The following is a 56,310-nucleotide window of genomic DNA, read 5'->3' as shown; positions in this document are numbered from 1 at the left end:
CAAAACGGCGTACGTAGCGGAAAGCAATTCGGTTGGTGGACATCTCGGTACCTCGACTGACCTGGACAAAAACGCGATGCGCAGCGCATCGCCCGACGCTCAAAGGCCGGGTAGTAGTCGTAGGTTCAGGCTGAGGTAGCAAAATGTCGTGTTCATGCCCTCTAGAAAATCAGCCTGCGTGATGCTTGTCAAGGGTCGCCCTCGTTTTTGGCTTCGTCATCGGCCCGCCGCCACCACTCGATCAAAGCCGGCGGTACCGTCTCCTCGGCCACGGTGAGCCCCCAAAGAGTGGTACCGCTGGCATCCTCCACGCTCAGGCAGAAGCGGCGCCGGTCGGCGCCTTCCACCTCTTCACGACCCGCTGCCCGCCCTGCTTCCGCGCTCGACAGCAGGCGCCAGAGCTCGTCGCGCTGAGCTTCGCTGACGCGGGCACAGCGGATGCAGCGTGGGCGCGCCAGGCCGGGGAAATGCGCCACGCCCCCCTCGCGACGCAGCCGAACCACACTGGCCGGCGTCAGGGGCGGCGGCTGGCTCACGGCGACACCCCCACGCGCCGCCAGCCTTCGCGCACCGCTGTCGCTTCCCGGCTTGCGGCGCCATAGCGACGCTCGGCGTTGTCATGGGTCAGCGCGGCGAAGGTGACGAAGTCGCTGTCCTGATTCAGGCGGCGATCGACGAGGGTGTCGTACCAGATCCGCCCGGCCCGCTCCCAGGCGTGCCCGCCCAGTGCCATGGCCACCAGATGAAAGGCGTGATTGGGAATGCCCGAGTTGATGTGCACCCCGCCATGATCCGCTTCGGTGACCACGAAAGCCTCCATGTGATCGGGCTGCGGATCGCGTCCCAGCAGCGGGTCGTCGTAGGCAGTGCCTGGCCTGGCCATGGAGCGCAGGGCGCGGCCGGCGACCCGCTCGGTGAACAGCCCCTTGCCGATCAGCCAGTCCGCCTGGTCGACGCTCTGCCCCAATTCACGCTGCCTGACCAGGCTGCCGAACACGTCGCACAGCGACTCGTTGAGCGCCCCGGACTGCCCCGCATAGGCCAGTGCGGCTTCGTGCTGGATGACGCCATGGGTCAGCTCGTGGGCAATGATGTCCGGGGCGATGGTGAAGCGGTTGAACAGTTCGCCATCACCGTCGCCGAACACCATCTGACGGCCGTCCCAGAAGGCGTTCTCGTAGTCACGACCGTAGTGAACCGTGGCCAGCAGCGCCATGCCGTCATCGTCGATGGAGTGCCGTTCGTAGACTTCCCAGAACAGCCGGTAGGTCGCTCCCAGCCCCTGATACGCCTCGTCGACGGCGGGGTCGCCGCTCTCTCCCTGACCTTCGCGCCTCACCAGCCGGCCGGGCAGCACCTGACGCTGCTCGGCGGAGTGTACGAAGCGAGCCGGCTCGCCGCGCCGGGCGCTGCCCTGCGGCAGGGCAAGGCTGCCCGCCCGGGCACGAAAGCGGCCGTCGGCCAGCAGGGTCTGGCGGGCGCACTCCCGCTGGTGTGCCGAGCCGCTGCTGGCGACTCGCTCGAGCAGATAAGGCGGCAGAAAGGTGCGCGCCCCTGAGGCTGAATGGTCGGTCATCCCTTACTCTCCTTCTGCCAGACGCTCTGCCACTTGGCTCGGCCATCGAGCCCGCTCATCTGAGCATAGCGGAAGCGCTATTTTTCGCGCCGCTCGAGCATCGCCTCCATGCGTGAAAGCTGATCGCGCAGCTGGCGCACGTCGTCGCGCAGGCCGTGCAGCTCCGCCGCCTCGCCCTCGCCGCTCTCCAGCTCGATCTGGATGCTCTCCTTCTGCATCACGTCGAGTACGATGCCGATCATCATGTTGAGGAAGATGAAGGCGTTGAGAAAGATGAAGGTGAGGAAGAAGATCCAGGCGTAGGGGTAATGCTCCATGGTGGGATAGAGTACTGCCGTGGCCCAACTCTCGAAGGTGGCGACCTGGAACAGCGTCAGCATGGCCAGCGAGATGTTGCCCCACAGCCGCTCGTCGACGTCATGGAACAGGAAGCTGCCGATGGCCGCGTAGATGTAGAAGATGATGAACATCAGCAGCGCCACGTAGCCCATGCGCGGAATCGACTTGAACAGCGCCGCCATCAACATGCGCAGCTCGGGGATCATCGACACCAGGCGCAGCACGCGGAAGATACGCAGCAGCCGCGCCAGCAGCACCATCTCGGAGTCGTCCATGGGGATCAGGCTGGCGGTGACGATGAGGAAGTCGAAGACGTTCCAACCCTTCTTGAAGAAATCGAGCAGGCGTCGCTCAGCCGCCATGCGGATCAGTATCTCCATCAGGAAAAATACCGTCACCGCCACGTCCAGCACCCGCAGCCACTGCTGGAAGCGAGTGATCTCCTCATAGGTTCTCGCCCCGATCAGCAGGGCCGAGAGCACGATGATCGCAATCACCGTGAGTTCGAAGATCTTGTTGGCACGCAGCCGCTCGAAGCGCACGCGCCAGGTTTCGAAGGAAGCGCTCATGGACATTCTCGGAAACACGCTCTGTGAAACTCCAATTCGTTGCCTCTTGCCGGATGGCCAGCCGGGCGCAGCGATGGTATCACGAGCACGAAGCGCGCAACGCCCCATCACGGCGAATGGCAACACCGGACGTTACGACAACGAAACCTTTATTCACGCTCCCCGCCTTGTCCTGCTTACACCCTCCCACCTACTTTCTAGTCATCACGTGCTAGGGAAGCACTGATAAATCGGCGAGCGGGATGAAGCACAAGGCGCCCGGAGCGCAGTACCGAGCGAAGCGACAAACAGCCGTAGGCTGGCCCCGAAGGGGCGAGAAGCCGAAGGCTGCGAGTCAACCGGAGCCTATGGGGTATAGGTGAGGCTTTCGAGCACCGCGCAACGCAGTGATTCGCACGCGCAGACATTTATGCAGTGTTTCCCAAGGAAAAGGAGTTCAGTACATGAGCGAAGAGAAGCAACCCCCACAGGAGCAGTCCCACCAGCCCGGCGCCGAGTACAAGATGGACCCTCAGCCGGAGTACATTCGCCAGAGCTACCGCGGCGCCGACAAGCTCAAGGACAAGGTGGCGATCATCACCGGCGGCGACAGCGGCATCGGTCGTGCCGTGGCGGTGCACTACGCCCGCGAGGGCGCCGATTGCGTCATCGTGCATCTGGAAGAGGACACCGACGCCCGCGACACCCAGCAACTCGTCGAGGCCGAGGGGCGCCGCTGCCTGGTGCTCAAGGGCGACGTGGGCGAGCCATCGTTCTGCGACGAGATCGTCGACAGGACCCTGGCGGAATTCAGCAAGCTCAACATCGTGGTACACAACGCCGCCGAGCAGTACGACTGGGACGACATCACCGAGATTCCCCCGGACCAGCTGCAGCGCACCTTCCAGACCAACGTGTTCAGCCACTTCTACCTGACCAAGGCGGCCCTGCCCCACATGGGCGAGGGGGACAGCATCATCTGCACCTCTTCAATCAACGCCTTCAAGGGCAACCCGACGCTGATCGACTACACCGCCACCAAGGGCGCGATCCAGGGCCTGGTGCGCTCGCTGGCGGTGCCGCTGGCCGAGAAAGGGATTCGCGTCAATTCGGTGGCGCCGGGGCCGGTGTGGACGCCGCTGATCCCGGCCAGCTTCGATGCCGAGAAGGTCGCCGCCTTCGGCGGCCAGGTGCCGATGAACCGTGCCGGCCAGCCCTCCGAGATGGGACCAGCGTACGTCTACCTAGCCTGCGAGGAGTCCTCCTACATGAGCGGCCAGACGCTGCACCTCAACGGCGGCGTAGTGTTGAACACTTGATACCCGAGCGCCTGGCGCGCGACGGCCGCCTAAAAGGCGGCCGTCGTCGTTTCGGGCCAGGTCGGATGAGCAGCCCGAGTGCTTCGATCAGGTGGTCAGCTCGGCAGGATCCAGCAGTCCGGTGAGTTCCTGGGCGTGGTGGGCGGCCTCGCGCCCGCGCGGGGTCAGGTAGCCACCGTCGGCCTGGGTCACCAAGCCCTTCTCATACAGCCGCTCGGCGGCGGCCACAGCACCGGGAGATGCGCTACCGGCATGCACCTTGAGGCCAGCCTGGGTGGTATCGAGGTTGTACAGGCAGAGCAGGTTCAGCTCGTCCAGCAGCTCGGCGGAGAAATGCGCTTGGGCCATGGCGACCTCCGATTCAATGGGGTTCTTCGAAGGTACGCCAGTTCCCCCCGCAGCACCAGTGATGCCGATCAACCCGCGCGGCTGTCGTCCTCCAGGTCCCCTTCGCGATAGCCCATCAGGTAGAGCACGGCGTCGATGCCCAGCGTCGAGATCGACTGCCGCGCCTGGCTGCGCACCAGGGGCTTGGCGCGGAAAGCGATGCCGAGGCCGGCGGCCGCCAGCATCTTGAGATCGTTGGCGCCATCGCCCACGGCGATGGTCTGCTCCATGGCGAGCCCCTCGCGGGCGGCGATCTCGCGCAGCAGCTCGGCCTTGCGGCTGGCATCCAGGATCGGCTCGCGCACCTCGCCGGTGACCTTGCCGTTCTCGATCACCAGCTCGTTGGCGTGGATCTCGTCGAAGCCGAGCGTCTCCTGCAGGTGGCGGGCGAAGTAGGTGAAGCCGCCGGAGAGAATCGCGGTGCGGTAGCCCAGGCGCTTGAGGTGCTTCATCAACCGCTCGACACCATCCATCAGCGGCAGCTCCTCGGCAATCTCGACCAGTACCGCTTCATCGAGGCCCTTGAGCTTGGCCATGCGCTCACGGAAGCTCTGTTGGAAATCGAGTTCGCCGCGCATGGCGCGCTCGGTCACCGCCGCCACTTCTTCGTAGACGCCATGACGACGAGCCAGCTCGTCGATCACTTCTGCCTGGATCAGGGTCGAGTCCATGTCGAAGCAGACCAGGCGACGATGGCGACGCCAGATGGAATCTTCCTGCAGGGCGATGTCGACGCCGTGCATGGCGCCCAGTGCCAGCGCCTTCTCGCGCAGGCTGTCGAGATCGACCTCGTCGCCGCGCAGCCAGCACTCGACACAGGAACCGAAGCGCGGTACACCGCCATCCAGAGGTTCACGCCCGGAGAGACGATGAATCAGCTCAACGGTGAGGCCATGCTCGGCGGTGAGCGCCCCCACTTCGGCCAGGATGCCGGCGGGGAGGTGCGGTGCCAGCAGGGTCAGGATCAGCCGCGGCTCGCTGGCATGCACGCTCCAGCGCTGGTAGTCATCGGCACTGACCTGAATGGCCTGAACGTCGAGTCCCAGCGTGGCGCCTGCCTCGTTGAGCGCCCCTTCCAGGTCGCTGTCATGCTCGAGGCCGACCAGCGCCTCCAGCGAGACCATGCCGAAGGTCACGCTCTGGTTGATGTCGAGCAGCCGTGCGCCGCTGCGCGCCAGGGCCTGGCCTAGGCCGGCCAACTGGCCGGGTCGTGCCGCGCCGGTGGCGCGTATCAGCAGTCGTCGTGTCATTCACCACACTCCAGGCGGTCGACTTTCTGCAGGCCGCGGGGCAGCTTGCTGCCGCGTCGACCGCGTTCGCCGCGATAATAATCCAGTTCGGCGTCCTTGAGCGTCAGATGCCGCTTACCGGCATGGATGACCAGTGACGCCCCTGCGGGCAGCAGCGCGATGTCACGCACCAGTTCCTCACGCCGCGCGGCGCGGGCGCCGGGAATGTCGATCATCTTGTTGCCCTTGCCCTTGGCCAGCTCGGGCAGCTGCTCCAGCGGGAACAGCAGCAGGCGCCCTTCGTTGGAGACCGCCGCCACCCAGATGTCCTCGCCCTCGGGCACGCGCACCGGTGCCATCACACGGCAGCCCTTGGGCACCGATAGCACCGCCTTGCCCGACTTGTTCTTGCCGATCAGCTCCTCGAGCTTGGCCACGAAGCCGTAGCCACCGTCGCTGGCCAGCAGGTAGCGGTTCTCTGGCGGGGCCAGCATCAGCCCGGCCATGTGCGCACCGGCCACCACGTTGACCCACTTGGTGACCGGCTCGCCCTGGCTGCGGGCGCTGGGCAGGTTGTGGGCGGCCAGGGTGTAGGCACGGCCGGTGTCGTCGAGCAGCACCAGCGGCTGGTTGGTCTTGCCGCGGCCGGCCAGAGCGAAGCGGTCGCCGGACTTGTAGGAGAGACCTTCCGGATCGATTTCGTGGCCCTTGGCGGCACGAATCCAGCCCTTCTCGGAGAGCACCACGGTGATGGGGTCGGCGCCCATCAGCTCGACCTCGGAGAGCGCCTTGGCCTCCTCGCGCTCGACGATGGGCGAACGGCGCTCATCGCCGTGCTCACGGGCCGCCTCGCGCAGCTCCTCCTCGATCAGGTCGGTGAGCTTGGCTTCGCTGCCGAGCAGCGCCTTCAAGCGCTTGCGTTCGGCTTCGAGAGCGTCCTGCTCGCCGCGGATCTTCATCTCCTCGAGCTTGGCCAGGTGGCGCAGGCGCAGCTCGAGGATCGCTTCGGCCTGGCGGTCGGAGAGACCGAAGGCGGCCATCAGCGCGCTCTTGGGCTCGTCCTCCTCGCGGATGATGCGGATCACCTCATCGATGTTGAGGTAGGCGGCTAGCAGGCCTTCGAGGATGTGCAGGCGATCCTCGACCTTGCCCAGGCGATGCTCCAGGCGCCGGCGCACGGTCTTGCGGCGGAAGGTGAGCCATTCGCCAAGCATGTCCGGCAGCGGCATCACCCGCGGCCGGCCGTCGAGACCGATCACGTTGAGGTTGACGCGGATGTTCTTCTCGAGGTCGGTGGTGGCGAACAGGTGCGCCATCATCGCCTCGATGTCGACCCGATTGGAGCGCGGCTCGATCACCAGCCGGGTCGGTTCCTCGTGGGTCGACTCGTCACGCAGGTCAGCCACCATGGGCAGCTTCTTGGCCTGCATCTGGGCGGCGATCTGTTCGAGCACCTTGGCCCCGCTGACCTGGTAGGGCACGGCGGTGACCACCACCTTGCCCTCTTCCAGGATATAGCGAGCGCGCAGCTTCACCGAGCCGCGACCGCTCTCGTAGAGCTTACGCAAGTCGTCGCGGGAGGTGATGATCTCCGCCGCGGTGGGGAAGTCGGGCGCCGGCAGGTAATGCATCAGGTCGGCGGTGGTGGCCTCGGGGTGGCGCAGCAGATGGCAGGTCGCCTCGACCACTTCGTGCACGTTGTGCGGCGGGATGTCGGTGGCCATGCCCACGGCGATGCCGGTGCCGCCGTTGAGCAGCACGTGGGGTAGGCGCGCCGGCAGCACCACCGGCTCGTTCATGGTGCCGTCGAAGTTGGGGGTCCAGTCGACGGTGCCCTGGCCCAGCTCGGCGAGCAGCACTTCGGCGAACCTGGAGAGCCGCGATTCGGTGTAGCGCATCGCCGCGAACGACTTGGGATCGTCGGGGCTGCCCCAGTTGCCCTGGCCGTCCACCAGCGGGTAGCGATAGCTGAACGGCTGCGCCATCAGCACCATCGCCTCGTAGCAGGCACTGTCGCCGTGGGGGTGGAACTTGCCCAGTACGTCGCCGACGGTACGCGCCGATTTCTTGTACTTGGCGCTGGCGTTCAGCGCTAGCTCGCGCATGGCGTAGACGATGCGCCGCTGCACCGGCTTCATGCCGTCGCCGATGTGGGGCAGCGCCCGGTCGAGGATGACGTACATCGAGTAGTCGAGGTACGCCTTCTCGGTGTATTCGCGCAGCGAGAGGCGCTCGACGTCGCCCTCCGCCACCTGGATATCCATGGTCATACGATATGCCCTTGGTCAGGGTTCAATGTCTCTCGTTCCCGCCGCGGCTATCCCGGCGACAGGCCTTCGCGGAGGCGCTGTAAACCCATCCCTGGGCGCTACATTTGCCATCCATGGCAAATGACCTCCGCTACGGCCTGCCCCCGGCGCCGCTCGTGCTGGCGCTATACTTCGATATCCGCCAGGTTGCCATAGTCTTCGAGCCAGCTTTTGCGGTCGGCGGCGCGCTTCTTGGCCAGCAGCATGTCCATCATCTCCATGGTGCCGTCGCCGACCTCGCGGGTGAGCTGTACCAGACGCCGGGTCTCCACCGCCATGGTGGTCTCGCGCAGCTGCAGCGGGCTCATCTCGCCCAGGCCCTTGAAGCGCTGCACGTTGGGTGTGCCGCGTTTGCCCTCGAGCTTGCGCAGGATCGCCGCCTTCTCGCTCTCGTCGAGGGCGTAGTGCACCTCCTTGCCGAGGTCGATGCGGTAGAGCGGCGGCATGGCGACGTAGACGTGGCCGGCATCCACCAGCGCCGGGAAGTGGCGCACGAACAGCGCGCACAGCAGCGTGGCAATGTGCAGGCCGTCAGAGTCGGCGTCGGCGAGAATGCAGATCTTGTGGTAGCGCAGCTGGCTGAGGTCGTCGCTACCCGGGTCCATGCCCACCGCCACGGCGATGTCGTGGACCTCCTGGGAGCCATAGATGTCGTGGCTGTCGACCTCCCAGGTATTGAGGATCTTGCCGCGCAGCGGCAGGATCGCCTGGGTCTCGCGGTTGCGCGCCTGCTTGGCGCTGCCGCCGGCCGAGTCGCCCTCGACCAGGAACAGCTCGCTCTGGGCCGGGTCCTGGCCGGAGCAGTCGGCCAGCTTGCCCGGCAGCGCAGGGCCGGCGGTGACCTTCTTGCGCGCCACCTTCTTGGCGCTCTTCTGGCGCCGCTGGGCGGCACTGATGACCAGCTCGGCCAGCGCTTCGGCCTGATCGACGTGGTGGTTGAGCCACAGCGAGAAGGCGTCCTTCACCACGTTGGAGACGAAGGCAGCCACGGTGCGCGAGGAGAGGCGCTCCTTGGTCTGGCCGGCGAACTGCGGGTCGAGCATCTTCACCGAGAGCACGTAGGCGACGCGCTCCCACAGGTCCTCGGGGGTGAGCTTGACCCCCCGCGGCAGCAGGTTGCGGTATTCGCAGAACTCGCGCAGCGCCTCGAGCAGGCCCGAGCGCAGCCCGTTGACGTGGGTGCCGCCCTGGGGCGTAGGGATCAGGTTGACGTAGCTCTCCATCAGCGTCTCGCCGCCTTCGGGCAGCCACTGCACTGCCCAATCCACCGCCTGCTCGTCGTCGGCGAAATGACCGATCAGCGGCGAGGCAGGCAGCACTTCGAAGCCGTCAGTGGCCTGAGCCAGGTAATCGCGCAGGCCATCCTCGTACTGCCATACGCTCTCGGCACCGTCGGTTTCCACCAGGGTGACCTTGAGGCCCGGACACAGCACCGCTTTGGCCCGCAGCACATGCTTGAGACGGCCCATGGCCAGCTTCGGGCTGTCGAAGTAGGACTCGTCGGGCCAGAAGCGCACCAGGGTACCGGTGGTGCGCTTGGCCACGCTGCCGATCTCGGCCAGCTCCGAGACCTTGTCGCCGTGCTCGAAGGCCATGGCGTGGCGGGCACCGTCGCGCATCACCTCGACCTCCAGGCGTCGCGACAGGGCGTTCACCACTGACACCCCGACGCCGTGCAGACCGCCGGAGAAGCGATAGCTGGACTGGGAGAACTTGCCGCCGGCATGCAGCCGGGTGAGGATCAGCTCGATCCCGGAGACGCCGTGTTCGGGGTGGATGTCGATCGGCATGCCGCGGCCGTCGTCGGCCACTTCGATACCGCCATCCTCCAGCAGACGCACGCTGACTTCCCGGGCATGGCCGGCCAGTGCCTCGTCGACGCTGTTGTCGATGACTTCCTGAGCCAGGTGGTTGGGGCGGGTGGTGTCGGTGTACATGCCGGGGCGCTTGCGCACCGGATCGAGACCGGAGAGTACTTCGATTGAGCTGGCACTGTACTGTGTCATGCGTGTCCCAAAGCCATTACGAATTCAATTGCGCTCCCAGCGTGATCTCTGCGCATCCCTGTCGCCCGCCCTGCTGGCACGCGGTTCACCCCTGCCGGCATGATACCCGTTCCGGCGGCAGGCCGTGTCCACCATGGGCCAGGATGGCCGGCAGATACGCTTCCAGGGCGCTGAACACATGATCGCCGCCCGGGTGCAGAACGGTCCTGGCGCCCCGATAGAGCGCAAAAGCGTGCGCCGGGTCCAGCGTCTCGTCGGCACTGCCCAGCAGCAGTAGGTAGCGTTCGGGCGTCACCCGCTGCGGCGTCAGGGCATCGAGCTCCTGGCGGTGAGCCGTCTCGATGGTGAAGCGCTCGCCGGTATGCTCGTTGACGAAGGCCTCGCCGAGCCACTCCGACACCAGTTGCGCCGGCCGTACTGCCGGATTGATCAGCACGGCCGGAAGTTCGTGACGCTCGGCCAGGCAACTGGCCAGAAATCCGCCCATGGAGCTGCCCACCACCAGCGGCCTCTCCCCCAGCCCCTGCAGCAGCTCCTCGGCCAGCTGCAGTGCCGCCAAGGGCCGATGCGGCAGCTGCGGCGTTTCGCAGGGTAGCGCCAGCGCGGCACAGGCGGCGCGGATCAGCACCGCCTTGGGCGAGCCGTAGCCGCTGTTGAAGCCATGCAGATAGAGCACGCCGCTGGCCGGTGGCGCTGCCAGCGACGTGCTCAGCATACCCAAGCCACTGTATACATTACCAGCCCCGAGAATGCCTGATACGGACATCGCTTCAACGCTCGCCCTCCTGCTCGGCGCGCCACACCGCTTCGATCAGCGCCCGGCTGGAGGCGTCCATCCTGTCGAGGCCGTCGCGCTCGGCCAGAATCCGCTCGGTCTCGCCGGCGATCTGCTTGCCCAGCTCCACGCCCCACTGGTCGAACGGGTTGATACCCCAGATGGTGGCCTGGACGAACACCTTGTGCTCGTAGAGGGCGATCAGCGCCCCCAGCGTGGCGGGCGTGAGGCGGTCGAGCAGCAGTGTGGTGGAGGGCTGGTTGCCTCGGTAGCGCTTGTGCCCCGGCCGTTCGCCTGGCTCGTCGATGGCATCGTCGCCGAGCATCAGCAGGCGCGACTGGGCGAAACAGTTGGCCAGCGTCAGGCGATGCTGGGCCATCAGGTGATCGCGGGTCGCCGCGTCCTCGACGTCGTCGTAGCGCGTGAGCGGCGCGATGAAGTCGCACACCACGGGCTGGGTGCCCTGGTGCAGCAGCTGGTAGAAGGCGTGCTGCGCATTGGGACCGAGCTGGCCCCACAGCACCGGACAGGTGGAGTAGCCGACCTGACGGCCGTCATGGGTGGCCGACTTGCCGTTGGACTCCATCTCCAGCTGCTCGAGATAGGCGGCGAAGTGCTCCAGGCGGCCGTCATAGGGCAGAATCGAGTGGGCGCGGATATCGAGGAAATTGACGTTCCAGATCCCCGCCAGGGCCAGCAGCACCGGCAGGTTGTCGGCAAGCGGCGCCTGGGCGAAGTGCTCATCCATGGCATGGGCGCCGGCCAGCAGCTCGCGGAAGTTGGCCATGCCGATCACCAAGGCGATGGGCAGCCCGATGGCGCCCCACAGCGAGTAGCGGCCGCCGACCCACTCCCAAAACAGCAGCTGGTTGACCTCGGCGATGCCCCACTCGCTCATCTTCTCGGGTTTGGCCGAGACGCCGACGAAGTGCTGGCGCATCACCATGGCCTCGTCCACGTCCTTGCCATCCTCTACCAGCCGCGCCATCAGCCAGTCGCGGGCGGTACGCGCGTTGGACAGCGTATCGATGGTGGTGAAGGACTTCGACGAGATCACGAACAGCGTGGTCTCGGGGTTGAAGCGGGTGAGATAGTCGGCAAGCTGCGAGCCGTCCATGGTCGAGGCGAAGTGCACCGCGACGTGATGGGCATCGGCGGGGCGATAGTCGGCCAGGGCGTGGGTCACCATCAGCGGGCCCAGGTCGGAGCCGCCGACACCGAGATTGACCACGTCGTGAATCGGCCGGCCGGTGGCGCCACGCCACTGGCGGGCATGCAACCGCTCGACCATGGTCGCCATGCGATCGAGGGTGGCGTGTACGCCGGGCACCACGTCCTCGCCCTCGACGAGAAGCGAGGCCTCGGGGGGCAGGCGCAGCGCCGTGTGGAGCGCCGGACGATCCTCGCTGACGTTGACGTGCGCACCGCTCAAAAGTGCCTGAATGCCTTCCGGCACCCCGGCCTCTCGTGCCAGGTCCAGCAGCAGCGAAAGCGTGGCATCGCTCCAGCGCTGCTTCGACAGATCGAGAGTCAGCCCCGCTGCCCGTCGCGTGAAAGCGCTACCTCGTGCCTGATCGACGAACAGCTGGCTCAGGTGAGCACCGCGCATCTCCTCGGCATGTTCCATCAGCCGCTGCCAGGCACCGGTTCGATCGATGGGTGCTTGGTTCATGTCAATCCTCCTTGACGTCTTGCGGGAGCCATCGCACCTGGAAGGCTCCCGTCGAAACCGGACAAAGTTTCACCGCTCTCAGGCTAGCCTTGTATCCGCCTGTAAATCCACCGCTCCGTCGCCGTGGCGCTATCCGTGCAGCCGGCCGGCAGCAAGCGTAGAATGTCCGCCTGTTCCACGCTACCGGCCTGACCTGCTCATGAGTGACGCATCTTATCGTGACGCGATCTTTTCGACACCCCTGGACCGGGTGGCGCGCTTCTCCTTCGACGAGCAGGTGGTGGCCTGTTTCCCCGACATGATCCGTCGCTCGGTGCCCGGCTACGGCCAGATTCTGGGCATGCTGGGGCTGATCGCGGGCCGCCACCTGCGCCACGGCGCTCACGTCTACGACCTGGGCTGCTCGCTGGGCGCCGCCAGTCTGGCCCTGGCCGGCCAGCTGCCGCCGGACGCCTTCCGGCTGACCGCGGTGGACCTCTCCCCGGCCATGGTGGAGCGTGCCCGCGAGACCCTCGCCGCGGAGTGTCCCGAACACGCCATCGAGGTGATCGAGGGCGATATCCGTGCCCTCGACTATCGCCCCTCGGGTCTGGTGATCCTCAACTTCACCTTGCAGTTTCTGCCCCCCGAGGATCGTGAAGCCCTGCTCGCTCGACTCTATGCCGCGCTGGAACCGGGCGGAGTGCTGGTACTCTCGGAAAAGGTGGTCGACCCCGACGAGCGCGACAACGCCTGGCGGGTGGAGCGCTATCACGACTTCAAGCGCGCCAACGGCTACAGCGAGCTTGAAATCAGCCAGAAGCGTACGGCGCTGGAAAACGTGCTGGTGCCGGACACCCTGGAAGCCCACCATGCACGCCTGGCGCGGGCCGGCTTCCCACGCTCGCTGACCTGGTTCCAGTACCTCAACTTCGCCTCGCTGATCGCGTTCAAGGAGGCCTGAGGTGGCGATCCCTGCCGAACACCGCCCGCTCTATCGCGCCTTCATCGATCAGGGGCTGGACTCCTGGCTCGCCCGCCTGCCGGAACAGCTGGCCCGCGGCCTCGACCGCAAGCGCTACGGCGATCTGCCGGCCTGGGAGAAGGCGGTGGCCAAGCTGCCCGACCTGCCCGAAGCTCGCGACGTCCGGTTGGACGTCGATACCGTGACGGTGGATTGCGCCCTCGACGACAGCCGGCGGCGCCAGTGCGAGAACCTGCTGCGCAAGCTCGCGCCGTGGCGCAAGGGGCCCTACCGGCTCGCCGATATTCCTATCGACACCGAATGGCGCTCCGACTGGAAGTGGCAGCGGGTTACCCCCCACCTGGCCCCGCTGAGCGGCAGGCGGGTGCTCGATGTGGGCGGCGGCAGCGGCTACCACGCCTGGCGCATGGCCGGCGCCGGTGCCGCCTTCGTGCTGGTGATCGACCCCTCGCCGCGCTTCTATTACCAGTTCCAGGCGCTGCGTCACTTCGTCGGCGATGCCGACGGCGGGCGCACCCACTTCCTGCCGGTGGGCATCGAGGACGTGCCCGAGCGGCTTGAGTTCTTCGACACGGTGTTCTCCATGGGCGTGCTCTACCACCGCCCTTCCCCGCTGGAGCATCTGCTGCAGCTGAAGGACGCCTTGCGCCCCGGCGGAGAGCTGGTGCTGGAGACACTGGTGGTGGAAGGCGACGCCACCACGGTGCTGCTGCCCGGCGAGCGCTACGCCGCCATGCCCAACGTCTACTTCCTGCCGTCGTCCCTGGCGCTGTGCCAGTGGCTCGAGCGCTGCGGCTTCGTCAATGTGCGGGTGGTGGACGAAGCATTCACCTCCCTGGAGGAGCAGCGCTCTACCGAGTGGATGACCTTCCAGTCGCTGGCCGACTTCCTCGATGCGACCGACCCCAAGCGCACCCGCGAGGGCTACCCGGCGCCGCGGCGGGCGGTGGTCATCGCCAACAAGCCCGCTTAGACGCCGAAGGGATAGGTATCCGGCACCTCCTCCGCTCGCCACAGCTCGCCCCAGTCGAACGGCTCCAAGGCGCGGGTCTCGTCGAGGTGGAACACGGCGTCGAACTGCTCGGCCACGCCAGCCTTGAAGTAGTGGCTGGTGCGCTCCGACTCGGGACGGTAAATCACGCCGCACCACCTCCATGAAGGCAGAGACTGTCTCAGAACTTTAGAAACCGCTCCCGCTTACGCTCAAGCCAGAGATTGTCTTTCGCTCGCATACATAGGGCTGTGCTTCCTCAGGCTGGTCTAAAGCATTCGAATATTTTGTGCGCTTCCTTGTCTTGACCTTCCCACGATGGGAAGGCCTAGGGTCACATAGCCCACTGACGAAAGGAGCAAAAAAATGTCAACTTCACTTCAATTACAGCTGACCGGGATGAGTTGCGCATCCTGTGTCGCCCGTATCGAAAAGGCCATCAGCAACGTGCCAGGCGTCACCAACGCCAAGGTGAATTTCGCCACCGAACGGGCGGAAGTGGTATTCAAGGACACAGCAGATCCCAACAGCTTGGTCCAAGCCATTGAGAACTCAGGATATGGAGCCGCAACTGAATCCGTCGAGCTGGCCCTCGAAGGAATGAGCTGTGCGTCTTGCGTCGGTCGCATCGAGAACGCCTTGAAGGCGACGACTGGAGTTATCGAAGCCAGCGTCAATCTCGCCAGCGAAAAGGCATACGTGCGCTTCCTTGCCGATAGCGTATCCGCTGAGGAGCTAGTCTCCGCCGTGGAGAAGGCAGGGTATCGCGCCACCTATCTTGGCTTGAGCGGTAACGCCGAACCTCACGACGCCCAGGCCAGGCGAGATGCGGAAACACGCCAGCTCGGTCGGCTGGCACTGCTCGCCTCAGTGATGACGCTCCCAGTCTTCGTGCTCGAAATGGGTTCACATGTCATCCCCGGCTTCCACCATTGGGTAGGTAACACCCTGGGGCACCAGACGTCCGCTTACATCCAGATGGTCTTGACGACCCTTGTGCTGTTCGGCCCCGGACTGCGTTTCTTCCGCATCGGATTTCCGGCATTGCTGCATGGCAGGCCGGACATGAACTCCCTGGTCGCCCTTGGCACGAGCGCCGCCTGGAGCTATTCACTGGTGGCGATGTTTGCTCCGGGCCTCCTTCCTGCCGGAACGGCCAATCTCTATTTTGAAGCCGCTGCCGTCATTGCCTCGCTGATTCTGCTTGGCCGCTATCTCGAAGCCCGCAGCAAAGGGCGTACCAGCGAGGCCATCAAGCGCTTGATGGGGCTGCAAGCCAAGACGGCGCGGGTCTTGCGCGACGGCGAAGTCGTCGAGATTCCGCTGGATCAGGTACAGCAGAACGATATCGTACAAGTTCGACCCGGCGAGAAGATTGCCGTGGATGGGGAAGTGGTCGAAGGAGCCTCCTATGTGGATGAATCCATGATCACCGGTGAGCCCGTGCCTGTCGAAAAGACACCGGGAGCCCAGGTGGTGGGCGGCACGATCAACAAGACCGGCGCTTTCTCCTTCAGGGCAACCAATGTGGGAGCCGATACGGTACTGGCTCAAATCATTCGCATGGTCGAGTCCGCTCAAGGTGCCAAACTACCGATCCAGGCCTTGGTCGACAAGGTCACCGCCTGGTTCGTCCCCATCGTCATTGCCATTGCACTCTTGACGTGTATCGCCTGGCTCACCTTGGGCCCGGGTCCTGCCATCAGCTTTGCCCTCGTCAATGCCGTGGCAGTTCTGATCATCGCATGCCCGTGCGCCATGGGCCTGGCAACCCCTACCTCGATCATGGTCGGTACCGGCCGGGCTGCGGAAATTGGCGTGCTGTTTCGCAAGGGCGAAGCGCTACAGACGCTGCGGCATGCCAAAGTCGTCGCTCTGGACAAGACAGGCACCTTGACCAAGGGACGCCCGGAACTGACCGACCTGATGGTGACGGATGGCTTCGAGCACGATGTCGTGCTGCAGTTGGTTGCCTCGGTCGAAAGCCGATCCGAACACCCCATCGCCGAAGCCATCATCGAAGGCGCCAAGGCGCGTGGACTCGCCCTCCAAAGCATCGATAGCTTCGATGCCGTACCCGGCTTTGGCATCAAGGCCAGTGTGGCCGGTCATGAGGTTTGGGTGGGTGCCGACCGCTTGATGACGAGCAACGGCATTGATGTTCACCGCTTCGAGGACGAGGCCACCCAGCTCGCGGACGAAGGCAAGTCACCTCTCTATGCCGCCATCGATGGTCGCCTGGCCGCCATCCTGGCAGTCTCCGATCCGATCAAGGAAAGCACACCTCAAGCCTTGAAGGCGCTGCATGAATTGGGGATGAAAGTGGCCATGATCACCGGCGACAACCGCCGCACCGCCCAGGCAATAGCGCGCCAGCTCGGCATCGACGAGGTAATCGCAGAGGTGCTGCCAGATGGCAAGGTGGAGGCCGTCAAGGCACTACGCCAGGGTGGACGGCAGGTAGCCTTCGTTGGCGATGGTATCAACGACGCACCGGCGCTCGCCGAAGCTGACGTGGGCATCGCCATTGGCACCGGTACGGATGTGGCCATCGAAAGCGCTGATGTGGTGCTCATGTCAGGCGACCTGACAGGCGTACCTAACGCGATCGCGTTGTCGCGGGCTACACTGCGAAACATCAAGCAGAATCTGTTCTGGGCTTTTGCGTACAACACGGCGCTGATTCCAGTCGCTACCGGAGCCTTCTTCCCACTGTTCGGCATTCTGTTGTCGCCGGTATTTGCCGCCACGGCGATGGCGCTCTCCAGCATCTTCGTGCTGGGCAATGCCCTGCGACTCAAGACGTTTCGTCCACTGCTGGCCGCCTGAGCGGCCAGTGGTTAACGAACCGGAAGATCAAGCACTAGCGTTCAAGTGGCGAACATAGAGGACATGTGACATGAACATAGGAGAAGCGGCAGCAGCGTCGGGAATCTCGGCCAAGATGATCCGGTATTACGAATCGATAGAACTCATAATGCCAGTAGCTCGCACGGAAGCGGGCTACCGGATCTACCGGGAGCAGGACATCCATACCCTGCGTTTCATTCGCCAGGCACGCGATCTTGGGTTCTCGATGAGTCAGATTCAGGAACTGGTGAATCTTTGGCATGATCGCTCGCGAGCCAGTCGCGACGTCAAGCGAATCGCTATGGCTCACGTTGAAGAGCTCAGACACAGAGCCAATGAGCTCAACGAGATGGCGCAGAAACTGCAGCACTTGGCTCAGCACTGCCATGGCGATCACCGGCCTGACTGCCCCATCATAGGCGGTCTGTCTTCAACCCGGCATGCGAACCCAGTCAGCGCCGCAGAATGACCAGCCAGCGACCCAGGTTCAATACACTCGCCAAGGAGGCGGCCACGTAGGTGAAGGCGCAGGCGGTGAGCACGTGGCGGGCGCCGGGCATGTCGTAGGGCGGTACGTACTCGCGCAACAGCGGCAGAGCGCGATTGAAGCTGGCGTCGAACTCCACCGGCAGCGTCACCAGGTGTACCAGCGCCGCGGTGCCGAAACTGATCACCGCCATGGCGATCACCATGGCCAGCCCCCCCGGCAGGCGAGTCAGGATGAACAGGAAAGGTGCGGCCATCATCAGCAGCGCGCCGATCTTCTCGGCCCGCTGCGCCACCCCCACCATGCGCGACCGGGCGATCAACGGCGCATAGCCTTCGTGATGCTGGATGGCGTGGCCGACCTCGTGGGCGGCCACGGTCACCGCGGTGAGCGAGCGGCCCTCGTAGTGCTCGCGAGAGAGCCGTACCCGCCGCGCTTCGGGATCGTAGTGATCGCCCTGCTCGGTCATCTCCACCTTGACCCCCTCGATGCCCAGGCGTCGCAGTAGATGGTCGGCCAGCTCGGCCCCGGTGCCGGGATAGTCGTCACGGCCGCGGGCGTGGCGCGCCAGCACCCACTTGGCCCAGACGTTGGGCAGCACGAAGATGGCCAGCAGAAAGGCGATCAGCAGCACGATCATGGCGTTTGGGGTCTCGTCTCAGCGTCTTGAATTTGGACCAAGCCTACCCGTTTCGGGTTCATGCGTCGCCTGTTCCAGCCCCCAAACGCCGCCCCGGCCAAGGGCCGGGGCGGAGAATGCGAAACAGCGCTTCAGGTCGTGACGGGGGTCGCCTCGACGTCGCGCATCAGGGCGTCGAAGGCCACCGAGGCCTTGACCCTGGGCGTGACCGACTGCACCTCACCGCCGCTGTCGTGATCGCGGCCGATGGCGTACTCCACCGCCTCGACGGCGCTCTTGCCGTGGTCGATGGCAGCCAGCGCCCACTTCCAGCCGGTGCCGTAGGCGACGGGGCCGTTGACGGGAATGCGCACCAGCTTGTTGAACATCTCGAAGACACCGTCGGGACCGGCGATGATCATCTCGACCCGGCTGACGTTCGGCTTGTCGTTACGCGGTGCCCCGGCCTGGAGCCATTCCAGCACTTCCCACCACTCCTGCTGCTCGCCGGCGAAGGCCACCCACTCGCCGTTGTCGAGCTGGAACAGCTTCTGCGCATGGTTGTAAGTCGAGCCGTTGACACTGATCAGCGAATCCGTCGCAAGCGTCGTTCCATCCCATACGATTGTGGTCATGCTGGATACCTCGGGTGATGAAGGGCGCGGGCCTCAACGAGATTTAAACGAGGCCCTTGCGTCAGGCGCAGGGTAGGAGCGAAATACGCAAGAAATCGACACACAGAATAACGAATTTGTAACCCATCAAAGCGATGGAGTAGCGCCCAGGGCAGCGCCAGATCAGCCCATGAGGGCGACCTAAGACTGCGACGTCCGGCGCACCTGCTCGAGCCCCTCCTCGGCAATCAGCCCCTGAGCGCAGGCATGTTCGGCCATGGCGGTGCTGTCCTCGGCCAGCACCAGGTCGCAGCCGGTATGACGGATCTCTTCGCGCAGCGCATGAATGGCGCGTTCGCGGTCAGGCTTGCGTTCGACCCGGCGAATGTAGACCGCACGAATGCGTTCGGGGTATTCGTGCACGATCCGCGCATAGACTTCCGGGTCGTGCTGCCCGCTGTCGCCGATCAGCACGCAGGGCAGCTCATCACGCATCTCCAGCATGTGCTGGATGAGATCGTACTTGTGGTCTTCCGCGCGACGCGGCCAGGGCTTACGCCAGGAGATACCCCACTCGCGCAGGAACAGTATCGGCCCGACGGGAATACGGTTGAGCTGGAAGAACTCCTCGAGCATCTCGTAGATGCTCCAGGGGCCGCGCGACACGTAGAGAATCGGCCGCTTTGCCTGGCCGCTCCTGCCCACGTGCAGTGCCTGATAGAACGCCGCTACGCCGGGAAAGGCCATGCGCTGATGGGCCTGCTTGACGAACAGACGGTGCAACATGCGCAGCTTGTTGGCCACCCCGGTGTACATCACCGTGTCGTCGATGTCGCTGATCACCAGCAGGTCGGCTTCAGCCGGCGGAATGTACACCTCGGTGAACGATTGCACCGGCTCCACCCCCGGCAGCACCACGTGCAGCTCCGCATGGTGCCAGGCACTGTCTTGGGGCAGGGGGTGCTCGATAGGCAGGAGTACGTCGAAGTAGCCGTCACGGTCGGTGGACACGGTGGTGACGTTCTCACCCAAAGTGACCTCGACGGTGACCTGCGGCAGCCCGCGGCGAAAGACCCGCCGAATCACATCGGCCAGATCGCGCAGCACGCCGTAGCGAGGTATCACGTCACCCAGCGCGGCCTGACGAAACACCCGGCCCATCAGCAGCACCTCATGCCGTGAGCCATAACCTCGATAGGGGTGCACCACGTAGCCACCCTGCCCGCGGTCGCGCCGCATGGGGCGGGCAGCGATGTGCAGCAGACGCCGGAGAAAGCCGCTCATGGGCTCCTCCGAAGCAACGATAGCCGATCCTGGCAATGCGTCATCGTTTCCTCCCTGAAACTCGACAGGGTCCGGCTTACGCCGGACCCTGTCTATAGTGTGGAGGATCTTATCGCAGAATCAACCGCCTAGGCTGCGCTTGTGCTGACCTACTTCAGCAGGTCGCGTATGTCCTTGGCCTCCCAGTGCGGGAAGTGGCGGCGCACCAGCGCATTGAACTCGAGTTCGAAGGCGGCCCAATCCACCTGATGACCGCTGCCTCCCGCCGCCTCGGCAGTACTTCGCACCATGCCGGCGCCGACGGTGATGTTGGAGAGGCGGTCGATGACGATGAAGCTGCCGGTGCCCGGGCTCTGGTCGTAGGTATCGAGTGGTACTTCAGCGGTCAGCTCGACCCGGCAGCGAGCGATGGCGTTGAGTTCGAGCCGGTCGGCCGGATGTCGCTCCAGGGTGTTGACGTCCACCTGGTGATGAATGGCATCCACACGCCCTGCCACCGAGCGACCGGCCAGACGAATGTCATACTGCCGGCCCGGCGTCAGCGGTTGCTCGTGCATCCAGACGATGTCGGCATCGAAGGCGTTGGTCAACGTGACCTCGGCGTCCTCGGCCACGATCCAGTCGCCGCGGGAGATGTCGATCTCATCCTCCAGGGTGACGGTCACCGCCTGACCCGGCCACGCTGCGTCCAGATCGCCATCGAAGGTCACCACACGCTCGACCCGACTGGTCTTGCCCGAAGGCAGCGCCTTGATCGCCAAACCCGGGCGCAGCACCCCGGCCTCCAGGGTACCGGCGTAGCCGCGGAAGTCGAGGTTGGGGCGGTTGACGTACTGCACCGGGAAGCGCAGGTCGACCAGATTGCGGTCTCGGCTGACCTCGACGCTTTCCAGCAGCTCCAGCAGCGCCGGGCCCTGTTCGCCTGCGACTTGGTACCAGGGCGTGCGGTCGCTGCGGTTGACCACGTTGTCGCCCTCCAGCGCCGACATCGGCACGAAGCGCAGATCCTTGACCGAGAGCTGCTCGGCGAAGCGCCGGTAGTCGGCAACGATCTCGTCGAAGCGCGCCTCGTCGAAGCCCACCAGGTCCATCTTGTTCACCGCGATGACCAGGTGCTTGATACCCAGCAGGTCGGCGATGAAGCTGTGGCGCCGGGTCTGGGTCTGCACGCCGTAACGGGCATCGATCAGGATGATCGCCAGGTTGGCGGTGGAGGCGCCGGTGGCCATGTTGCGGGTGTACTGCTCATGCCCCGGGGTGTCGGCGATGATGAACTTGCGCTTGTCGGTGGAGAAGAAGCGGTAGGCCACGTCGATGGTGATGCCCTGCTCGCGCTCCGACTGCAGGCCGTCGACCAGCAGCGCCAGGTCCACGGCGTCTCCGGTGGTGCCGCTCTTCTTGGAGTCGCGGGTCAGCGCCGCCAGGTGATCGTCGAAGATCATCTTGGAGTCGTGCAGCAGCCGGCCGATCAGGGTCGACTTGCCGTCGTCGACGCTGCCGCAGGTGATGAAGCGCAGCAGGTCCTTGTTCTCGTGCTCGTGCAGGTACTGCTCGATGTTGTCGGCGATCAGTGTCGATTGGTGTGCCATCAGAAGTACCCCTCGCGCTTCTTCTTCTCCATCGAGCCCGCCTGGTCATGGTCGATGGCCCGGCCGCTGCGCTCGCTGGTGCGGGTCAGCAGCATCTCCTGGATGATCTCGGGCAGGGTGTCGGCCTTCGACTCCACCGCGCCGGTCAGCGGGTAGCAGCCCAGGGTGCGGAAACGCACCCAGCGCTCCTCCGGCACCTCGCCGGGGGCCAGCGGCAGGCGCTCGTCGTCGACCATCACCAGCATGCCGTCGCGTTCCACCACCGGGCGCGGCGCGGCGTAGTAGAGCGGCACGATGGGTATCTGCTCGAGGTAGATGTACTGCCAGATGTCCAGCTCGGTCCAGTTGGAGAGCGGGAAGGCACGGATCGATTCGCCCTTGTTGACCCGGGCGTTGTAGAGATTCCACAGCTCCGGGCGCTGGCTCTTGGGGTCCCAGCGGTGGAACTTGTCGCGGAAGGAGAACACCCGCTCCTTGGCGCGGCTCGCCTCTTCGTCGCGGCGGGCACCGCCGAAGGCGGCATCGAAGCCGTACTTGTCCAGCGCCTGCTTGAGCGCCTGGGTCTTCATCACGTCGGTGTAGCCGCTGGAGCCATGATCGAAGGGGTTGATGCCGGCGGCACGCCCCTCTTCGTTGATGTGCTCGATCAGCTCCATGCCCACCTCACCGGCCATGCGGTCGCGGAAGGCGATCATCTCGCGGAACTTCCAGGTGGTGTTGATGTGCATCAGCGGGAACGGCGGCGGCCCGGGGAAGAAGGCCTTGCGCGCCAGATGCAGCATCACCGAGGAGTCCTTGCCGATGGAATAGAGCATCACCGGGTTGCGGAACTCGGCGGCCACCTCGCGGATGATGTGGATCGATTCGGCTTCCAGCTGCTGCAGGTGGGTCAGCCGGCGTGGCGACACGACGCTTTTGTCGACCGCCTGGGATACCGGCTGTTGCTCGGGAGCTTTGAGACTGGTCATCGGCCCGGGTACCTCGCATGACGATGGGCAGTAAGAATCATGCGGACAGGGTAACGCCGGGCTAATAATAACGTAAAAGAATGATTACCTATCTTTTTAGATCAAAAACGAATCGAAGCTTCAGATATCGACGCGCTCGACCCAGGTCAGCCATTCGTCGCCGCGGATGTCGAACACGCGGTATCCCGGGCGTGACGCCTCATCGATGGCGAAGTCGTCGGAGCCGGCCAGGAACTGGTCGGTGGTGGAGGGACAGCCATAGACCGTCACCTCGCCCAGCTCAAGCGGCTGCCGACCGACGAAGGCCTGGTGTACGTGCCCGCAGAGAATGGCCTTGACCTGCGGGAACGGCAGCAACGCCTGCCACAGGGCATCGCTGTCCTTGAGTCCGATCGCGTCGAGCCATGCCGAACCGACAGCAAGCGGCGGATGGTGCATGACCAGCAGCGTGGGGCGCTCTTCTTCCGCCAGCCGCTCGACCAATTGACCGATCCGCTCCTGCCCGAGCTCACCGTGAGCATGACCCTTGACGCAGGTATCGGCGACCACGAGCCGCCAATCGCCCAGATCGATGTCATCGTGAATGGTCTTGAGGTCCTTCATCAGCTCCTGGCGGTCGTGATTGCCGCCCAGCCAGAACCAGGGACACTCCAGCGTCGACAGCACGCGATGGGCGTGTTCGTAGGACGCCGCCGTCTCGTCCTGGCTGATGTCGCCGCTGACGATGACGATATCCGGACGCTCTGCCCGAATCGCTTCCACCACTGCCTCGAGCTGGCGCAGCGGAAAGCCGGCGCGGGAGCGGGCGTGGGGATCGGCATGCAAGTGGCAATCGGTGAACTGTACCAGGCGTGTCATCCCGGCAGTTCCGTCAGGTTGGTAGGATGGCCGTGCTCCAGCCCATGGGCCAGCCATTCGCCGAGAAAACGGTTGAGCTGCAGCTTCTCGTCAGGCTGGAACATGCGCACGTTGGGATAGCGATAGCGGCCGTTGAAGTGGCGCTCGCGCTGGAAGTCGGTGACTTCGGCCATGCGCACGTCGTGATAGAGATGCACCCGCATGCGCGGCGGCTCGATCACGCCGTCCATCAGGCTGCTCTGGCTGACGCGGGCAATGGTGGTATAGGGCGCCCGCTCGAGGACCGACAGCCACAGGGTGCCGAAGCGTCCACGCTGGCCGGTCAGCTCGAGTTCGCGCGTCTCGCCCGCACCAAGGTCACCCAGCAGCCGGATCAGGCGCAGGTAGTTGGCGCTGCATTCGCCCTGCAGCCCTTTCAGATCGGTGACATAGGCGGTTCTCGCCACGCTACCCCCTTGCTCGTAGAGATGCCCGTTCGACCGCCAACCAGTAGAAGGCGATCAGGCACATGGCATTGTCGAGTCTTCCGGCCTGCAAGAGTTCCCAGGCCCGAGTAAACGGTAACACGTGAACGCGGATATCTTCATGCTCCTCGTCCAGCCCGTGCACGCCGCCCAGCCCTTCGCAGTCGACCAGGCCACAAAACAGCGTGACCCGCTCGGTGCAGGCACCGGGACTGGGGTAGTAGGTATGCAGCTCGATCAGCTCATCGACCTTGCAGCCGGCTTCCTCCATGGCCTCGCGGCGCGCCACTTCGGCAGCGCTCTCGCCCGCTTCGACCAGCCCGGCGACGATCTCGAGCTTCCATGGCGATTCCGGATCGCCCAGGGCGCCGGCACGGATCTGCTCTACCAGCGCCACGCAGTCGCGCTCGACGTCGTAGAGCAGCACGCCTACGGCATCGTGCCGCACGTGCACCTCACGCGTCATCTCACGGCTCCAGCCGCCCTCGAACAGGCGATGACGCAGATGCACCTCGTCGAGCCGGAAGAAGCCCCGATGCAGGCAGCGACGCTCGATCAGTTCGACATCGGCACCGCTGAAGGCGGGCAGGCGGGCGGCATCCCGGCCGCTATCGTGATTGTCGGTCATGCAGGCCTCCGAGTCTGCGAATGGCGACCATTATCGTGAGCGGAGCCGGGAATGCCAAGCCGTGCCTGCCGACGCCATGCGCTCACAGTCGAAGCGCATGGCGGTTGGCAGTCTCAGAGCCGATAGAGCCGAGCAAAGAGCCCTCGGCGCTCGGAGACCTCAGAAGGGGGAGATCTTGGCGCTGAGGTTAGAGCTGAGAGAGCAGCGCCCTGGCCTGCTCGCGCAGCGCCTCGTCCGAGGCCTGACGATCCTCGCGGGCGGTGCCATCCACGGCACGCTGCGCGTGCTCGCGCGCCTCATCCCGCCGGCCTTCGTCCTCGAGGAAGGTGGCGTAGTAGTAGTTGACGTCGATACCGTCGGGACGAATCTGCAGCGCTCGCTGGAACATGCGCTCGGCCGTGCCGCTGTTGCCGAAGCCCACGGGGCGCCCCGGGGCACGGTCATAAAGTGCGCCCAGGGTGACGTAGGCCGAGCCGTTGCCGCCCTGGGGATCGATCTCGATGGCACGCTCCAGGGCGTCACGGGCGGAGCGCGCACTGCCGAGTGCACCCAGGCCGCTGCGCTCTCGGGCGTGCGAGGCCTCGATGATGCCGTACCAGATCAGCGGTTGCGCCTCGCCGGGGTTGGCCTGTACCAACTGCTCGGCTTCGTCGGACAGCGATTTCAGCGAGTGGCGGCGCTGCCCTTCCGCCCGTTGTGTGGTGATCTGCTCCCAGCGCTGCTTGAGCGCCTCGACTTCACCCTCCCAGGCCTGGGCAAGAGTGAAGGGGGCAATCAGAAGCGCCGTGCCGAGGGCGGCGGCGAGTAGCTGGCGTCGAAACATGTCCAGACTCCTTTCTCGAAAAGGATTGTTGTTGGATCCCGGCGTGGAGCCGTCAACCAAAATGTAACGAACGTTTGAATGATACGCCAGCCCGAACGGCGAGATACTGTCGCGTTAGCGACGAATGGCGTATGTTGCCCTTCTCGCCAAACCAAGGAGGCCGTGCATGAAGGGCCGCAACATGACGCGCTGGCGCGATCCCGCCAAGGATCCGCGCCAGGAACCCAAGAGCAATCTGATCACCGCCGAGGGGGCGGCGCGCCTGCGCGGCATCCTCGATCATCTCTCGCGGATCAAGCGGCCTGAGCTCTCGGCCAAGGTGGGCGAAGCCGCAGCGCTGGGCGACCGCAGCGAGAACGCCGACTACACCTACAACAAGAAGGAGCTCAACCGGGTCATCGCACGCATCCGCTACCTGACCAAGCGGCTCGACGAGCTGCAGGTAGTGGACCGCCTGCCGGCGGATACCGACAAGGTGTACTTCGGCGCCTTCGTCACTCTCGAGGACGATGAGGGCGAAGAGATGCAGATCCGCATCGTCGGCCATGACGAGACCGATACCTCCAGGCGCTGGATCAGCGTCGATGCCCCGCTGGCCAAGGCGCTGCTGGGGAAGGCGCTGGACGACGAGATCACGGTGAAGGCGCCGGCGGGCGATAGCGTCTACGTCATCACCGATATCGCCTATCGCACGCCGGGCAGTTGAGCCCAGACTCAGGTGAAACGCCGGAATCAATCTTCCAGGGCGTAATCCACCGTAGTCACCACCCGCACCCGCTTCACGTCCGGCGTGTAGCTGTCAAGATCCTCGATGGAGAAGTAGCCCTGGGTGGCCTGGCGAATCTGACCTACCCGGCTGCCGGAGTCCTCGGCGAACTGCTGGGCAGCACGACGTGCATCGGCGGTGGCCGCGGCGATCATCTCGGGCTTGATGGCATCGAGACCGGTGAAGAGATATTCGGTGCGGTATTCGTAATTGGGCGACAGCAGCACTCCCTGGCGCACCAGCGCGGTGACCTCCGGCATCGCCGCCTTGACCCCCGCCACGTCCGGCGAGCGCAGCAGCAGCGTGGCCTCGCCGCGATAGCGCTCGTCGGGGCGCTGACCACCGTAGAGGTTGCTGAACTGGTCGGTGATCCGCGGCGGCGTCACGCTGACGTGCTCGGCATCGAAGCCACGCTGGATGAGGAAGTCGCGAATCGTCTGCTCGTCACGCGAGAGGATGCGCTCCAGCTCTCCCAGCGTATCGGCGCTGGCGCTGTAATTGAACGGCCACAGCACCAGATCCGCCGGCATCTCGCGCTCGGCCAGACCGCGCACGGTCACGCTGCGCGACGACTGCTGCCAGACCTCGGCCGCCTGCCTGATGAAGCTGCCTCCCACAATCAGCCCTACCGCCAACAGCACACCCAGAACCGCTGCACTGCGCAGATTCCCCGCCATGACCGGATCACTCAGTTGAAGGCCTAGCGCCTGAGCGCATGATAAACCCGGAAGCGCCGGTCGTCGGCAACAATCTGGAAGCCCCCGAAGGCGCTCTCGAGCAGGTCCGGATAGGGCAGGAAGGCGTTGGCGACGAGCCACAGATCCCCGCCCGGCTGCAGGTGCGCCGGCGCCTCGCGAATCAGGCGCCCAGCGGGACCGTAGTCGATACTGCGCTCCTGGTGGAACGGCGGATTGCTGACGATGGCGGCAAAGCGCCTATCGCCGAGTGCCGAGTAGACGTCGCTGGCCACAGCCTGCCCTTCCAGGCCGTTGGCCGCCAGGGTGCGCCGGGTGGCCTCCACGGCGAAGGCGTTGACGTCCACTGCCGTCACGGCGTGGCCGCGGCGAGCCAGCCAGGCGGCGAGGATGCCGTCGCCGCAGCCCATGTCGAGCACGTCGCGTGCTCTGTCGGGCCCCGGCAGCCCGGCCTCGAGGCGTTCGAGCAACAGCTTGGTGCCGGCATCCAGCTTGCCGTGGCCGAACACGCCAGGATGCGTGGCCAGCACCAGCCCCTCGGCCTCGAAGGTGGCCCAGGCCGCATCCGGGTCGATGCCGACATCGCCGAGGCGGGTCTCGAACAGGATGCAGCGCCGCGCGCTGTCGATCTTGCGACAGCCCAGCCCCAGTGCCGCCAGCACCTTGAGCACCCGCTTGATGCCACCCTGGTTCTCACCCACCAGTTGCAGCCGCGTGCCAGACGGCAGGTTGGCGCAAAGCCACAGCAGCCACCATTCGCCCAGGGCGTGGGCCTTGGGCCAGAACAGCACCGCCCCGGGTGGCTCGCCGACGGCGCCGGCATCGAACGGCGAGCAGGCCGCACGGCCGTGCTCACGCCAGGCCTGGAGCACGCCATGATTGGCGCTGACGGCGCTGCCCTGCCCCTGCTCGAGCCATGCATCCCGCGGCGGCGCCACCCACAGCCAGCCGCGATAGTCGCCGTCCTGACGCTCGAGCAGCTGACATACCGGCGTTTGCGCACTCATCGGGGGGTCTCCTCGGGCGAGCGTCTGTCGTGAACCAGCGTATAGAGCAGGTAGCGTCCCAGCCGCCAGTGCGGTTCGGCCTGGCAGTAGCGGCGCTCCAGCTCCACCAGGCGCTGCCAGTCGGCCTCGCTGGCCGGCGGGTGGCGCAGGTAGTCGTGAAAGACACGAATGCCCGCCACCGAGCGAATCGCCAGGCCGCATTCGCTGCTCCAGGCAACGATCTGCTCGTGACACAGCGGCGAGATGGGAGTCAGGCGCTGACGCTTGCCGGTGCCCTCCAGGCGGTCGTCCAGCGCCTTCTGCAGATTGCCCTTTACCACGTTGGAAAAGCGCAGCGCATCGCGGTTGAACACCATCAGCGACAGCTGGCCACCGGGGGCCAGGTTCTCCGCCAGAGCAGCGAAGGCCGCCTTGGGATCATTGAGCCACTCCAGCACGGCATGACAGGCGATCAGCGGCCAGGGGCCGGCGGCACGTTCAAGCAGCGCCTGGAGCGGCGCCTGCACGAAGCTCACCGGCAGGCCAGCCAGCTCCTGTCGTGCCTGTTCGAGCATGTCGCCGGCCGGTTCCAGCAGGGTCACCGTGTGGCCGCGCCGGGCGAACCAGGCGGAGAGCTGACCCAGGCCGCCGCCGACGTCCAGCAGCGGCTGGCCGTCGAGTTCCAGCATGCGCGGCAGCAGCTCGTCGAGCAGGGCCAGGCGCAGCTCACCGCGCGGGCCGCCGTAGAGGCTACCGGCGAATTTGTCTGCCAGGCCGTCGAAATGACGGTCCCCGGCAGGCGAAAGAGGAGCGGAGTCTGACATTTCCTGACCTGACGCAAGGCATGTGGCGCGCATTCTACCCGCCTTGCGCCACCCTGGGCAGATGCCGCTGCCACTGCACCTCGGCCTCGAGCTGGGCCGCCAGCGCCAGCAGGCGACGCTCGTCGCCCATGGGGCCCACCACCTGGACGCCGACCGGCAGACCCTGCGGGGTGACGTGCAGCGGCAGCGACATGGCCGGCTGTCCGGTGAGGTTGGCCAATTGGGTATAGGGCGTGCGGGACAGTGCATCCCGCGCCAGCTGACCCAGCATGCCCGCCTTGAGCGCCAGCTTGGGGAGGCCGGGAATGGCCAGCAGTGCCATCAAACGCTGCTGCCATGCCGGTGGGTAGAGTTCGCCCAGGCGCGGTGCCGGTGCCGCCGTGACGGGCATCAGCAGCACATCAAAGCGGCGGTGGAACGCCCCCATGGCCCGCGCCGCCGCGTTCCAGTCGCGCTTGGCCAATTCGTAGTCACGTACCGGCAGGTGCTGCCCCAGGCGAGCGATGGCTCGGGTCGAGGGCTCGATCTCCAGGCGTGACACGGACACGCCGGTTTCGCGGGAGATCCAGGCCAGGTCGGCGGTAACATGCCCTAGATAGAGCGTCAGGTAGGCGTTGGCCAGGCGCTCGCCGTCGACGGGAGGATCGGCCCACTCCACGTGATGGCCGAGCCCCTCCAGCGTTCGTGCCGCCCCTTCCACCGCCAGGCGCACCTCGGGATCGAGCCGGGTGCCCAGCGGCTTGCTCAGCGGCTCACCCAGCGAGACAGCAATGCGCAGCGGCTCGGGAGCACGCTCCAGCGCGGCCAGAAAGCCCCGTTCGTGCGTCACCGGGTAGGGGCCGCCCTCGTCCATGCCGTTGATCGTCTCGAGCAACGCAGCACTGTCGCGCACCGAGCGGGTCACGGCGTGCTCTACCACCGCACCCCGCCACACCTCACCATGCAGTGGCCCCTGCGGCACGCGGCCGCGCGAGGGCTTGAGACCGAACAGCCCGCAGTAGGCCGCGGGAATACGGATCGAGCCGCCGCCATCACCGGCCATCGCCAGCGGTACCAGCCCGCCGGCCACCGCCGCCGCCGCCCCGCCGCTGGAGCCGCCAGGGGAGTGCTGAGGATTCCACGGATTGACAGGATGAGGAAAGGCACGCGGCTCGGTGATGCCCATCAACCCCAGCTCGGGGGTGGCGGTCTGCCCCAGGATGGCCAGACCCGCTGCCCGCACGCGGGCGACCAGGGTCGACTCCACCGGCGCCTTCCACTCGGCCAGGGCCGCGCTGCCGAAGGCCAGCGGCTCGCCCTCCAGCGCCATCAGCAGATCCTTGGTCAGGGTCGGCACGCCCGCCAGCGGAGCTTCGGGATCGACGCTGTCCGCCTCGCACCTGGCGCGTTCGAAGCGTGTCCGCACCAGCGCCCGCAGATGCGGATTGTCGCGCTCGATGGCGGTACAAGCCGCATCGAACACCTCGCCTCGGCTCACTTCACCACGCAGGATCAACTCGGCCAGCCCCATGCCATCGTGGCGCCGATACTCTTCGATATCCATCCGCTTTCCCTGCCACCCAATGTCGCTCGATAATGGCGGCTCGGGGCCATTCTTGGCAACCGCACCCAAGCGGGCGGTTTAACTTGCTCACTCAAGCCCTTATAATGCGCAGCCGTGCTGCCCCCATAGCTCAGCTGGATAGAGCGTCCCCCTCCTAAGGGGAAGGTCTCAGGTTCGAATCCTGATGGGGGCGCCATTCTCTCCAAGCCTTACGCTCAAGCCGCGTGTCGCCCCTGCAGGTGAAGATAGAGCGGATCGAATTCCCCAGCCTCCTGCAACTTGCTCCAGCTCGGCACGGTCACTCGTTTCCTTGCGGTTTCAATCAGCCCGTCGCCACGCAGCGCCTGTAATGTGCGGCTGACGTGGACGGCACTGATGCCGAGGGTGTCGGCCAGCTCATCCTGCGTGATCGGCAATTCGAAGGTACGCTCATCGGTCAGCCCCACTGCACTCAGTCTCGTATATAGCTCGCACATCAAGTGGGCCAAGCGCGTGTAGGCATCTCGCTGTCCGACATTGAGCAGCCACTCACGGTAGATGGAAGCGTCGACCAGAGTCTCACGCCAGAAGGCAGCAGTCAGCCTTGGGAAACGCTCGCATACGCGGCGCAGATCTTCGTGCTGGATGAAGCCGACCGTACAGGAGCTGACCGATGCGATGCTGATATCCATGACCGCCAGGTGGAGGCTATGAAGGTCCGGCATGTCACCCGGAACGTGCAAGGCCATGATTTGTCGCCTGCCCGCATAGCTCAGCTTGTAGACGCAGGTGAGCCCCTCCAGTACCAGGCAGCACTGCTGGGGACGTTCGCCAAGGCTGACGATCTCCTGGTCGGCCTTGAGGCGCTTGACCAAGACCGGCAAGTGCTCGAGCACCTGCCTCTCTTCCTCGGACAGCGGGAAGATGCTGTCCAGCTTGCAAATCATTCGAGCATTGGGCGTTGGCGGCGGTTCCGGCATACTGCCCCTCCATCTGGAAAATGTCTTCCGTGGCCCTCACCGTAGGACTTTTCTTCGCTACCGGCGAAAAAACGTGGCTTCGTTTCTTGCCAGTAGCTGTCGTTGCGCTGCGAGCAAGGCAACTATTCTTAACAATTAAATTGGCACAGCCAGGAACGGATGTGGCATCTTGTACAGGGTGTGTTGAGGAGACCATTTCACTGCATGAGCATCAGGCAGGAGGCCAGAATGTTTCAGCGTTCAAGGAAAGTGGTGTGTCCCGAATGCAGCGGCAGCAATTTCTGGAACGGCAACCCGAAGCCAACGGACGTGCTTCAGTGCCGCTATTGCCAGACGGCCATTGCGACATACGAGGAGTACGTGCGCGTCGCCGCACAGCAGGAAGCCGAACGCCTGCTGGCGGAGTTCGTCGAAACCGACGTCTCGCGTGACCTCGCCCACCTCAAGGCCGTACTGGCCCAGCCGGGAGAGCGAGCAAGCGCCTGATGCATAGTGCTTCGGACATAGTACTCCGGAAAACGGCCACCTTCGGGTGGCCGTTTTCGTATGCCCTGCCGAACCGGAACTACAGCAGCTGACAGGCCTGCTCGAAGGTGAGCCGCGGGCCCCGCGGATGCAGCATGGCCGGGTCGCCGTAGCCCAGATTGCACAGGAAGTTGCTGCGGTAGTTGGGGTAACGCTCGGCGAAGAACCGCCCGTCGACCATGTCGTTGTCGAAGCCGGATAGCGGCCCTACATCTAGCCCCAGCGCGCGGGCGGCGAGAATGAAGTAACCGCCCTGCAAGCTGGCGTTGCGAAAGGCGGTCTCCTCGCGGTAGGGCTCGTCGCCGACGAACCAGGCCCTGGCATCCACATGGGGAAAGAGCTCCGGCAGGTGGTCGTGGAAACGTCGGTCGTAGGCCAGAATGGCCGTGACCGGTGCCTCCTCCACCTTGCGCCGGTTGCCCTCCTTCAGCGCGGGCATCAACTTCTCCTTGGCCTGCCGGGTGCGCAGGAACAGGATGCGCAGCGGATTGCAGTTGACGCTGGTGGGCGCCATCTTCACGAGGTCGTAGAGCTCGCGCAGCGTTGCGTCGTCCACGGGTCGGTCCTGCCAGTAGGCGTGGCTTCTCGCCTCGTGGAACAGCTGGTCCAGCACCGGCTGGCTCAAGACGCCTGAAGTCATGAATTCTCTCCCTTGTCGTCGGTCTTTACGGTTCAGTAGCGGTAGGCCAGATGGGTGGAAAGCACGGGGAACAGCGTGAGGATGAACAGCACCACCAGCATCGCGACGAAGAACGGCACCACGCCCTTGAAGATCTCCTTGACCGGCACGCTGCGGTCGTTCAGCGCCGCCTTCACCGTGTAGACCGAAATGCCGAAAGGCGGCGTGATCAGGCCGATTTCCACCGCCACCACGGTGATGACGCCGAACCAGATCAGGTCCATGCCGAAGAACTGGGCGATGGGCAGCACGATGGGCAACACGATCAGCATGATCGACACCGAGTCGATGATGCAGCCCATCAGGATCACCACCAGCAGGTAGAGAAACAGGAAGTGGTAGGCGGTCAACTCCATGGCCGTGACCCACTGGGCGATGGCCATCGGCAACCCGGTCAGCGCCAGCATGCGGCTGTAGAGCGAGGCGGCGAGAATCAGGAACAGGATCGACACCGCCACGTGCCCGGTCTCGCCCAGCACTTGGTAGAACTTGGCCGGGCTCAGGCGGCGCTTGAGCAGCGCCAGCAGCAGCGCGCCGCAGGCGCCCACGCCGCCCGCCTCGGTCGGCGTGAAGAAACCGCTGTAGAGCCCACCCAGCACCAGTGCCATCAGCGCCAGGATGGGCACCAGCTTGAGCGCCAGCACCATGCCCGATTCCGCTTCGCCCGCGGTGGGCGCAGGCACTGCAGCGCCGCCCATGCCAGCCGCTCCCTGCATCATGAAGCCGGGGCGCAGGTAGGCGAGCAGCAGGATCGTGACGCAGAAGGTCGCCGCCAGCAGGATGCCCGGAATGATGCCGGCGATGAACATGCGCCCCACCGACTGCTCGGCCAGCACACCGTAGACGATCATCAGCAGCGAAGGGGGAATCAGCATGCCCAGCACCGAGCTGCCCGCCACCACGCCCACCGAGAACTTGGGCGTATAGCCATGCCGGCGCATCTCCGGCACCGCCACCTTGGTGAATACCGCCGCCGAGGCCACGCTGATGCCGGTGATCGAGGCGAAGATGCCGTTGGCACCGACGGTGGCCACCCCCAGCCCACCGCGAATCCGGCGGGTCAGCCACTGAAAGACGTCGAAGGTGTCCCGCCCTACCCCCGATATCACCACCAGCAACCCCATCAGCACGAACAGCGGTACCACACCGTAGAGGTAGCTGCTGAGCGAGTCGTTGGCCGCCGCGGCCACCATGCGCGTAGCCAGCTCCGGATTGCGCAGGGTCGAGATGGCCAGGAAGGAGACCAGCATCAGGGCGATGCTGATATGCATGCCGAAGTAGATCAGCGCCAGCATCATGACCACCGCCACGATGCCGATTTCGATACCGCTCATGGGCGATCCTCCTCGGCGTGCGGCGCTCCACCCTTGACCGTCCACACCAGCGCCTGGGCCGCCAGCAGCAGATACTGCAGCAGCGTGATCGCCGCACAGGCGATCACCACCAGGCGGATGGGCCAGACGGGAAAGGTGAACACCCCCTCCACGCCCATGAACTGGTTGCGTTCCCAGGCGCGCAGGAAGGTCGGCAGTGTGCCCTGGTAGATCACCATCAGCATGTAGGCACCGGCCAGATAGAACAGGGTCTGCAAACCGTGGCCGAGGCGCGGGTGACGCTCGGTGAAACCCTGAATGAAGATGTCGGCCTGGGCCATGCGGCCGTGTCGCAGGGTACTGGGCAGTTGCAGGAACACGATCATGACGATGGAGGCCGCTACCAGCTCCGCCACTCCCGCAATGGGCTTGTTGAGCAGATTGCGCGACAGCACGTCCACCACGATCATCGCCATGATCGAGAAGATCAGCAGCGAACCCACCGCGTTTAGGCCGTCCACCAGGTAGCCGAACAGGCTGTTGTGACGGCCGCCGCCGAGCCGGCGCCCCAGCACCAGCGTCTTGAAGGAAAAGGTCATTGCCACGACTCCTCAGGCCCGGCCGACGATGCCGGCCGGGCATTGCCGATCAGTTGCGGTCCCAGGCCAGTTCCGGCTCGTGACCGCGCTCGCGCATGGCATCCATGTAGGTACTGAGGAGCTCCCGGGCCGGCAGGCCCCGGCCTTCGTTGCGCTCGACCCACTGCTGCGCCAGGCCGGGCATGCCGTCGATCCACTGCTGGCGCTCCTCGTCGGATAGCGCCTGAACCTGCACCGGCGTGCTCTGGTCGGCGCCCAGCTCGACCATGCGCTCCAGTGAACTCTCGTAGCGTTCGGCCAGGTCGCGGCCGTGGGCGCGGGTGTAGGTCTCGCCCGCCTCCATCAGCGCCTGCTGCACCGGCTCGGGCAGGCCGTCCCAGGTGAACTGGTTGATGGCGAGTCCGCCCGAGAACACCACGCCCAGATTGACCTGGGTGACGTAGGGCGCCACCTCGTAGATGCGCGCCGGCAGGTTGCCGGTGGCGAGCCCCACCACGCCCTGAGAGACACCGGTCTGGATGTCGGTGTAATAGCTCGCCAGGGTGCCGTCGACGGGCACGGCCCCCACCGGCTCGAGCCATACGCCGAGCACACCGGGGGCGGAGATGCGCGCCCCATCCAGATCGTCGAGGTTCTCCACCGGGAAGTTGGTGTAGATGTCGTAGGTATCCGAGGCGGTGGCGCCGAGGAACACCAGGTCGTGGTCCTCCCACTCTGCGCTGAACTCCGGCACCGAGCGCACCAGGTCGTTCATCACGTCGAGCATCAGCTCGGGGTCGCTGGTGGTGAAGGGCGTATAGGCGCTGATCTGAGCCAGCGGCATGCGCGAGGGCTCCAGGTAGCTGAACACCCAGCCGATGTCGGCGATGCCGTCCTGGATCGAGGTGAGGGTGGCGTTGGTGCCGTAGAGCTGGCCGGCATAGGCTTCCGTCCAGCGCACCTCGTATTCGCCCTCTTCCGCCAGGATCTCGTTGACCTTGGGGATGAAGACCTGGGGAATCATGCCCACCCAGGGGATGGTCGTGGGGTGGCTGGAGCCGACGGTCAGATTGATCGTTTCCACCGCGGAAGCGCTGGCGGGAAACAGTGCGGCGGCCAGCGTCGCGACAGTGAGGGCCTTGAGGGGAAAGACAGTCGATGACTTGATGGTGTTGTGCTTTGGATGTGTCATGTTGGCGTCTCGTATTGGCTTGTTGTTATGGAAACCAGATATGGAAACCGGTTATGGCGACTGTTTACTGCAACGGCGCTTCAGCATGTGGGCGTCACGAATCGATGGGCGATGCCGGCAGGCGTGAAACGCCGGGGGACAGATCGAAGTCCACTTCCAGCGTGCAGTAGCGGCCGCGCACGTCGGGGTCGGGCGCCCGGCCGTCGTCGTGGATGGGGAACGCCATGGCCAGGTCGGCACTGGTGACGCCGAACACGCAGTCCGATTCGAGGAAGGGATCGTCCTCGGGGAAGATCTGCGTCACCAACGTCTGGTGGCCCTCGGCGGAAACGGTGAAGTGCAGATGCGCGGCGCGGAACGGGTGCCGGCTCTGGGCCTCGAGCATTTCGCCGACGATGCCGTGGGTGGGAATCGGGTAGCTGGCCGGGCGAATGGTGCGGAAGTGGTAGCTCCCATCGGCGTCGGTCCGGAACTTGCCGCGCAGGTTGAGGTGCGGCTGGCTGTCGTCCTGGTTCTCGTAGAGCCCCTCCGGCGAGGCGTGCCACACCTCCACCAATGCGCCTGGCAGCGGCGTGCCGTCGCGGCTCATCACCCGGCCGGAGACGAACAGCGGAATGTCGCTCTCCTTCGGCGTATCGCGGGAGATGTTGAAGCCGAGCGGGTACTCCGGATCCTTGCGGCTGTAGAAGGGCCCCAGCAGGGCCGGCGAGATCTGCTCCGGCGTGCGCGCCTGATTGAGGATCATCACCAGGGTGGAGAAGCCCAGGGCGTCGGACATCACCATGGTCTCGTTGTGGCGATCGCGGGTGAGGTGGCCGAGCCGGGTCACGGCGTTGATCGCGGCCATGAACTCCTCTTCGTTCAGCTTCACCTCGCGGCCGAAGGCGTGCAGATGCTTCACCAGCGCGGTGAGTATCTCGCGCAGCCGGTCGTCCTTGGTATGGCTCATCGCCTTGAGCACGATCTCGGTGATGTCGTCCGGGGTCTGCGGAATGCCGTGTGGAACGATCTCGTCTTCGTTGGGCAATTCGAACATGACTGGGCTCCTGTTCGGCCTGGGCTGGCAGCGCCCTCCCGGCCTGATGATTGTCGTTGTGTCATGGTGCCACTGCGGCGCGCGCTGGCTTCAACGTTGGCGGCGCTTCACTTCTGCCAGAATTTCGTCACGGTGTTCGTCCAGTACCGGCGGCGCCGTCACCTCCAATGGCTTCACGCCGTCATAGGAGACCGGCGAACGCAGGGTGCGAAAGGTGCCCACCGTGGGGTGCTCGGTGCTCACTTCCAGCTGCAGATGCTTGACCTGAGGATCCTCGAGCACCTCGTCGGTGTCGTACATGGGGGCGTGGGGCACGTCCTCGGCTTCCAGACGGCGGCACCATTCGTCACGCGCTCGGCGCTTGAAGACACCCTTGAGCACCTCGATCATCTGCTCCTGGTTGTCGATGCGCCCCTCACGGGTAGCGAAGCGTTCGTCCTGCAGCAGTTCGGGGTACTCCATGGCGTTGGCCAGCCCCTGCCAGAACTTCTCCGGAGAGGACATGTGCAGCGCCACCCACTTGCCGTCGGCGCACTGCATCACGTACGACTGCGACACCTGAGGCCGGCTGTAGGGCCCCATGATCTCGTTCTCGGAGAGATAGTGGGTGAAGGCGTCGAGGTTGAAGTGACACATCGCCTCCAGCATGGAGACGTCGACCCGCCGCCCTTGGCCGGTACGGCCACGCTCCACCAGTGCGCCGAGAATACCGTAGGCGGCGTAGAAGCCCGACAGCGCATCGGCCATGGCCGGCCCCACCACCCGTGGATTCTCGGGATTCACCAGCAGCTTGAGAAAACCACTGGCGGCCTGGGCCACGGTGTCGTAGCTGGGGCGCCCGGCGTAGGGGCCGTCGTTGCCGAAACCGCTGATGGCGCAGTAGATCAGCCGCGGGTTGAGCTCGCGCAGGCGCTCTTCACCCGCCCCCAGCCGCTCGGCGGTACCGGGGCGGAAGTTCTGTATGTAGACGTCGGCATCGCGGATCAGCGCATCGAAGGTGGCGAGATCCTCCGGCTCCTTGGTGTTGAGGGCGATGCTGCGCTTGTTGCGGTTGTAGGTCTGATAGTGGGGGCTGTAGAGCCCGCCCTTGAAAGCGCGGAAGGGGTCGCCCTTGCCGGGCATTTCGACCTTGATCACGTTGGCGCCCAGGTCGCCCAGCAGCATGCCGGCGGCGGGTCCGGTGATGAAGGTGCCCTGTTCGATGACGGTAATGCCTTCGAGTACCTTGCTCATGACTGCCCCCCTTCCTGGGTGAAGCCCGGCGGAACCTCGCCGGTGTACTCGACCCGCTGGGCCGCCTGATAGGAGAGCGCGAAGCCGCAGGGCTGCTCGGACTCCTCCAGCAGATGGGCGATCAGCCCGGCGGTGCGTGCCAACAGCGGCACACCGCGCAGCGCCTTGAGCGGAAAGCCCGCCCCCAGCAGCACGGCGGGAATGGCAGCGGAGACGTTGAGCTTGAGCTCCTTGCCGACGATGCCGGGAATGGCCCGCTCCACGGCTTCGGCGATCTCCACGTAGCGCAGCTCGGCGCCCGCCTCCCGCGCCACGCCGAACAGCACCTCGACGCGAGGGTCGCGGGCCTTGTGCAGCGGGTGTCCGTAGCCGGGAATCGCTTCGCGGCGGGCGCGACGCTGACTGACGACATCGTGCACGGCACTTTCCAGGGACTTGCCCCCGTCGATCTCACCGGCGATTTCGGCAAACAGCTCCCCCGCCGCCTGAGAGGCACCGAGGATCACCGAGCCGCAGCCCAGCAGCCCCGCCGCCACCGCGCCCTGCAGCGCCTCGGGGGCGGCGGCATAGGTCATGCGACTGGCCTGCACGCTGGGTACCAGGCCGTGTTCGGCGATGGCCACCAGGGTGGCGTCCAGCACCCGGCGGCGCACGTCGCTCACCGGCTCGCCGTCGAGCAGCATCAGGAAATAGTCAGTGAAGGTTGTGTGGCCGATCAGCTCGGCGCTGAGGTCCTTGCCGCGCACCACGATGGTGTCGGCGTTGGAGGTGCTGATGGCGGTTCTTGGAATTGTCTCGCGCCCGATCTTCATGCTTTGGCTCCGCGTGGCAGATGCGAGCGAGTCATGCCGGAGCGGCACCCACGCTCGTGATGTGTAACGCTTGTGTTGGAACAACATAAGACGCCATCACGATGGACAAAAATGATAAATTTACATAAAAATGATTGATGTCATCGATTGATGATGCCACGACAAGCGGAGCTTGCATGGAACTTCGCCACATCCGGTACTTTCTGGCCATTGCGGAGACGCTCAACTTCACCCGGGCCGCCGAGAAGGTGCACGTCACCCAGTCGACGCTCTCCCACCAGATCCGTCAGTTGGAAGAGGAGCTGGGCCAGCCGCTGTTCGCACGTATCGGCAAGCGGGTGACGCTCACCGAGGCGGGCCAGAGCTTTCACGAGCACGTGGTGCCTATCCTGCGCCAGGTCGATCAGGCCGTGGGCGCCTTGAAGGAAGCCCCCGACGACCTGAGCGGCGAGCTGCGCATCGCCGCCACCCACAGCTTCAACGTGCAGTTGATTCCACTTTGCCTCTCGCGCTTCATGCAGCGTCTGCCGCGGATGAAGGTGGTGGTCGAGGAGCTTTCGGGGGATCGGATCAGCGAGGGGCTGGTCGACGGCAGCCTGGACCTGGGCATCTCCTATCGTCCGGCCATACCCCGCGGCCTGCGCTTCGAGCCGCTCTACAACGAGGAGCTCAAGCTGATCGTGGCCAGCGACCATGCACTGGCCCGGCGCAAGCGGCTGCGCATGGTCGAGCTGAATGGCGCGCGCATGACACTGCTGGCACCGCACTTCTCGACCCGCCAGATGCTCGACGAGTGCTTCGCCGCTGCCGGCGCCCGCCCGCAGATCGTTGCCGAGCTCAATGCCATCTCCCCCATGATCGAACTGGTGCGACGCACCGATCTATGCAGCATCGTGGCGGAGAATGCGCTGGGCAACGAGCCCGGGGTGAAAGCCATCCCGCTGGAGAGCCCCACGCCGGTACGCACCCCGGGCCTGCTGTGGTCGCAGCAGGCCCAGCGCTCCCCCGCCAGCCGCTTCATGGCCGAGACGATTCGGCAGGTGGTCAAGCAGGCGTCATGGGGGCGCTAGCCAGCGCCAGCGCTTCGAGCGCCTCGATATCACTGATGGTGAGTTCACGACCGGTCACGGCAATGACACCCTGCTCCTGAAAGCGTGCCAGCACCCGGCTGACGGTTTCCAGCGCCAGGCCGAGGTAGCTGCCGATGTCCGAGCGCGACATGGAGAGAAAGAAACGATAGGGCGACAATCCCCGGGCGCTGAAGCGCTCGTAAAGTCCCAGCAGGAAACTCGCCAGGCGCTGGTCGGCGGTACGCCCCGAGAGCAGGCACATCATGCGCTGATCGCGGCGCAACTCGCGGCTCATGCAGCGATAGAGCCGCCCGCGAAGCTCCGGCAGCCGCTCGGCGAGAACTTCCAGCCGCGTGAACGGCAGCTCGCAGACGAAGGCGCTCTCCAGCGCCACCACGCTGCCGTGGCAGTCCTCCTCACCGATGGCATCCAGCCCGACGATCTCCCCGGGCAGATAGAAGTGCGTGACCTGATCGCGCTGATCGGGCTGCGCCACCGTCTGCTTGAGGCTGCCGGAGCGCACCACGTAGAGACTGGTGAAAGGCGCCCCTTGACGCATCAGCGCCTGGCCGCGCTTGAGCGCCTGCGGCAGCCGGATGATGTCATCGAAGGACTGCAGGGCATCGAACTCGAGCCCGAGCGGCAGGCAGCGGGCATGCAGGGTGCAGAGCTCGCAGCGGGGCACGGCGGGGCGTGGCCGCTGGGCAGGCCTGGGGGTCATGAGCGCACTCCTTACCTCGGTCTCACGGTGGGTCACACTGGGAGAGTTCGATTCTGGCCTGCTGCGTTTCGCTTGTCCCGTCGCGCCGCCCCGCTCGGCGACAAAATGTCATTTCCGTTGACCTGCATCAAGAGCTTCATGGAGCGAAAGCAGCGGTATCAGGCAGTGAACACGGTGTACACCATCTGCAGCGCCAGCCCCATCATCATGACCGCGAAAATCCGCTTGAGCAGTGTCACCGGCAGGCGATGCGCCAGCCTGGCCCCCACCGGCGCCATCAGCATGCTGAACGGAGCCATCAACAGCAGAGCGGGCAGGTAGACGAACCCCAGCGCGGCGCTCGGCAGGTCGGGGGTACCCCAGCCGTTGATCACATAGCCCAGGGCGCCGGCCAGGGCGATGGGCAGGCCGACGGCGGCAGAAGTTCCGATGGCCTGAGGCAGCTTGACGTTGCACCAGGTCAGGAACGGTACGGTCAGCGAGCCGCCGCCAATGGCCACCAGCGCCGAGATGCCGCCGATCCCCAGCCCTGCCCCGCCAAGGCCGGCTGCCCCCGGAAGGTTACGCGTCGGCTTGGGCTTGATATTGGCCAGCATCTGCAGCGACATCAGGATCATGAAGCAGGCGAAGAAAATCGCCAGGCCCCGGGTCGGCAGCAAGGCGGCAATGAAGGTGGCGAGAAAGGTGCCTACCAGAATGCCGGGGGTCAGGTAGCGAACGATCTCCCAGCGCACGGCACCGTGGCGGCGGTGGGAGAGCAGACTCGCCGTGGAAGCGGGAATGATGGCGGCCATCGAGGTACCCAGAGCCAGATGAGCCAGGTGTTCGAGGGGCACCCCCTGGGTGACGAACAGCGCGGTCAGTATCGGCACCATGATGCCGCCGCCGCCAACGCCCAACAGGCCGGCCATGATACCGACCACCGCGCCCAAAGCCACATAGGCCAACCAGATAAGCTCCAAGGTCACTCCTCAAGTGATCGGCAACGGTAAAGCGAGCCAGTCTATCAGAAAAGCGTTATTGGCAGCCTGTCGCAGCACAGCTGATGGTTGACCAGGCCACAGTCGAAAAAAAACCGGCCCCGAAGGGCCGGTTTCGTCGTCGACGAATCGACGTATCTTGCAGTCAGCTTGGGCTCGACTTAGAAGTCGTAGCGCAGACCGACGGTGAAGCGCAGGTCGTCAGTTACGTCTTCCACGGAGTCAGAGGTGTCGAAATCATACTCGACGATTTCGGCCCAGACATACATCGGACGGCTGAAGCGATAGTTAGCGCCCAGGGTCCAAGCGTTACGGCTGTCAACACCTTCCAGAGCTGAACGAACGCGGTTGTAGTCAGCGTAGATCTCGCCCATGCCGTAGTCGAACACACCCATGAGAGTCCACAGGTTTTCGATGTCGGTAGCGCTCAGGTCGTCCTGCTCGTTGAGGTCGGTAACTTCCTCATACTTGATACCAGCGCGGAAGGCAGGAGTGAACTGGTAGATGGCAGCGGCTGCCCAAATGTCTTCACCGGCCGGGTTGGCGCCAGGACCAGCATAGCTGTAGCCGCGATCTTCACGCTCTTGCTTGGACTGGTTGTAACCGGCAGCCAGGTAGAGATCCTGCCAGGTGTAGTTGACAGCAGCCTGCCAGCTCAGAGTGGAAGAGTTGTCCTGCGCGCCTACTTCAGCGCCATTTCCGCTCAGGTGCTTGGCCTGAACATGAGCCTGGAAGCCGCTCAGCACCGGCGTGGAGTACTGGAAGGAGTCACCGCGGGAGCTCACAGCACCGCCGCTGGTAGAAGTGAAGCCTTCATATTCCTGGATTTCGAACTTGCTGGTCACGGCCTGGTAGAGAACGCCGTCGAAGTTACCGACGCGCGCCATACCCCAGTTGTCGCCGCGCAGACCCAGGAAGGAGTTGCGCACGGTCAGGCCATCACGGTTCTGACGAGCCAGGTTCGGACGCAGTTCCATGTTCATGAAAGCCTGCAGGTCGGGAGCGACCTGATGACGGGCACGGAAGCCGAAACGGGAGAAGACGTCGACGAATTCGGAGCCGTCGGTCTTAAGTTCACCCGGGCCTTCTTCCTGAACACCACCGGTGGTCACACCGAGGTTGATACGGCCGTAGACGTCGACCTGAGTGCCGTCCTGATCGTAAACGGTTGCGGCCTGAGCGGCAGCGGAGACGCCCAGGGCGCCGGCAATGGCAGTCGCTAACAGTGTCTTTTTCATCGCGATAGTTCCTTTCACTAGCTTACTGTTTCGATCGTTACTGCACGGATCGGTGATCGGTGCAGGTAGCTTGCCGGGCATGGGTCCCGCCGTGCTTGGCTCGGTTCCTTCCCAGGAAGGGCCGGAGGCCGGTCATGACCGCAGCGAAGCCTTGTTATAGTCCAATGCTCGCAGGTAGAACTCTATACCGGGAAAAATCGGAACGCAATAAGAAAAAACACTGTTTTCCTATGATGCCCGCCTCCCCGACGGAACTTTGCCCTGCTTTTGCGGTCCTGGGCGCTCCCGCTCCCTGAACCGCGTGCTGCAGGCATGGCAGTCGATCTGCCTGGCAGCGATGAGCCCGCACATCATGCCTCGCTGATACAGCGCTGACAAGCGACGGGCTTTCTACGCTTCGATGCGTTAGGGTTCAGCTCCCCTTGCGGCTGCTGCCGTGCTTGGCCAGCAGCGCCGAAAGCTTGGCCTCCATGCGCTCCTCGGGGTCCGCCGTTGCGGAGATGGGATCGGCCGCTTCTGATATGGGGCCGGCGGCCTTGGGTGGAGCATTCTCGTGCGTCTGACGGGGGGCCTTGTCGCCCGGCTGGGCGCCTGCGGCAACGGCGCGGCTGCGGCCGGAGCCACTGCCCCGCTTCGGGGCGGCACCCGCCGGACGGCTGCGCTCGCGCCGTTCGTTCTGCAGTCGCTCCAGCTTGCGCTTGGCATGTTCGGCGGCCTGGGCATCCACGTCGCCGGCGGGAGCGCCGTCGAGGTCGATACGCTCCGCGCCTTCCCGCACCGCCTTGAGGTAGCGCGGCAGGTTGACATAGCCGGCCAGCGCGCGGCGCACCAGCTTTTCGGGCCAGGGCTCGCGTGCAGCGAGATCGAGATGAATGCCGACCTTGAGCGGTCGCGTATGCCCCTTGAAGAAGGCGTGGGGATAACGCCGGTACCACTGCTTCAGCAGGGCATCGGCGGAGGGCGCCTGCTCGATGGCAAGCTGGCCCTGACGCTCGGCCAACGATTTCTGAGCCGGAGCCGCCTTGAAAGAGGCATATGCCGGAGTGGACGATGCAGCGGATACACCACCTGCAGGAGCGAACGGGTTCAACGGTTTGCTTGCCGCTTCTGTTTTCCCAGCCGCTTCTTGCTCGGCTTCGGCGGGCTCGCTCTGCTGTGCGGCTTCCGCCCGCGGTCGCTGGCCGATCAGCGCCGCCAGGCCCTGGGCACGCCGTGCGGGGCCGGGAAACGCCGGAGTCGTCTCGCCCTTGCGCAGACGTTCGCGCAGACGGGCGTTGTCCTCCTCGAGCTCGCGATTCTGCTCATCCAGTTCGCGGTTCTCTTCCATCAGCTCCAGGCGCGCCGCTTCCAACTCCTGCTGCCGCACATCGGAGTCGGCGAGACGGGACTCCAGTTCCTGGATCCTTGCGCGATAGCTGCGCAGCTCATGGAGCGCCGTGTCGGCACAGGTCTCCAAGACATCGAACAGTTGACGTGAACGCTCTTCGATCAAACCGGCATCCTCCTGGCGGGCTCACGTTGACGACACGACGATCGAACGGGGTGGCGAGAACGGGGCAGCTCCATGCCTCAGCCTAGTGTGTGCCACAAGCGAGGCGCTGACAACGTGCAGTTCAGCGGCGTTGGTACTGCACGAAACTGTAGCTCGGCTGGCCCGGGTTGGGCGAGCCCGGTACCCGCTGCACCTCCTGCCATTCACTCTCGTCCAGCTCGGGAAAGCGGGCATCGCCCTCCACCTCGACATCCACCTCGGTGAGGTAGATGCGGCTGGCGTGGGGCAGCGCCTGGACATAGATCTCGCCGCCGCCCATCACCATGATCTCCTCGCTGGCGTCGATGGTGGCCTGCTGGTCGGCCAGGAACAGCGCCGATTCGAGATCGTGGCAGACCCGCACGCCGTCGTGGTGGAAGCTCTCATCCCGGGTCACCACGATGTTGAGGCGGCCCGGCAACGGGCGGCCGATGGAAGCGAAGGTCTTGCGCCCCATGATCAGTGGCTTGGCCAGGGTCATGCGCTTGAAAAACTTGAGATCCTCGGGCAGATGCCAGGGCAGCTTGTTGTCGACGCCGATCACGCCGTTGCGCGACACCGCGGCGATCATCGCCACCGGCACCAGAGTCTCGTCGGTCATACCGCTACCTCGGCCTTGATATGAGGATGGGGATCGTAGCCTTCGATGGCGATATGCTCGAAGCGGAAGGCGAACAGGTCGTCGACGTCGGGATCGAGCACCAGCCGGGGCGCCGAACGCGGAGTACGCGAGAGCTGCAGCTCGGCCTGCTCCAGGTGGTTAAGGTACAGGTGCGCGTCGCCCAGAGTGTGGACGAAGTCGCCGGGCTCGAGGCCGGCGACCTGGGCGATCATCATGGTCAGCAGCGCATAGCTGGCGATGTTGAACGGCACCCCGAGAAAGATGTCGGCGCTGCGCTGATAGAGCTGGCAGGAGAGCCGCCCTTCCGCCACGTAGAACTGGAACAGGCAGTGGCACGGAGGCAGCGCCATCTCGTCGACCAGCGCCGGGTTCCAGGCCGAGACGATCAGCCGCCGCGAGTCGGGGTTGGTGCGCAGCTGCTCGAGCAGCTTGGCGATCTGATCCACGTGGCCGCCGCGGGGGTCGGGCCAGCTGCGCCACTGATAGCCGTAGACGGGGCCGAGATCACCGTTGGCGTCGGCCCACTCGTCCCAGATGCTGACCCCGTTCTCCTTGAGATAGGCGATGTTGGTATCGCCGCGCAGGAACCACAGCAGCTCGTAGACGATCGAGCGCAGGTGCAGCTTCTTGGTGGTCACCAGCGGGAAGCCGCGGGACAGGTCGAAGCGCATCTGGTGGCCGAACAGCGAGCGCGTGCCGACCCCGGTGCGGTCGCCGCGCTCCACGCCCTGCTCCAGCACCAGGCGCATCAGGTCCAGATAGGGCTGTTCGAGAGCTGACTGTTCGGGCGGCGATTGGAGAGCGGTCCGTTCGGTAGCGGGCCGCCCGAGCTGGGCGTTGTGGTCAGGCATCTTGGCAAGGCTCTATATATAGATGGTCGATTGGCAGTCGATCGATTGACCCGAGAGTCTACCGCCTCCGCTCACGCACTCCTACTCTCTGCGAGTATCACTGCGTAGCTTTCGTCGAGTTTCGCTGCCCCGCTGTCGTCGAGTTTCACTGCATCGCCTTGTCGCCCACCAGCGGCTGACGCCGCGACCAGGCGATGAGCAGGATACCGGAGAGGATCATCGGCAATGTCAGCAGCATGCCCATGGTGAACCAGCCGAAAGCCAGGTAGCCGATGTGGGCGTCCGGCAGGCGGTAGAACTCCACGCCGAAGCGGAATACCCCGTAGAGCAGCAGGAACAGACCGGAAACCAGCCCGCGCCGACGCGGCTGTGCCGACACCCACCACAGGATGACGAACATCACCAGGCCTTCGAGAAAGGCCTCGTAGAGCGCGGTGGGATGCCGCGGCTCCGGCCCCATACCGGGAAACGGCATGCCCCAGGGCATCTCGGTGACCCGCCCGGGCAGTTCGCGGTTGATGAAGTTGCCGATGCGCCCGGCCCCCAGACCGATCGGCACCATGGGCGCGAAGAAATCGGTCAGGCTGAAGAAGGCCATGCGCTTCTTGCGGGCGAACCAGAGGGCGGCCAGCAGCACACCGATCAGCCCGCCGTGAAAGCTCATACCGCCGTCCCAGACACGGAACACCCACAGCGGGTCGGCGGCCCACTGGCCCATGCCGTAGAACAGCGCATAGCCGAGGCGACCGCCGACCACCACCCCGATGGCGAGATAGAACAGCAGGTCGCCGACGTCGTCATGGGTGAGGCCGAAGCGATGGGCCCGCCGGCGTCCCAGCCACCAGGCCCCGACAAAGCCGATCACGTACATCAGGCCATACCAGTGCACCTGGAAGGGGCCGAGCGAGATGGCGACAGGATCGATATCGGGATAGTTCATGTGCACCTCGGAACAGAAAACGGAGCCTTGCCCCGGCCTGCAGACCGGAGGCGCAGACCGGGGCGGCATGAGGAGAGGTCCGCCGTCGATGAAAGAAACAGAGTCATGACGATGTGAGAAGCAGGGTCATGTCGGTGCGACATCCTGGAAGGCATCCGGCCGCCACTGTCGCAGCATGTCGATGAGCTCACGCGGACCATAGGGTTTGGCAAGGTAGTCGTCCATGCCGGCCTCGACGAAGCGCTGGCGGTCGCTGTCGGTGGCATTGGCGGTGAGCGCCACCAGGATGCTGCGGCCGGCCTCGGGGCCGAGCGCTTCCTGTTCGCGCCAGCGCCGAGCTGCCTCGATGCCGTCCATATCGGGCATGAAGATATCCATCAGCACCAGGTCATAGAACAGACGCTGCTGCTGCTCCAGGGCTTCCGGGCCACTGGCGACGCTGTCGACCCTGAGCCCCTGGGCCTCCAGCAGTTGGCTTGCCAGCATGCGGTTGACCGGACCGTCATCGACCACCAGCACCCGCAGCGGCTCCGCTGCCTGGCCTACGCTGGTCGGCGGTAGCAGCTCGCCCCGCTCCCCGGCCAGACTGTTGATCAGCAGCATGATGTCGGCGATACGCTCGCGCAGGTGGGCGTATCGCGACGAATCCCCGGCGCCTGCTTCACGTTGCATGCCCACGGCCAGCTCACTCAGCAGCGGCTCCAGCTCGCGCTGCAACAGCGTCAGGTAGTGCGACTTGAGCCGCGAATCCTCCCTCGCCCGCTCGCGGGCCGCCAGCAGATTGCCGAATTCGTGCATGCCGGCGCGCTCGAAGAGCAGCAGCTGATAGGGTGAGGCGTGAAGCCACTCCGCCCGGAAGGAGCGCCAGCGCCCCTCTCCATCGAGCACCTGCACCTCGACCAGCCTGTCCCCCGCATCGCCTCGCTCGATCAGTCGAGTCGCGGGGTCCTGCCCCCTCAGCGTGGCCAGGCTTTCGCCCAGCAGCTGCTCCATGGCCAGATTGGCACCGACGATCCGCCCCTGGTAGAGCAGCAGCGCCGGCCGCTGACTGCCGGCCAGCAGCGCATCGGGGCTCGGTACCAGCTCGAGTCGCGACTGCAGCTCGATCATACCGTCATGCAGGCGCTCCATGCGTCCCATCATCGAGTCGTCATGGGTCTCGAGTCGTCCCGGCTTGCCCAGCCAGCCCGGCAGCATCTGATCGGCTTCCAACAGCAGACGCTCGATACGCTCGAGGCGGCTCTCGGCTTGAGCCTCACATTCGCGAATGCGGTGGCGCAATTGCAGGAGAAAGGCCGAAGTGGTGAGGGTCGTGCCGACCAGCAGCGCCAGCAGCAGCCAGGCGGGGCCCGTCCAGGCGGCAGGATCGGGAGTGGCCAACCACAGCACGGCGCCTGCCAGCAGACACAGCAGCACCAGAGCCGCCTGGGCCAGCAGCAGCGGCCACAGCAGGGGCCATATCAGGTAAGACCATAAGCGGTCCTTGTGTACTACCACGGGCGTGCGTCCCTGTGCCAGATCCTGAGGGGTGAGTTTACGCCGCTACGTCCTGGCTGTCATGGCGACGCCAGGAACGAGTTGAGATGCAAGGCAATTTTCTCCCGCGTCATCCCCTGGGGCTGCCCACCCGGGCCGAAGCGACGCTCTTCCAGCACTGCGATGCCCGCACCGGCGTCCCACTCCAGCCAGGTAGTGGCACGGGTACCGTACTGCTCGCCGACGATGAAAGGCGGCGACAGCCGGCGCTCCAGCTCCAGCCCCACGCCGGTATCGGGCAGATGGCCATCGTCGGCCGGCAGCGTCTGGCCAAACGCCTCCAGCGCGTCCTCCGGCCAGCGACGACGCTGCGCGGTCGCCAGCCCCTGCCGAGCGGCGATCAGCTTGGGCCAGGGCGTATCGAGAGTGGCATTGGAGAGCCCGTGAAGACCGGCCGGAACCTGGGTGAGCAGCAGTTCGTCCCGACCGCGGTGCAGATGCCAGAGGCGCTCACCATCGCCCGCCAGCAGGTTGAAGCCGGCATAACGCCAGCCCTCGCCCGCGGCCAGTCTGTGCAGCCAGGCAGCGAGGTCGGGGCACTCCAGTGCGTCGCGCACGAGCTGTCCCCGGCTCGGCGCACCGGGCGCCACGGCGAGGGCAGGATCGCGCACGTTGGTCACCGCCGCGAATCGCCCGCGACGATGCACCGCCAGCCAGCTGCCACCGGCCTCGAGATCGCGGCCGCCGACGATGTCGGGGGCATCCTGCCACGCCGCCAGTGCAGCCGTCGGCCGTTGATGGAACTCGTCGCGGTTGGCCACCAGGCGCAGCGATATCGGCGCCTGCGGTCGAAAATCGAAAGCGATGAGACACATGAGTCGCGCTCAGTCCCGTGGCGGCAACAGGTGCGCCAGCTGCCATTCGCTGAGACGCCCGAACAGATGGCTGCGAACCGCCACCGGTGAATTTAGCGCCAGGGTTTCCCGAACCAGCGCCTTGGCGGCATCGATCGATACCCGACGAATGGCCGCTCTGACCCGGGGCAGGCTGGGGGCGTTCATGGAAAGGGAGTTGAAGCCCATCCCCATCAGCAGCAGCGCGCCGGCCGGATCGCCGGCCAGTTCGCCGCACACCGAGATCGGCTTCTTCAACCGCCTGGACTCCTCGGCCAGCCGCGCCATGGCACACAGCACGGCGGGATGGCAGGAGTCATAGAGACTCGCCACCCGAGGGTTGTTGCGATCCACCGCCAGCAGGTACTGGGTCAGGTCGTTGCTGCCGACGGAGAAGAAGTCGACCCGTTCAGCCAGTGCATCCAGTTGATAGAGCGTAGCGGGAACCTCCAGCATCACGCCTACCCGTGGCCGCGGCGAGACCACGCCCTCTTCGCCCAGCTCACGAATGGCACGGTCCAACAGGCGCAGCGCATCGTCGACTTCGTCGACGTTGGTCACCATGGGCAGCAGAATCTGCAGATTGTCGAGCCCCTGAGCGGCACGCAGCATGGCGCGCAGCTGCACCATCAGCACTTCGGGGTGATCGAGCGTGACCCGAATGCCGCGCCAGCCGAGGAAGGGGTTGGCTTCCTCGATGGGGAAATAGGGCAGGTCCTTGTCGCCGCCGATGTCGAGGGTACGCATGACCACCGGCAGCGGCGCAAAGCTCTCCAATTGATCGCGGTAGAGGCGCGCCTGCTCCTGCTCCCCCGGAAAGCGCTCGGCAATCATGAACGGTACTTCGGTGCGGTACAGACCCACGCCGCTGATGCGCTTCTTCAATGATACCGCGGTGTCGAAAGCCAGCCCGGTGTTGACCATCAGCGGCATCTCGTAGCCGTCGGGCGTCTCGCTGGGCAGGTCCTGCTCATGCTCCAGTACTTCCGTCAGCGCCACCTCTTCGGCGATCAGGCTGCTGTAGCGGGCTTTCAGCTCATCGGTAGGCCGCACGAAGAGCCGCCCCCGGTGCCCGTCGAGGACCACCTCGGCACCGGAGAGCCGCGGCAGCGGCAGGTCGACCATGCCCGACACCGTGGGAATGCCCATGGCCCGCGCCACGATCGCCACGTGAGAGGTACTCGAACCACGCATCGAGACCAGCCCGGCCAGACGCTCCCGCGGCACTTCGCCCAGCGTGGCGACGCTGATCTCGTCGCCCACCAGGATGGTGCTTTCGGGGAAATTGGCAGGAGTCTGGGGAGTCTCCTCCTGCAGATGCGCCAGCACCCGGCGGCCCAGGTCGCGCACATCGGCGGCCCGCTCGCGCAGGTAGTCGTCGTCGACCCGCTCCAGGTACTGCACGTGGCGTCGCACCACGTCGGCCAGTGCACCCGGGGCCCACTGCCCTTCGCGAATGCGCTTCTCCACTTCCTGGGAGAGCGCCGCTTCGCTGAGCATCTGCTGATAGACCTCGAACAGCGCCAGTTCCTGGGCCGAGATACGGTTGGCCAGGCGCTCGCCCGCCGCGCGAATCTCCTCGCGCACGCACTCGATGGCCTCCTTGAGGCGCGCGATCTCGTGCTCGACGTCGGTAGGGATCAGGTCGGGAACGCTGTCCAGATCGGCCAGAGGCGCCACCACCACCACCTCGCCGATGGCCATGCCGGGCGAGGCGGCAACGCCGGTGAACATGGCCTGCCCACCAGGCAGCGTAGGCTTGCTGAGACTACCCGTGGCTAGAGCGTGAGCCAGCACGCCGGCCAGTTGCGCGCCCATGGTGATGAGGAAGGCTTCATCCTCCTCATCGTAACGGCGTTTCTCACTCTGCTGTACGACGAGCACGCCGAGCATGCGCCGCTGGTGAATGATCGGCACGCCGAGAAAACTGGAGTAGCGCTCCTCGCCGGTAGCCTCGAAGTAACGGAAGCGTGGGTGCGAGGGTGCATCTTCCAGGTTGAGCGGTTCCTCGCGCTCGGCCACCAGGCCGACCAGCCCCTCGCCCACCCGCAGGGTCACCTGACCCACCGCCTGACTGTGCAGGCCAATGGTTTCCATCAGTACCAGCGCTTCTACCTCGGCATCGAAGAGATAGAAGGAGCACACGTCGGTGCGCATGGCCTTGCGGATACGGCGAACCATGGTCGCCAGCGCCGCATCGAGATTGCGTGCCCCGTTGACCTCCTGAATGACCCGGCGCAGCACCTCGAGCATCGGCGTCTTGCTTTCCATCGTTGTCGTCCCTCGCCTGCTCAGGAGTCAAGGCCAAGCACCGCCAGTGGTGGCAGCACTTACTAACGGGGCCCTGCGTTGCCCCTCTCGTACCGAACAGCGGTCGTACCGAACAGCGGTCTTACCGCTCAGCGCCCTTCCAGCGCCAGCCGCTGCGCCCGAGGCGACAGCTCGCTCAGCGCGCGGCGATACACCTCGCGCTTGAACGGCACCACCTGCCCCAGCGGATACCAGTAGCTGACCCAGCGCCAGTTATCGAACTCGGGCTTCTCCGAGCCGTCCATGCAGATACGGCTCTCCTGACAGCGAATCCGCAGCAGGAACCACTTCTGCTTCTGGCCGATACACACCGGCCTCGAATTCATGCGCACCATGCGTCGCGGCAAACGATAGCGCAGCCATCCCCGGGTACAGGCGAGCAGTTCGACGTCATCGGCGGTCAGGCCAATTTCCTCTTCCAGCTCTCGATAGAGCGCCTGTTGCGGTGTTTCGGTTGACTTGATGCCTCCCTGGGGAAACTGCCACGCATTCTGTCCTACCCGACGCGCCCAAAGCAGCTGCCCTCTGGCGTTGGCGATGATGATGCCAACGTTGGGGCGAAAGCCGTCAGCGTCGATCACGGACGTCACCTTGTGAAATTCATCGTTGCTTGCATTCTTCCACAAGGGCGCGAAGCGCATCAATACAACGTTGGGGCCGAACCGGCGACAGGAGAAAAAGCTCCGGCAGGCTTAGCAGCGAGGACGTTGTCTGACATAATCGCCAGCTTTCACGAAATGCAGCAAGTCATTACTCACCAAATCGCAAGGGGTAAGCCGTGAGTCTGGCCATTTTCGACCTGGACAATACCCTGCTCGCCATCGACAGCGACCACGCCTGGGGCGAGTTTCTGCTCGAACAGGGAGCAGTGGATGCCAAGGCCTACCGTGAAGCCAACGACCGCTTCATGGCCGACTATGAGGCGGGAACGCTGGACATTCATGCCTTTCTCACCGTGGCGCTCAAGCCGCTCGCCGACAACAGCCCCGAGCAGCTGGCCGCCTGGCATCAGCAGTTCATGGCCAGCAAGATCGAGCCCAACATCCTGGCCAAGGGTGAGGAGCTGCTGGCACGCCACCGCAGCCGTGGCGACACCCTGCTGATCATCACCGCCACCAACCGCTTCATCACCGGCCCCATCGCCGAGCGGCTGGGCGTGGATCATCTCATCGCGGTGGAGCCGGAGGTGCGCGACGGTCGCTACACCGGCCAGGTCAGCGGCACGCCTAGCTATCGTGAAGGCAAGGTCAAGCGCCTGGAGGAGTGGCTGGCTGACAAGGACTACACCCTGGACGACGCCTGGTTCTACAGCGACTCCCACAACGACCTGGCGCTGCTGGAGCTGGTGGAGCACCCCGTGGCGGTGGACCCCGACGCCACCCTGCGCGAGGTGGCCGAACGCCGCGGCTGGCGCATCATGAGCCTGCGCGACTGACCCCTGGCCCGCCCGCCATACACAAAACCCCGAAAGCCTAGGCTTTCGGGGTTTTTCTTTACTGCCTGTCAACTCACCTACCAACTACACTGCTCGGCGATTCACTCGCACAAGCATTTGTCAGCCAAGCAGGTGTTCAACTGCGGCGCGCTCTTCCCGCAGCTCATCTTCGGTGGCCTTCATCTTGGCGCGGCTGAACTCGTCGATCTCCAGACCCTGGACGATCTCGTAGTCGCCGTTCTGGCAGCGCACCGGGTAGGAGTAGATGATGCCTTCGGCAATGCCGTAGCTGCCGTCGGACGGGATCGCCATGCTCACCACGCCATCGGTACCCAGCGCCCAGTCGCGCATGTGGTCGATGGCGGAAGAGGCGGCGGAAGCGGCGGAAGAGGCACCGCGCGCCTTGATGATTGCCGCGCCGCGCTGCTGCACGGTGGGGATGAAGTCATTCTCGTACCAGTCGCGCTCGACCAGATCGAAAGCCGGCTTGCCGGCCACCTTGGTGTGGGCCAGATCCGGGTACTGGGTGGCGCTGTGGTTGCCCCAGATGATCATGCTGTCCACGTCGGTGACGCGCTTGCCGGTCTTCTGAGCCAGCTGGGTCAGGGCGCGGTTGTGATCCAGACGGGTCATCGCGGTGAACTGACGCGGGCTCAGGTCGGGCGCGTTGCAGGAGGCGATCAGGGCATTGGTGTTAGCCGGGTTGCCCACCACCAGCACGCGCACGTTGCGGCTGGCGTTGTCGTTCAGCGCCTTGCCTTGCACGGAGAAGATCGCCGCATTGGCTTCCAGCAGGTCCTTGCGCTCCATGCCCGGTCCGCGCGGACGGGCGCCGACCAGCAGAGCGAAATCGGCATCCTTGAAGGCGACGTTCGGGTCGTCGGTGGCGACGATGTCCTGCACCAACGGGAAGGCGCAGTCGTTCACTTCCATGACCACGCCGTTGAGCGCGTCCATGGCCTGGGGAATCTCGAGCAGCTGGAGAATGACGGGCTGATCCGGGCCCAGCATGTCGCCCGCGGCAATACGGAAGATAAGGGAGTAGCTGATCTGGCCGGCACCGCCGGTAATGGCAATACGTACGGGATCTTTCATTGTTGCTCCTTCGGTTGAGCCGCCATGAAGGAAACGCTGTACAAATGTCTACGCGAGCGAATCGTTCAGCATTTCCTGAGGATGAGCCGTGCGGGCGTCTGCCCACCCTGGCCGGGATTCGGACCGCAAGATGGTATGCTTGCATTGCACAAAACTCAATCCGACCTCCGACTAGGGAAAACCCGGCACATTCGATACCCCTCGGCGCGACTGCCACCTTTTTCGGCTTTTGCGCTATCATGCAATGCTTGATTAGCCGAGTAGGCGGCACGATTCAGCCAGCTTGGCTCCGCGCGACGCAGCACTCGCTGCACAGGCTCGTCTACCGTATTCCTGCTATCGAACCAGGGAAGGCCGCATGCTGAGACGTCCCCCTATTTCCGCGCTGCTGGCCGCTCTGGTGCTGCTGGCTCTGCTGCTGTGGCTGGCACTCGGCGACGTGCAGCGCTTCCAGCAGCAGGCGCCCACCGCGGAAGCACCGCCCGCCGACACCCTGCCCCGGGTCGAATACCGTCACAGCAGCGCCGTCGCCTACCAGCCACAGCGGGTGGTGCAGGGCCAGCTGGTGGCCTTTCGCGAGGTCGAGCTGCGCACTCGCCATGCCGGCCGGGTCGTCGAATTGCCGGTCACCCAGGGCAGCGGAGTGGAAGCCGGCTCGCCTCTGCTGGCGCTGTCGCGCGATGCCCTGGAAGCACAGCTGCAGCGCGCCGAGGATCGGCTCGAACTGGCCAGGGCCGAGCTGGCCGGGGCCGACAGCTTACGTCAGCGCAACCTGATCTCTCAGCCCGAACTGCTGGGCCTGCAGAGCAGCGTCAGCGTGGCAGCGGCCGAGCTGGCCGAGCTGCGCCAGACGCTGGAGGAGACGCGTCCCACGGCCCCCTTCGACGGCGTCGTGGACCGTCTTCATGTGGAACTGGGTGAAGTGCTGCAGATCGGCGATCCCTATGCCCGCCTGATCGACGACCGCCGCCTCAAGGCCAGCGCCTGGGCAGCCCAACGCGATGCCCCCGACCTTGCCCCCGGGCTGCCCGTCGAGGCGCGACTGCTGGACGGCAGCCGCCTTACCGGCGAGCTGACCCACGTCGCCAGCCGCGCCGACGAGTCCACCCGCTCCTTCTATATCGAAGCCGAATTCGACAACGCGGACCGCCGCCGGCTGGCAGGCGCCAGCGCGACACTGGCGATCACCCTGCCTGAGCGCGAGGTACACCAGCTCTCACCCGCCCTGCTCGAGCTGAACGATGAGGGCCGGCTGCGGGTCAAGCATCTCGACGAGGAGGACCGGGTGGTGAGCACCCCGGTCAGCCTGGTCGCCGCCGACGCCACCCAAGCCCGGGTTGCCGGACTGCCCGAGACCATTCGCCTGATCACCCTGGGCAGCGGCTTCGTCGCCCAAGGCGATGAGGTCATCGCCGTACCGACGCCAAGCGAAAGCGACAACGGCACTCTCGACGAGGATGCCGCCACAGACAGTAGCAGCGAAGACGACACGACCAGCGAACGCGCAGAGCAGGAGACCCCCTGACCATGCGCACCCTGATCGAGGCCGCACTGGACCGGTCGCGCACCACCCTGCTGTTGCTGCTGGCGCTGCTGCTGGCGGGCCTTGCCGCCTGGCAGGCGGTGCCCAAGGAAGCCAATCCGGACGTTCCCATCCCCATCATCTACGTCTCGCTGGCCCTGGAAGGGGTGAGCCCCGAGGATGGCGAACGGCTGCTGGTGCGGCCCATGGAACAGGAACTGCGCACCATCGAGGGCGTGCGCAAGATGACCTCCCAGGCCAGCGAAGGTCACGCTGCGGTGACCCTGGAATTCGACGCCGGCTTCGACCCGCGCCAGGCGCTGGCCGACGTGCGCGAGCGGGTCGATATCGCCAACGCCTCGCTGCCCGACGAGGCCGAGGAGCCGCGGGTCTTCGAGGTCAACGTCGGCCTCTTCCCGGTGCTGACCCTGGGGCTCTCGGGCCCCATCGAGGAGACCCGGCGGCTGGCCATCGCCCGCCAACTGCAGGATGCCTTCGAGGGCGTGCCCGAAGTGCTCGAAGTGGAGATCGGCGGCGAGCGCGAAGAGCTGATGGAGATCGTCATCGACCCGCTGGTGCTCGACAGCTACGGCGTCGACTTCGACACCCTGTTCAACCTGATCACCCGCAACAACCGCCTGGTCGCCGCCGGCAGCCTGGACACCGGCGCCGGCCGCAGCCCGGTCAAGGTTCCCGGCATCATCGAGTCGCTGGACGACGTGCTCGGCATGCCGGTGAAGGTCGACGGCGACCGGGTGGTCACCTTCTCCGACGTGGGCTGGATCCACCCCACCTTCAAGGACCCGACCGGTTTCGCCCGCATCGACGACGAGCCGGCCCTGGTGCTGGAGATCTCCAAGCGTGCCGGCGCCAACCTGATCGCCACCATCGAGGGGGTGCGCGAGATCCTCGCCCAGGCCGCACCGCTGCTGCCCGAGGAGCTCTCGATCACCACCATCATGGACCAGTCGGTGACCGTCGATCAGATGCTCTCGGAGCTGCTCAACAACGTGCTCACCGCCGTGGTGCTGGTGCTGATCGTGATCCTGGCCGCCATGGGCGTACGCTCGGCGCTGATGGTGGGGCTGACCATCCCCGGCGCCTTCCTCACCGGTATCCTGCTGATCTGGGCCATTGGATATACCCTCAACATCGTGGTGCTGTTCGCCCTCATCTTGGTTGCCGG

The 56,310-nt window shown here is 65.2% G+C and carries 55 protein-coding genes and 1 tRNA gene (2 of these 56 cut by a window edge); 12 read left to right on the top strand and 44 right to left on the bottom strand.

Going from position 1 to position 56,310, the window contains the following annotated elements:
• The 4 genes from HOP53_RS12440 to HOP53_RS12425 form a co-directional block, all read right to left on the bottom strand.
• A protein-coding gene (locus HOP53_RS12440) for a hypothetical protein (protein WP_234270329.1) crosses the window boundary here: on the bottom strand, positions 1-43 show its 5' portion. The gene continues 104 nt to the left of window position 1, outside the view; 43 of the gene's 147 nt are visible here — the first part of the coding sequence; its start codon is at positions 41-43; its stop codon lies beyond the left edge, outside the window.
• Between the two features lie 145 nt (positions 44-188).
• Positions 189-536 carry a protealysin inhibitor emfourin gene (locus HOP53_RS12435; protein WP_234239264.1) on the bottom strand — a complete coding sequence of 116 codons (348 nt, stop codon included), beginning with the start codon at positions 534-536 and terminating at the stop codon, positions 189-191.
• A complete protein-coding gene (locus HOP53_RS12430) occupies positions 533-1,576 on the bottom strand; it encodes a M4 family metallopeptidase (RefSeq protein WP_234270328.1) in 1,044 nt (347 codons plus the stop codon). The genes HOP53_RS12435 and HOP53_RS12430 overlap by 4 nt, the downstream gene beginning before the upstream one ends.
• Positions 1,577-1,653: 77 nt before the next feature.
• Positions 1,654-2,484, bottom strand: coding sequence for an ion transporter (locus HOP53_RS12425; RefSeq protein ID WP_234270327.1), 831 nt, complete (start codon positions 2,482-2,484; stop codon positions 1,654-1,656).
• A 443-nt stretch (positions 2,485-2,927) separates the two neighbouring features.
• Here HOP53_RS12425 and HOP53_RS12420 point away from each other — a divergent pair, with 443 nt between their 5' ends.
• Positions 2,928-3,782, top strand: a complete 855-nt coding sequence (locus tag HOP53_RS12420) for an SDR family oxidoreductase (RefSeq protein WP_234270326.1) — start codon at positions 2,928-2,930, stop codon at positions 3,780-3,782.
• An 87-nt stretch (positions 3,783-3,869) separates the two neighbouring features.
• On the opposite strand, the gene HOP53_RS12415 is transcribed toward HOP53_RS12420, so the two are convergent.
• The 6 genes from HOP53_RS12415 to pgi form a co-directional block, all read right to left on the bottom strand.
• Entirely contained in the window at positions 3,870-4,130 is a 261-nt protein-coding gene (locus HOP53_RS12415; protein WP_086511902.1) for a TIGR02647 family protein, read from the bottom strand.
• 68 nt (positions 4,131-4,198) lie between these two features.
• Positions 4,199-5,419: a phosphoserine phosphatase SerB gene (gene serB / locus HOP53_RS12410; RefSeq protein WP_234270325.1), complete on the bottom strand. Its 1,221-nt coding sequence runs from the start codon at positions 5,417-5,419 to the stop codon at positions 4,199-4,201.
• Positions 5,416-7,668 carry a DNA topoisomerase IV subunit A gene (gene parC / locus HOP53_RS12405; RefSeq protein ID WP_234270324.1) on the bottom strand — a complete coding sequence of 751 codons (2,253 nt, stop codon included), beginning with the start codon at positions 7,666-7,668 and terminating at the stop codon, positions 5,416-5,418. Before parC ends, serB begins: the two co-directional genes overlap by 4 nt.
• 164 nt (positions 7,669-7,832) lie before the next feature.
• The gene (parE, locus tag HOP53_RS12400) at positions 7,833-9,713 is read right to left on the bottom strand and encodes a DNA topoisomerase IV subunit B (RefSeq protein ID WP_234270322.1); all 1,881 of its coding nucleotides are present in this window, start codon (positions 9,711-9,713) and stop codon (positions 7,833-7,835) included.
• An 85-nt stretch (positions 9,714-9,798) separates the two neighbouring features.
• Positions 9,799-10,428 carry a YqiA/YcfP family alpha/beta fold hydrolase gene (locus HOP53_RS12395; RefSeq protein WP_234270321.1) on the bottom strand — a complete coding sequence of 210 codons (630 nt, stop codon included), beginning with the start codon at positions 10,426-10,428 and terminating at the stop codon, positions 9,799-9,801.
• Between the two features lie 55 nt (positions 10,429-10,483).
• Positions 10,484-12,160, bottom strand: coding sequence for a glucose-6-phosphate isomerase (gene pgi, locus HOP53_RS12390; protein WP_234270320.1), 1,677 nt, complete (start codon positions 12,158-12,160; stop codon positions 10,484-10,486).
• A gap of 199 nt (positions 12,161-12,359) precedes the next feature.
• Between pgi and cmoA the strand changes: the two genes are divergently transcribed.
• Together cmoA and cmoB are read left to right on the top strand one after the other, a co-directional pair.
• Positions 12,360-13,103, top strand: a complete 744-nt coding sequence (gene cmoA / locus HOP53_RS12385; RefSeq protein ID WP_234270319.1) for a carboxy-S-adenosyl-L-methionine synthase CmoA — start codon at positions 12,360-12,362, stop codon at positions 13,101-13,103.
• A gap of 1 nt (position 13,104) precedes the next feature.
• Positions 13,105-14,097 (top strand): tRNA 5-methoxyuridine(34)/uridine 5-oxyacetic acid(34) synthase CmoB, encoded by a 993-nt coding sequence (cmoB, locus tag HOP53_RS12380; protein ID WP_234270318.1) that lies wholly within the window; start codon positions 13,105-13,107, stop codon positions 14,095-14,097.
• Here the strand turns inward: cmoB and HOP53_RS12375 are convergent.
• Positions 14,094-14,300 (bottom strand): erythromycin esterase family protein, encoded by a 207-nt coding sequence (locus HOP53_RS12375; protein ID WP_267955359.1) that lies wholly within the window; start codon positions 14,298-14,300, stop codon positions 14,094-14,096. The two genes, cmoB and HOP53_RS12375, sit on opposite strands and share 4 nt — an antisense overlap.
• A 181-nt stretch (positions 14,301-14,481) precedes the next feature.
• On the opposite strand from HOP53_RS12375, the gene HOP53_RS12370 reads away from it, so the two are divergent.
• Positions 14,482-16,944 (top strand): heavy metal translocating P-type ATPase, encoded by a 2,463-nt coding sequence (locus HOP53_RS12370; protein ID WP_234270316.1) that lies wholly within the window; start codon positions 14,482-14,484, stop codon positions 16,942-16,944.
• Positions 16,945-17,014: 70 nt separating this feature from the next.
• Positions 17,015-17,434: a Cu(I)-responsive transcriptional regulator gene (gene cueR / locus HOP53_RS12365; RefSeq protein WP_234270315.1), complete on the top strand. Its 420-nt coding sequence runs from the start codon at positions 17,015-17,017 to the stop codon at positions 17,432-17,434.
• On the opposite strand, the gene HOP53_RS12360 is transcribed toward cueR, so the two are convergent.
• The 9 genes from HOP53_RS12360 to HOP53_RS12320 form a co-directional block, all read right to left on the bottom strand.
• Positions 17,418-18,092 (bottom strand): zinc metallopeptidase, encoded by a 675-nt coding sequence (locus HOP53_RS12360; protein WP_010627262.1) that lies wholly within the window; start codon positions 18,090-18,092, stop codon positions 17,418-17,420. The genes cueR and HOP53_RS12360 overlap by 17 nt on opposite strands.
• A gap of 131 nt (positions 18,093-18,223) precedes the next feature.
• Positions 18,224-18,706, bottom strand: a complete 483-nt coding sequence (locus tag HOP53_RS12355) for a 20S proteasome subunit A/B (protein ID WP_234270314.1) — start codon at positions 18,704-18,706, stop codon at positions 18,224-18,226.
• 180 nt (positions 18,707-18,886) lie between these two features.
• Complete coding sequence (locus HOP53_RS12350) at positions 18,887-19,969, bottom strand: App1 family protein (protein WP_234270313.1); 1,083 nt, start codon at positions 19,967-19,969, stop codon at positions 18,887-18,889.
• Positions 19,970-20,118: 149 nt separating this feature from the next.
• Complete coding sequence (gene cysN, locus HOP53_RS12345) at positions 20,119-21,558, bottom strand: sulfate adenylyltransferase subunit CysN (protein WP_234270312.1); 1,440 nt, start codon at positions 21,556-21,558, stop codon at positions 20,119-20,121.
• Positions 21,558-22,526, bottom strand: coding sequence for a sulfate adenylyltransferase subunit CysD (cysD, locus tag HOP53_RS12340; RefSeq protein WP_234270311.1), 969 nt, complete (start codon positions 22,524-22,526; stop codon positions 21,558-21,560). Before cysD ends, cysN begins: the two co-directional genes overlap by 1 nt.
• 120 nt (positions 22,527-22,646) lie before the next feature.
• A complete protein-coding gene (locus HOP53_RS12335; protein WP_234270310.1) occupies positions 22,647-23,384 on the bottom strand; it encodes a phosphodiesterase in 738 nt (245 codons plus the stop codon).
• Positions 23,381-23,830, bottom strand: a complete 450-nt coding sequence (locus HOP53_RS12330; RefSeq protein ID WP_086511923.1) for a DUF1249 domain-containing protein — start codon at positions 23,828-23,830, stop codon at positions 23,381-23,383. The genes HOP53_RS12335 and HOP53_RS12330 overlap by 4 nt, the downstream gene beginning before the upstream one ends.
• Position 23,831: 1 nt before the next feature.
• On the bottom strand, positions 23,832-24,476 hold the full coding sequence (locus HOP53_RS12325) for an NUDIX domain-containing protein (protein ID WP_234270309.1): 645 nt from the start codon (positions 24,474-24,476) through the stop codon (positions 23,832-23,834).
• A 187-nt stretch (positions 24,477-24,663) separates the two neighbouring features.
• Positions 24,664-25,299 (bottom strand): tetratricopeptide repeat protein, encoded by a 636-nt coding sequence (locus tag HOP53_RS12320; protein WP_234270308.1) that lies wholly within the window; start codon positions 25,297-25,299, stop codon positions 24,664-24,666.
• Between the two features lie 166 nt (positions 25,300-25,465).
• On the opposite strand from HOP53_RS12320, the gene greB reads away from it, so the two are divergent.
• Complete coding sequence (gene greB / locus HOP53_RS12315) at positions 25,466-26,005, top strand: transcription elongation factor GreB (protein WP_234270307.1); 540 nt, start codon at positions 25,466-25,468, stop codon at positions 26,003-26,005.
• A 26-nt stretch (positions 26,006-26,031) separates the two neighbouring features.
• On the opposite strand, the gene HOP53_RS12310 is transcribed toward greB, so the two are convergent.
• Genes HOP53_RS12310 through HOP53_RS12295 form a run of 4 tightly spaced genes read right to left on the bottom strand, consistent with a single transcriptional unit; the run spans position 26,032 to position 30,113 of the window.
• Entirely contained in the window at positions 26,032-26,742 is a 711-nt protein-coding gene (locus HOP53_RS12310; protein WP_234270306.1) for an SIMPL domain-containing protein, read from the bottom strand.
• Positions 26,743-26,765: 23 nt separating this feature from the next.
• Positions 26,766-27,767: a methyltransferase gene (locus HOP53_RS12305; protein WP_234270305.1), complete on the bottom strand. Its 1,002-nt coding sequence runs from the start codon at positions 27,765-27,767 to the stop codon at positions 26,766-26,768.
• On the bottom strand, positions 27,764-28,570 hold the full coding sequence (locus HOP53_RS12300) for a methyltransferase domain-containing protein (protein WP_234270304.1): 807 nt from the start codon (positions 28,568-28,570) through the stop codon (positions 27,764-27,766). Before HOP53_RS12300 ends, HOP53_RS12305 begins: the two co-directional genes overlap by 4 nt.
• 34 nt (positions 28,571-28,604) lie before the next feature.
• Entirely contained in the window at positions 28,605-30,113 is a 1,509-nt protein-coding gene (locus HOP53_RS12295) for an amidase (protein ID WP_234270303.1), read from the bottom strand.
• Between the two features lie 119 nt (positions 30,114-30,232).
• Here HOP53_RS12295 and HOP53_RS12290 point away from each other — a divergent pair.
• A tRNA-Arg gene (locus tag HOP53_RS12290) sits at positions 30,233-30,309 on the top strand.
• 19 nt (positions 30,310-30,328) lie between these two features.
• Here HOP53_RS12290 and HOP53_RS12285 read toward each other — a convergent pair.
• Positions 30,329-31,072, bottom strand: coding sequence for a Crp/Fnr family transcriptional regulator (locus tag HOP53_RS12285; RefSeq protein WP_234253708.1), 744 nt, complete (start codon positions 31,070-31,072; stop codon positions 30,329-30,331).
• Between the two features lie 228 nt (positions 31,073-31,300).
• On the opposite strand from HOP53_RS12285, the gene HOP53_RS12280 reads away from it, so the two are divergent.
• Positions 31,301-31,558 carry a hypothetical protein gene (locus HOP53_RS12280; protein WP_234253707.1) on the top strand — a complete coding sequence of 86 codons (258 nt, stop codon included), beginning with the start codon at positions 31,301-31,303 and terminating at the stop codon, positions 31,556-31,558.
• Between the two features lie 79 nt (positions 31,559-31,637).
• Here the strand turns inward: HOP53_RS12280 and HOP53_RS12275 are convergent, their stop codons facing one another.
• The 7 genes from HOP53_RS12275 to HOP53_RS12245 all read right to left on the bottom strand — a co-directional run bounded on the left by HOP53_RS12275 (position 31,638) and on the right by HOP53_RS12245 (position 38,440).
• A complete protein-coding gene (locus HOP53_RS12275) occupies positions 31,638-32,237 on the bottom strand; it encodes a malonic semialdehyde reductase (protein WP_234270302.1) in 600 nt (199 codons plus the stop codon).
• A 32-nt stretch (positions 32,238-32,269) separates the two neighbouring features.
• Positions 32,270-33,610 carry a TRAP transporter large permease gene (locus HOP53_RS12270; protein ID WP_234270301.1) on the bottom strand — a complete coding sequence of 447 codons (1,341 nt, stop codon included), beginning with the start codon at positions 33,608-33,610 and terminating at the stop codon, positions 32,270-32,272.
• Positions 33,607-34,188, bottom strand: a complete 582-nt coding sequence (locus HOP53_RS12265) for a TRAP transporter small permease subunit (protein ID WP_086509476.1) — start codon at positions 34,186-34,188, stop codon at positions 33,607-33,609. Before HOP53_RS12265 ends, HOP53_RS12270 begins: the two co-directional genes overlap by 4 nt.
• Positions 34,189-34,237: 49 nt before the next feature.
• Positions 34,238-35,359 (bottom strand): C4-dicarboxylate TRAP transporter substrate-binding protein, encoded by a 1,122-nt coding sequence (locus HOP53_RS12260; RefSeq protein ID WP_234270300.1) that lies wholly within the window; start codon positions 35,357-35,359, stop codon positions 34,238-34,240.
• Positions 35,360-35,453: 94 nt separating this feature from the next.
• Positions 35,454-36,395: a dioxygenase family protein gene (locus HOP53_RS12255; RefSeq protein ID WP_234270299.1), complete on the bottom strand. Its 942-nt coding sequence runs from the start codon at positions 36,393-36,395 to the stop codon at positions 35,454-35,456.
• A 90-nt stretch (positions 36,396-36,485) separates the two neighbouring features.
• Complete coding sequence (locus HOP53_RS12250) at positions 36,486-37,628, bottom strand: CaiB/BaiF CoA transferase family protein (RefSeq protein WP_010627234.1); 1,143 nt, start codon at positions 37,626-37,628, stop codon at positions 36,486-36,488.
• The gene (locus HOP53_RS12245) at positions 37,625-38,440 is read right to left on the bottom strand and encodes a citryl-CoA lyase (RefSeq protein ID WP_234270298.1); all 816 of its coding nucleotides are present in this window, start codon (positions 38,438-38,440) and stop codon (positions 37,625-37,627) included. Before HOP53_RS12245 ends, HOP53_RS12250 begins: the two co-directional genes overlap by 4 nt.
• A gap of 176 nt (positions 38,441-38,616) precedes the next feature.
• On the opposite strand from HOP53_RS12245, the gene HOP53_RS12240 reads away from it, so the two are divergent.
• Positions 38,617-39,510 carry a LysR substrate-binding domain-containing protein gene (locus HOP53_RS12240; RefSeq protein ID WP_234270297.1) on the top strand — a complete coding sequence of 298 codons (894 nt, stop codon included), beginning with the start codon at positions 38,617-38,619 and terminating at the stop codon, positions 39,508-39,510.
• Here HOP53_RS12240 and fnr read toward each other — a convergent pair.
• The 11 genes from fnr to HOP53_RS12185 form a co-directional block, all read right to left on the bottom strand.
• Positions 39,485-40,231 (bottom strand): fumarate/nitrate reduction transcriptional regulator Fnr, encoded by a 747-nt coding sequence (gene fnr, locus HOP53_RS12235; RefSeq protein ID WP_234270296.1) that lies wholly within the window; start codon positions 40,229-40,231, stop codon positions 39,485-39,487. The genes HOP53_RS12240 and fnr overlap by 26 nt on opposite strands.
• A 158-nt stretch (positions 40,232-40,389) precedes the next feature.
• Positions 40,390-41,199 (bottom strand): sulfite exporter TauE/SafE family protein, encoded by an 810-nt coding sequence (locus HOP53_RS12230; protein ID WP_234270295.1) that lies wholly within the window; start codon positions 41,197-41,199, stop codon positions 40,390-40,392.
• A 173-nt stretch (positions 41,200-41,372) separates the two neighbouring features.
• Positions 41,373-42,449 carry a porin gene (locus HOP53_RS12225; protein ID WP_234270294.1) on the bottom strand — a complete coding sequence of 359 codons (1,077 nt, stop codon included), beginning with the start codon at positions 42,447-42,449 and terminating at the stop codon, positions 41,373-41,375.
• A 412-nt stretch (positions 42,450-42,861) separates the two neighbouring features.
• Positions 42,862-43,941, bottom strand: coding sequence for a ProQ/FINO family protein (locus HOP53_RS12220; protein ID WP_234270293.1), 1,080 nt, complete (start codon positions 43,939-43,941; stop codon positions 42,862-42,864).
• 121 nt (positions 43,942-44,062) lie between these two features.
• A complete protein-coding gene (locus HOP53_RS12215) occupies positions 44,063-44,581 on the bottom strand; it encodes a dihydrofolate reductase (protein ID WP_234270292.1) in 519 nt (172 codons plus the stop codon).
• Positions 44,578-45,351 (bottom strand): thymidylate synthase, encoded by a 774-nt coding sequence (locus HOP53_RS12210; RefSeq protein ID WP_234270435.1) that lies wholly within the window; start codon positions 45,349-45,351, stop codon positions 44,578-44,580. Before HOP53_RS12210 ends, HOP53_RS12215 begins: the two co-directional genes overlap by 4 nt.
• A gap of 247 nt (positions 45,352-45,598) precedes the next feature.
• The gene (lgt, locus tag HOP53_RS12205; protein WP_234270291.1) at positions 45,599-46,393 is read right to left on the bottom strand and encodes a prolipoprotein diacylglyceryl transferase; all 795 of its coding nucleotides are present in this window, start codon (positions 46,391-46,393) and stop codon (positions 45,599-45,601) included.
• A 126-nt stretch (positions 46,394-46,519) separates the two neighbouring features.
• Entirely contained in the window at positions 46,520-47,890 is a 1,371-nt protein-coding gene (locus tag HOP53_RS21660; RefSeq protein WP_234270290.1) for a response regulator, read from the bottom strand.
• Positions 47,891-47,949: 59 nt separating this feature from the next.
• Positions 47,950-48,744: an NRDE family protein gene (locus tag HOP53_RS12195; protein ID WP_234270289.1), complete on the bottom strand. Its 795-nt coding sequence runs from the start codon at positions 48,742-48,744 to the stop codon at positions 47,950-47,952.
• Between the two features lie 9 nt (positions 48,745-48,753).
• Positions 48,754-51,015, bottom strand: a complete 2,262-nt coding sequence (ptsP, locus tag HOP53_RS12190) for a phosphoenolpyruvate--protein phosphotransferase (RefSeq protein WP_234270434.1) — start codon at positions 51,013-51,015, stop codon at positions 48,754-48,756.
• Between the two features lie 146 nt (positions 51,016-51,161).
• Positions 51,162-51,653, bottom strand: a complete 492-nt coding sequence (locus HOP53_RS12185) for an RNA pyrophosphohydrolase (protein ID WP_026037963.1) — start codon at positions 51,651-51,653, stop codon at positions 51,162-51,164.
• A 197-nt stretch (positions 51,654-51,850) separates the two neighbouring features.
• Between HOP53_RS12185 and HOP53_RS12180 the strand changes: the two genes are divergently transcribed.
• Positions 51,851-52,507 carry a histidinol-phosphatase gene (locus tag HOP53_RS12180; protein WP_234270288.1) on the top strand — a complete coding sequence of 219 codons (657 nt, stop codon included), beginning with the start codon at positions 51,851-51,853 and terminating at the stop codon, positions 52,505-52,507.
• A 120-nt stretch (positions 52,508-52,627) separates the two neighbouring features.
• Here HOP53_RS12180 and HOP53_RS12175 read toward each other — a convergent pair whose 3' ends face one another.
• Complete coding sequence (locus HOP53_RS12175) at positions 52,628-53,602, bottom strand: malate dehydrogenase (RefSeq protein WP_234270287.1); 975 nt, start codon at positions 53,600-53,602, stop codon at positions 52,628-52,630.
• Between the two features lie 358 nt (positions 53,603-53,960).
• On the opposite strand from HOP53_RS12175, the gene HOP53_RS12170 reads away from it, so the two are divergent.
• Both HOP53_RS12170 and HOP53_RS12165 read left to right on the top strand, forming a co-directional pair.
• Entirely contained in the window at positions 53,961-55,127 is a 1,167-nt protein-coding gene (locus tag HOP53_RS12170; protein WP_234270286.1) for an efflux RND transporter periplasmic adaptor subunit, read from the top strand.
• 2 nt (positions 55,128-55,129) lie between these two features.
• Positions 55,130-56,310: the beginning of an efflux RND transporter permease subunit gene (locus HOP53_RS12165; RefSeq protein ID WP_234270285.1), read on the top strand. The gene runs 1,903 nt beyond the window's last position; only the first 1,181 of its 3,084 coding nucleotides appear in the window; the start codon lies at positions 55,130-55,132; the stop codon falls past the right edge of the window.

Source organism: Billgrantia ethanolica (assembly GCF_021404305.1).
Classification (GTDB): domain Bacteria; phylum Pseudomonadota; class Gammaproteobacteria; order Pseudomonadales; family Halomonadaceae; genus Halomonas; species Halomonas ethanolica.
This window is presented reverse-complemented; position numbering and strand designations above follow the sequence as displayed.

Bases quoted from the DNA above. Each gene is read 5' to 3' on its own strand.
- HOP53_RS12430 (WP_234270328.1), bottom strand. From the start codon at position 1,576: ATGACCGACCATTCAGCCTCAGGGGCGCGCACCTTTCTGCCGCCTTAT.
- HOP53_RS12425 (WP_234270327.1), bottom strand. From the start codon at position 2,484: ATGAGCGCTTCCTTCGAAACCTGGCGCGTGCGCTTCGAGCGGCTGCGT.
- HOP53_RS12420 (WP_234270326.1), top strand. From the start codon at position 2,928: ATGAGCGAAGAGAAGCAACCCCCACAGGAGCAGTCCCACCAGCCCGGC.
- HOP53_RS12415 (WP_086511902.1), bottom strand. From the start codon at position 4,130: ATGGCCCAAGCGCATTTCTCCGCCGAGCTGCTGGACGAGCTGAACCTG.
- serB (WP_234270325.1), bottom strand. From the start codon at position 5,419: ATGACACGACGACTGCTGATACGCGCCACCGGCGCGGCACGACCCGGC.
- parC (WP_234270324.1), bottom strand. From the start codon at position 7,668: ATGACCATGGATATCCAGGTGGCGGAGGGCGACGTCGAGCGCCTCTCG.
- parE (WP_234270322.1), bottom strand. From the start codon at position 9,713: ATGACACAGTACAGTGCCAGCTCAATCGAAGTACTCTCCGGTCTCGAT.
- HOP53_RS12395 (WP_234270321.1), bottom strand. From the start codon at position 10,428: ATGCTGAGCACGTCGCTGGCAGCGCCACCGGCCAGCGGCGTGCTCTAT.
- pgi (WP_234270320.1), bottom strand. From the start codon at position 12,160: ATGAACCAAGCACCCATCGATCGAACCGGTGCCTGGCAGCGGCTGATG.
- cmoA (WP_234270319.1), top strand. From the start codon at position 12,360: ATGAGTGACGCATCTTATCGTGACGCGATCTTTTCGACACCCCTGGAC.
- HOP53_RS12370 (WP_234270316.1), top strand. From the start codon at position 14,482: ATGTCAACTTCACTTCAATTACAGCTGACCGGGATGAGTTGCGCATCC.
- cueR (WP_234270315.1), top strand. From the start codon at position 17,015: ATGAACATAGGAGAAGCGGCAGCAGCGTCGGGAATCTCGGCCAAGATG.
- HOP53_RS12360 (WP_010627262.1), bottom strand. From the start codon at position 18,092: ATGATCGTGCTGCTGATCGCCTTTCTGCTGGCCATCTTCGTGCTGCCC.
- HOP53_RS12355 (WP_234270314.1), bottom strand. From the start codon at position 18,706: ATGACCACAATCGTATGGGATGGAACGACGCTTGCGACGGATTCGCTG.
- HOP53_RS12350 (WP_234270313.1), bottom strand. From the start codon at position 19,969: ATGAGCGGCTTTCTCCGGCGTCTGCTGCACATCGCTGCCCGCCCCATG.
- cysN (WP_234270312.1), bottom strand. From the start codon at position 21,558: ATGGCACACCAATCGACACTGATCGCCGACAACATCGAGCAGTACCTG.
- cysD (WP_234270311.1), bottom strand. From the start codon at position 22,526: ATGACCAGTCTCAAAGCTCCCGAGCAACAGCCGGTATCCCAGGCGGTC.
- HOP53_RS12335 (WP_234270310.1), bottom strand. From the start codon at position 23,384: ATGACACGCCTGGTACAGTTCACCGATTGCCACTTGCATGCCGATCCC.
- HOP53_RS12325 (WP_234270309.1), bottom strand. From the start codon at position 24,476: ATGACCGACAATCACGATAGCGGCCGGGATGCCGCCCGCCTGCCCGCC.
- HOP53_RS12320 (WP_234270308.1), bottom strand. From the start codon at position 25,299: ATGTTTCGACGCCAGCTACTCGCCGCCGCCCTCGGCACGGCGCTTCTG.
- greB (WP_234270307.1), top strand. From the start codon at position 25,466: ATGAAGGGCCGCAACATGACGCGCTGGCGCGATCCCGCCAAGGATCCG.
- HOP53_RS12310 (WP_234270306.1), bottom strand. From the start codon at position 26,742: ATGGCGGGGAATCTGCGCAGTGCAGCGGTTCTGGGTGTGCTGTTGGCG.
- HOP53_RS12305 (WP_234270305.1), bottom strand. From the start codon at position 27,767: ATGAGTGCGCAAACGCCGGTATGTCAGCTGCTCGAGCGTCAGGACGGC.
- HOP53_RS12300 (WP_234270304.1), bottom strand. From the start codon at position 28,570: ATGTCAGACTCCGCTCCTCTTTCGCCTGCCGGGGACCGTCATTTCGAC.
- HOP53_RS12295 (WP_234270303.1), bottom strand. From the start codon at position 30,113: ATGGATATCGAAGAGTATCGGCGCCACGATGGCATGGGGCTGGCCGAG.
- HOP53_RS12285 (WP_234253708.1), bottom strand. From the start codon at position 31,072: ATGCCGGAACCGCCGCCAACGCCCAATGCTCGAATGATTTGCAAGCTG.
- HOP53_RS12280 (WP_234253707.1), top strand. From the start codon at position 31,301: ATGTTTCAGCGTTCAAGGAAAGTGGTGTGTCCCGAATGCAGCGGCAGC.
- HOP53_RS12275 (WP_234270302.1), bottom strand. From the start codon at position 32,237: ATGACTTCAGGCGTCTTGAGCCAGCCGGTGCTGGACCAGCTGTTCCAC.
- HOP53_RS12270 (WP_234270301.1), bottom strand. From the start codon at position 33,610: ATGAGCGGTATCGAAATCGGCATCGTGGCGGTGGTCATGATGCTGGCG.
- HOP53_RS12265 (WP_086509476.1), bottom strand. From the start codon at position 34,188: ATGACCTTTTCCTTCAAGACGCTGGTGCTGGGGCGCCGGCTCGGCGGC.
- HOP53_RS12260 (WP_234270300.1), bottom strand. From the start codon at position 35,359: ATGACACATCCAAAGCACAACACCATCAAGTCATCGACTGTCTTTCCC.
- HOP53_RS12255 (WP_234270299.1), bottom strand. From the start codon at position 36,395: ATGTTCGAATTGCCCAACGAAGACGAGATCGTTCCACACGGCATTCCG.
- HOP53_RS12250 (WP_010627234.1), bottom strand. From the start codon at position 37,628: ATGAGCAAGGTACTCGAAGGCATTACCGTCATCGAACAGGGCACCTTC.
- HOP53_RS12245 (WP_234270298.1), bottom strand. From the start codon at position 38,440: ATGAAGATCGGGCGCGAGACAATTCCAAGAACCGCCATCAGCACCTCC.
- HOP53_RS12240 (WP_234270297.1), top strand. From the start codon at position 38,617: ATGGAACTTCGCCACATCCGGTACTTTCTGGCCATTGCGGAGACGCTC.
- fnr (WP_234270296.1), bottom strand. From the start codon at position 40,231: ATGACCCCCAGGCCTGCCCAGCGGCCACGCCCCGCCGTGCCCCGCTGC.
- HOP53_RS12225 (WP_234270294.1), bottom strand. From the start codon at position 42,449: ATGAAAAAGACACTGTTAGCGACTGCCATTGCCGGCGCCCTGGGCGTC.
- HOP53_RS12215 (WP_234270292.1), bottom strand. From the start codon at position 44,581: ATGACCGACGAGACTCTGGTGCCGGTGGCGATGATCGCCGCGGTGTCG.
- HOP53_RS12210 (WP_234270435.1), bottom strand. From the start codon at position 45,351: ATGCGCCTGGTGCTGGAGCAGGGCGTGGAGCGCGGCGACCGCACCGGG.
- lgt (WP_234270291.1), bottom strand. From the start codon at position 46,393: ATGAACTATCCCGATATCGATCCTGTCGCCATCTCGCTCGGCCCCTTC.
- HOP53_RS12195 (WP_234270289.1), bottom strand. From the start codon at position 48,744: ATGTGTCTCATCGCTTTCGATTTTCGACCGCAGGCGCCGATATCGCTG.
- ptsP (WP_234270434.1), bottom strand. From the start codon at position 51,015: ATGCTCGAGGTGCTGCGCCGGGTCATTCAGGAGGTCAACGGGGCACGC.
- HOP53_RS12175 (WP_234270287.1), bottom strand. From the start codon at position 53,602: ATGAAAGATCCCGTACGTATTGCCATTACCGGCGGTGCCGGCCAGATC.
- HOP53_RS12170 (WP_234270286.1), top strand. From the start codon at position 53,961: ATGCTGAGACGTCCCCCTATTTCCGCGCTGCTGGCCGCTCTGGTGCTG.